Consider the following 57,671-nt stretch of genomic DNA (forward strand, 5'->3'; position numbering starts at 1 on the left):
GGAATGTGTCTAAGAGACAGGGCCAACCCCGTCCCCCCGCCGGCGGCCCCGGTCTGCGGCGATGTGGCCGCACTGCCGCTACGCGACAAGCTCGCGCAGCTGCTGATGGTCGGTGTCCGCAACGCCGCCGACGCCCGCGCCGTGGTCGCCGACCAGCACGTCGGGGGCATCTTCATCGGCAGCTGGACCGATCTGTCCATGCTGACCGACGGCTCGCTGCCCGGGATCGCCGCCGGTGCCGGCCCGCTGGCGCTGGCCGTTAGTGTCGACGAGGAGGGAGGCCGGGTGCAGCGGCTGTCCTCGCTGATCGGCGGTCAGCCCTCGCCGCGCACCCTGGCCCAGACCGATTCCGCCGAGCAGGTCTATCAGATCGCCCTGGACCGCGGCCGCAAGATGCGCGCGCTGGGCATCACCGTGGACTTCGCGCCGGTGGTGGACGTGACCGACGCGCCGTCGGACACGGTGATCGGTGACCGTTCCTTCGGATCGGATCCCGCGGTGGTCACCGAGTACGCCGGTGCCTACGCCCGCGGGCTGCGCGACGCGGGGCTGCTCCCGGTGCTCAAACACTTCCCGGGGCACGGGCACGGTTCCGGGGACTCGCACACCGGGGGAGTCACCACGCCGCCGCTGGCCGATCTGCAGAACAGCGATCTGGTGCCCTACCGCACGCTGCTGACCCAACCGCCGGTCGCGGTGATGATGGGGCACCTTCAGGTGCCCGGCCTGACCGGTTCACAGCCGGCCAGCCTGAGCCCGGCCGCCTACAACCTGCTGCGCAGCGGCGGCTACGGCGGCCCGCCGTTCGGTGGCCTGGTGTACACCGACGACCTGTCCTCGATGCAGGCGATCAGCGACTACTACGGCGTCTCCGAGGCGGTGCTCAAGGCCCTGCAGGCCGGCGCCGACGTCGCGCTGTGGGTGACGACCTCCCAGGTGCCCGCCGTGCTCGACCGCCTGGAGAAGGCCGTCGACTCCGGTGAACTGCCGATGGCCCGCGTCGACGACGCACTGGCCAAGGTGTCGGCGGCCAAGGGGCCCGGCCCGGGCTGCTGACCCGCACCGGCGGCACGAATCGGGCACCCGGCGCTTACCCTGGAGCCAGATTTCTTCGGGAAGGGTGCGAGCGATGGCCGGTGGTACCAAGCGGTTGCCGCGCGCCGTGCGCGAGCAGCAGATGCTCGACGCCGCGGTCCAGGTGTTCTCGGTCAACGGATACCACGAGACCTCGATGGATGCCATCGCGGCCAAGGCCGAGATCTCCAAGCCGATGCTCTATCTGTACTACGGCTCCAAGGAGGACCTGTTCGGCGCGTGCCTGGACCGCGAACTGCGGCGGTTCGTCGAGACGGTGCGCGCCGACATGGACTTCACGCTGCCGCCGAAGGACATGCTGCGCAACACGATCCTGTCGTTCCTGAGCTACATCGACGCCAACCGGGCGTCGTGGATCGTGCTCTACACCCAGGCCACCAGCTCGCAGGCGTTCGCCCACACGGTTCGGGAGGGCCGCGACCGGATCGTCGACCTGGTCGCCGGGCTGCTCAGTGCCGGAACCCGAAACCCCGAGCCGAACACCGACTTTCAGATGATGGCCATCGCGCTGGTGGGTGCCGGTGAGGCGGTTGCCACCCGGGTCAGCGCCGGCGACGTCGACGTCAACGAGGCCGCGGAGTTGCTGATAAACCTGTTCTGGCGCGGCCTGAAGGGCAAGCCGAGCGCCGAGATGGCCCGGGAGGACGTCCGCTAACGCGGCAGCGCCCGAACGGTTCCCGTCAGGTGCGGGTAGCCCTTGCGCAGGTTGCGCAGCGACAGATCCCAGCCGTCGGCGACGCGGTCGACGTAGAGGCCCGCGCTGGCGGGCAGGATGACCGGCTTGCCGAACTTCACCGAGTAGCGCACCGCGTCGGGCATCTGGCCCTCGATGTTGGCCAACACCGCCGCCGCGCTGAACATCCCGTGCGCGATGACCGTCGGGAACCCGAACAGCTTGGCGCCCAGCGAACTGGTGTGGATGGGATTGTGGTCACCGCCGATCGAGGCGTACCGGCGGATCTGACCCGGGGTGATGCGCAGGATCGTGCTCGGCGGCGGCAACTTGGGCTGCTTCTGCGGGGGCGGCTTGGGCTCGTCGGAGAGGCTGGTGCGCTGCTGGTGCAGAAACGTCGTCACCTGATGCCAGGCCGCCTCGTTGCCGACGCGGACATCGGTGACGATGTCGACCAGCAGGCCCTTGCGGTGCTCGCGCAGGTTCTCGGCGTGGACCTCGACGCCGACGGTGTCGGTCACCGCGATCGGCCGGTACTGGGTGATGTGGTTCTCCACGTGCACCGAGCCCATGGCGGCGAAGGGGAAATCGAAGCCGGTCACCAGCGACATCACGGTGGGGAAGGTGAGCGCGAACGGATAGGTCAGGGGCACCGAGTCGCCGTAGCGCAGCCCCGTGACCGAGGCGTAGGCGGCCACGTTGGCGCGGTCGATGCTCAGCTGCGGCACCGAGATGCTGCGGTTGGACAGGGTGTCCGGGCGCGGTATGAACGGCAGCGCCCCGGCCGCCGCGCGCACCATGTTCATCAGGCCGCTGGGCTGGTCCGCGGATTCCTCAACCACCCCGGTAACTGTAGTCATTGCGTTCGCCTCTGCTCTGGGTGCTTTGGGTGCTCTGGGTGCTTTGGGTGCTCTGTGGTTTCTCCAACGTCCACTTACCGCACGCTTTCGGCGGCCGGGCGTGCGAAAAGTGGACGTTCGTCGCTCATGCGCCCAGCATCGCCTGACCGCAGACCCGGATGGTGTTGCCGGTGACCGCGTTGGAGGCCGGGCTGGCGAAGTAGGCGATGGTCTCCGCCACGTCGACCGGCTGACCGCCCTGGAACAGCGAGTTCATCCGCCGGCCCACCTCGCGGGTGGCGAACGGAATGGCCTCGGTCATCTTGGTCTCGATGAAGCCGGGCGCCACGGCGTTGATGGTGATGCCCTTCGCGGCGAACTCGGGTGCGAGCGCCGCGGTCAGGCCGATCATCCCGGCCTTGGTGGTCGCGTAGTTGGTCTGGCCACGGTTGCCGGCGATCCCGGCCATTGACGACAGGCCGACGATGCGTCCGCCCTCACCGATGCTGCCGTTGGCCACCAGGCCCTCGGCCAGGCGCAGCGGCGCCAGCAGGTTGACCGCGATCACCGCGTCCCAGCGGGCGTCGTCCATGTTGGCCAGCAGCTTGTCGCGGGTGATGCCGGCGTTGTTCACCAGCACGTCGGCCCTACCGCCGTTGTGCTCGCCGTAGTGCTGGCGCAGGTGGTCGGTGATGAGGTCGACGGCGTCGTCGGCCGTCACGTCCAGGGCCAGCGCGGTGCCGCCGACCTTCGCGGCGGTCTCCGACAGCGCCTCGGCGGCGCCTTCCACGTCGATCGCGACCACCTTGGCGCCGTCCCGGGCGAAGACCTCCGCGATGGTGGCCCCGATGCCGCGGGCCGCGCCGGTGACGATCGCGACCTTGCCCTCCAGCGGACGGTCCCAGTCGGCGGGGGGCGCGGAGTCGGCGGCGCCGACGTGGAACACCTGCCCGTCGACATAGGCCGACTTCGCGCTGAGCAGGAAGCGCAGCGTGGATTCCAGCCCGGTCGCGGCCGGCTTGGCGTCGGCGGCCAGATACACCAGTGACACCGTGGCCCCGCGCTGCATCTCCTTGCCGAGCGAGCGGGTGAACCCCTCCAGGGCGCGCTGGGCGATCCGCTCGCCGGTGCCGCCGGCCTCGTCGGGGTTGGTGCCCACGACCACGATGCGTCCCGAGGGCCCGACATTGCGCAGCAGCGGGGTGAAGAAGGCGTGCAGGGCCTTCAGGCCCTCGGGGGCGGTGATGCCGGTGGCGTCGAACAGCAGGCCGCCGAACCGGTCGGCCCAGCGGCCGCCCAGGTTGTTGCCGACGATGTCGTAGTCCTCGGCCAGTGCGGTGCGCATGGGTTCGGCGATCCTGCCCTCGCCGCCGATCAGCAACGGTCCGGCCAGCGGTGGCTCACCCGGCTGGTAGCGCCGCAGCGTCTCCGGTTGCGGGACGCCGAGCTGCTTGGCCAGGAAGGAGCCCGGGCCGGAGTGCACCAGTGTCGAGTACAGGTCGGACGGGAGCGTGGGGGCCACGGTGAATGCCTCTCGTATCGCGGTACGGTCGTGCCGAGTACTAACTTACTCCAGAGTAAGAACAGTGAGTAGTATGGCCGTAACCGGCAATCAACCTCAAGCTGACTAGTACGGAGATTCCCGTGACGACGAGTCGTTCAAACCAGGGTCAGAAGCGCCGTGTGGCGGTGCTCGGCGGCAACCGCATCCCCTTCGCCCGATCCGACGGCGCCTACGCCGAGGCGTCCAACCAGGACATGTTCACGGCCACCCTCGACGGGCTGGCGGACCGCTTCGACCTCGCCGGGCGCCGGCTCGACATGGTGATCGGCGGCGCGGTGCTCAAGCACAGCGGCGACTTCAACCTGATGCGCGAGTGCGTGCTGGGCAGCGCGCTCTCGCCCTACACCCCGGCGTTCGACGTGCAGCAGGCCTGTGACACCGGCCTGCAGGCCGCCGTCTCCGCCGCCGACGGTATCGCCATGGGCCGCTACGAGGTGGCCGCCGCCGGCGGCGTGGACACCACCTCGGATGCCCCCATCGCCTTCGGTCACGAGCTGCGCCGAGTCCTGCTGGGGCTGCGGCGGGCCAGGTCCAACGTCGACCGCCTCAAGCTCGTCGGCAAGCTGCCCGCCTCGCTCGGTGTGCAGATTCCCACCAACGGCGAGCCCCGTACCGGGCTGTCGATGGGGGAGCACGCCGCGATCACCGCCAAGGAGATGGGGATCAAGCGGGTCGACCAGGACGAGCTTTCGGTGGCCAGCCACCGCAACATGGCCGCCGCCTACGACCGCGGTTTCTTCGACGACCTGGTCAGTCCGTTCCTCGGGCTCTACCGCGACGACAACCTGCGCGAGGGATCCACGGTGGAGAAACTGGCCGGGCTGAAGCCGGTGTTCGGTGTGCGCAACGGCGACGCCACCATGACCGCGGGTAACTCCACCCCGCTCACCGACGGCGCGTCGGTGGCGCTGCTGGCCGGGGAGGACTGGGCCGAGAAGAACGGCCACGAGCCGCTCGCCTATTTCGTCGACGCCGAGACCGCCGCGGTGGACTACGTCAGCGGTGCCGACGGGCTGCTGATGGCACCGACCTACGCGGTGCCGCGGCTGCTGGCCCGCCACGGCCTGAGTCTGCAGGACTTCGACCTCTACGAGATCCACGAGGCGTTCGCATCGGTGGTGCTGGCCACCCTGCAGGCCTGGGAGTCCGAGGAGTACTGCAAGGAGCACCTGGGACTGGACGCGGCCCTGGGCTCCATCGACCGCTCCAGGCTGAACGTCAACGGGTCCTCGCTGGCCGCCGGGCATCCCTTCGCGGCCACCGGCGGCCGGATCCTCGCGCAGACGGCCAAGCAGCTCGCCGAGAGGCGCACGGAGACCGGCCGGCCCGTGCGTGCGCTCATCTCCATCTGCGCCGCCGGCGGACAGGGCGTTGCTGCGATCCTGGAAGCCTGAGTTCGACAGGCATATCCAAGGTAGCTGGAAAAATGTTCGAAAATTCTTCGGGAGTTACGTAACGTCGGGCTCCGGGTAGCCGATGTACCGGGTAGCTCCGTGTTGCCGTCTGACCCCCCGACCCGACGGCAACACGGGGCGTCCTCTTTGTCCGGGTGCTAGTGGCGCGGATGAAGGCCGCCGCTGGATTGAGGGGGTTCCAGCGGCGGCGCCACCCGGTTGCCCGACAACCCACCCAGGGACCAGATGGTCAGGTAGGCCAGCCCGAAGAACGCCGCGACGGCCACCGCCACCCCGGTCGATTCGATGTAGGCCAGCGGAGACCGCACCCACGCCAGCGTCGAGGCGACCACCGCGTTCGGTTGGGTGAGCAGATCCCAGGAGTTCCAGCGCTGGAACCGCCCGATCACCACCCCCACGGCACACAGCGCCACCGAGGCGACCACCGCCACCCAGCCGGCGACGGCGCCGCCGAGCGGTCCGGGTTCGCGCGCGATCCGCTCGTGCACCAGGCGCAGTGAGACCACGCCCAACAGCACCCCGGTCCAGGCGGCGATGCCGTACTGCAGGACGTGCCGCCACAGCTCCACACCCGCAGCCAGGTGGATCAGGTCGGTGACCAGGTAGGGCGCGTTGGGCAGAAAGAACAGCCAGCCCACGCCCAGCGGTACCAGCCAGACCTTCCGCCGGACCGCGGCGAAACCGGCCGCGAAGAACACCGGCACCCACGCCAGGAACAGATTCCAGATCAGGAACCGACTCGGGTACGACAGCGGTGCGGCGGGGTCGGTGATTCCCAGGACGGCGGTCAGCGCGCTGGTCGCGGCCAGCGACAGCACCAGCACCGTACGGCGGGCATCGGGCATCAGCCCAGTCTCCCAGCCTCCCGCCGCGCGCGAGCGCCCACACACGTGCGGGCGGCCCCGCGAACGAAAAGACCCCCGCACACTCGCGTGCGGGGGTCTCTCGCGGATCAGTCGATCAGAACTGCACCGATCAGAAGGACGCCTCGTCCAGTTCCATCACCTCGTTGTCGAGGTTCTCCAGGGTCGAGCGGACGCTGGTCAGCAGCGGCAGGAACGTCTTCGCGAAGAACGAGGCCGTGACGACCTTGCCCTCGTAGAAGGCCTTGTCGGCGCCGGTGGCCCCGTCGTCGAGCTTCTCGATGGCCACGGCCGCCTGGCGGGCCAGCAGCCAGCCCAGGACCAGGTCGCCGACGCTCATCAGGAAGCGCACCGACCCGAGCCCCACCTTGTAGATGCTCGCGGCATCCTCCTGGGCGGCCATCAGGTAACCGGTCAGCGTCGCGGCCATGCCCTGCACGTCGGCCAGGGCGGTGGCCAGCAGCTCACGCTCGGCCTTGAGCCGGCCGTTGCCGGACTCGTTCTTGATGAACGACTCCACCTCGTTGGCCAGGAAGGCCAGCGACTTGCCCTGGTCGCGGACGATCTTGCGGAAGAAGAAGTCCTGCGCCTGGATGGCGGTGGTGCCCTCGTAGAGGCTGTCGATCTTGGCGTCGCGGATGTACTGCTCGATCGGGTAGTCCTGCAGGAAGCCGGACCCACCGAATGTCTGCAGCGACTCGGTCAGCTTGGCGTAGGCCTGCTCCGAGCCGACACCCTTGACGATCGGCAGCAGCAGGTCGTTGATCCTGCTGGCCTCGGCCTGCTCCAGGCCGTGCACGGCCTGGGCGACCTCGGCGTCCTGGAACGTCGCGGTGTAGAGGTACAGCGCGCGCAGCCCCTCGGCGTAGGCCTTCTGGGTCATCAGCGACCGGCGCACATCGGGGTGATGGATGATCGTCACCCGCGGCGCGGTCTTGTCGGTCATCTGGGTCATGTCGGCACCCTGCACGCGGGTCTTGGCGTACTCCAGGGCGTTGAGGTAGCCGGTCGACAGCGTGGCGATGGCCTTGGTGCCCACCATCATCCGCGCCTGCTCGATGACATCGAACATCTGCGCGATGCCGTTGTGCACCTCGCCGACCAGCCAGCCGGTACACGGGGTGCCGTGCACGCCCATCGACAGCTCGCAGGTGGCCGAGACCTTCAGCCCCATCTTGTGCTCGACGTTGGTGACGAACACGCCGTTGCGCTCGGTGGGCTCGCCGGTCTCGGGGTCGAACAGGAACTTCGGCACGAAGAACAGCGACAGGCCCTTGGTACCGGGGCCGGCGCCCTCGGGGCGGGCCAGCACCAGGTGCAGGATGTTCTCGCCCAGGTCGTCGGCGTCACCGGAGGTGATGAAGCGCTTGACGCCCTCGATGTGCCAGGTGCCGTCGGGCTGCTGGACCGCCTTGGTGCGGCCGGCACCGACGTCGGAGCCCGCGTCGGGCTCGGTGAGCACCATGGTGGAGGTCCAACCACGCTCGGCGGCGAACACGGCCCACTTCTTCTGCTCTTCGGTGGCCTGGTCGTAGAAGATGTTGGCGAACGCCGCCCCCATCGCATACATGTTCACCGCGGGGTTGGAGCCCAGGATGTGCTCCTGCAGGGCCCACGACAGGGCCTTGGGCACCGGGGTGCCGCCGAGCGCCTCGTCGAGGCCGACCTTGTCCCAGCCGGCCTCGGTCACGGCCCGCACGGACTTCTTGAAGTCCTCGGGCAGCGACACCGCGTGGGTCTCGGGGTCGAACGTCGGGGGGTTGCGGTCGCCCTCGACGAAGGACTCGGCGACCGGGCCCTCGGCGAGGCGAGCCATCTCGGCGAGCATCTCGCCCACGGTCTCGGTGTCCAGATCGGCGAACTTGCCCTCGCCGAACGACTTGTCGACACCGAGCAACTCGAACAGGTTGAACACCTGGTCACGGACATTGGACTTGTAGTGGCTCACTGGGGTCCTCCTCGATGAGAATGCCACTTCGCAGCTTGTGTGTCGGTTGGGTACTCGCACTAAGTTACCCACCAGTAACTATCAATAACTATACAGCCGACCCCCCCAAAAGCAAGTTCCCGCACGCCAGGTGTGAGCAAGGTCGCGAATTCTCAACCAACCGGTTGGGCCGGCGTGTGGCCGCGGCGATTCGGCGGGGCCGGAATTCGCCCGAAGTTCACCTATCCGTGCAGGCCAGGGGCACTTGCCGGGCATAGTGTGCGGGCCGGGGTCACGGGCCGTGACCGGCGTGCAGGTCGGGCCGGTGCGCCCCGGGAGACACCCGGGAAGGGGTCTCCGCCGGCGGAACCCGGCCCGTGGCGCGCCCCGCGACGGGCACCATAGCGGGCCCCATGGAGTGCACCATGGAGTGCACCGTGGCGGGCCCGTGAGGAAGCGTCGGCAAGGGAACCGGAAGGTGCCCGCAAGCGGTGCACGAGGCGTTTGCGGCAGCGACCCCGAGATGTGGCAATGGCGCGGTCCGAAGCCGGTTTTCGATGACCGCGCCGCGCTCAGCTTGAATCGCTAAGCTACGCCCCACGATGTCGGTTCCGGGTGGCAGGATCGGCACTCTGCACGACGCCGCTGGTGGCGAGAACGGGGGGATGTGGGGCCTTGCGCACCGCGACAGCAACACCTGTTGCCGTAATCGGTCTGGCGTGCCGGTTGCCCGGGGGGATCGATTCTCCGCAAAGCCTCTGGGAGGCGTTGCTGCGGGGCGACGACCTGGTGACCGAGATTCCGGCCGACCGGTGGGACGCCGACGTCTACTACGACCCCGAGCCCGGTGTGCCCGGTCGCTCGATCACCAGGTGGGGCGCGTTCCTCGACGACGTCGGCGGATTCGACTGCGATTTCTTCGGGATGACCGAGCGTGAGGCCACCGCCATCGATCCCCAGCACCGCCTGCTGCTGGAGACCTCCTGGGACGCCCTGGAGCATGCCGGACTCGACCCGACCACCCTGGCCGGAACCCAGACCGGGGTGTACATCGGCCTCACCCACGGCGACTACGAGCTGCTCTCGGCCGATTGCGGTGCCGCCGAGGGTCCCTACGGTTTCACCGGCACCAGCAACAGCTTCGCCTCCGGGCGGGTCTCCTACGCGCTGGGCCTGCGCGGCCCCGCCGCGACGGTGGACACCGCCTGTTCCTCGGGTCTGATGGCCATCCACCTGGCCTGCCGCAGCCTGCACGACGGCGAGAGTGACCTGGCCATCGCCGGCGGTGTGGCCGTCACCCTCGAGCCGCGCAAATCGGTGTCGGGGTCGCTGCAGGGGATGCTGTCACCCACCGGGCGTTGTCACGCCTTCGACGCCGACGCCGACGGCTTCGTCTCCGGTGAGGGCTGCGTGGTGGCGGTGCTCAAGAGGCTCTCCGACGCCCAGCGCGACGGTGACCGCATTCTGGCGGTGGTGCGTGGCACCGCCGCCAACCAGGACGGTCACACCGTCAACATCGCGACGCCCTCCGAGCGGGCCCAGGTCGACGTCTACCGGTCGGCGCTGGCCGCCGCGGGGGTCGACCCGGCCACGGTCGGTCTGGTCGAGGCGCACGGCACCGGCACCCCGATCGGCGATCCCATCGAGTACACGAGCCTGGCCGAGGTCTACGGCACCGGCGGACCGTGTGCGCTGGGCTCGGCGAAGACCAACTTCGGGCACCTGCAGTCCACCTCGGGTGCGCTGGGTCTGATGAAGGCCGTGCTCGCACTGGACCACGGCACGGTCCCGCAGAACCTGCACTTCAACCGCCTGCCGGACCAGCTGACGTCGATCGAGACCGGTCTGTACGTGCCGACGGCCGCCACCGCCTGGCCCGACCAGAGCGAGCACCCCCGGCGGGCCGCGGTCTCGTCCTACGGCATGTCGGGTACGAACGTGCACCTCATCGTCGAGGAGGCCCCCCGGAACCCGGCGCCCACAGCCGGCCCCGACGGCACGGACGCACCACTGTTCTTCCCGCTGTCGGCCACCTCCGCCGACCAGCTGCGGGTCAGCGCCGGCCGCCTGGCCGACTGGGTCGACCGCAACGGCGAAAGCCTCGCGGCGTCCGGCAGCGGGCTGTCCGACCTGGGCTACACGCTGGCCCGGCGGCGTGCGCACCGACCGGTCCGCACCGCGGTGTCGGCCGGCAGCCCCCCGGAACTCGGCGCGGCGCTGCGCGAGATCGCCGGCAACGACACCCCGTATCAGGCCGCCGTCGGCCAGGACGACCGCGGACCGGTGTGGGTGTTCTCCGGGCAGGGGTCGCAGTGGCCGCGGATGGGTGCCGGGCTGCTGGCCACCGAGCCGGTGTTCGCGGCCAGCATCGCCGAGATGGAGCCCGTGATCGCCGCCGAGTCGGGATTCTCGGTGACCGAGGCGTTGACGGCGCCGCAGACGGTGACCGGCATCGACAAGGTCCAGCCCACCCTGTTCGCCATGCAGGTCGCCCTGGCCGCGACGATGAAGGCCTACGGCGTGCGGCCCGGTGCGGTGATCGGCCATTCGCTCGGCGAGGCGGCCGCCGCCGTCGTCGCGGGGGCGTTGTCGCTGCAGGACGGGCTGCGGGTCATCTGCCGGCGCTCCCGGCTGATGGCGCGGATCTCCGGCAGCGGCGCCATGGCCGCCGTGGAACTCCCTGGCCAGCAGGTGCTTTCGGAGCTCTCCGTGCGCGGGGTCGGCGACGTGGTGCTGTCGGTGGTGGCCTCCCCGACGTCGACCGTGGTGGGCGGGGCCACCGAGACCATCCGGGAGTTGGTGGCCGCCTGGGAGAACAACGGCGTGATGGCGCGCGAGGTGGCCGTGGACGTCGCCTCGCATTCGCCCCAGGTCGATCCGATCCTGGACGACCTGCGGGCAGCGCTGGCCGACCTCACCCCGATGGAGCCGACCGTCCCCTACTACTCGGCCACACTGTGGGATCCACGCGAACGGCCGGCGTGGGACGCCGAGTACTGGGCGGAGAACCTGCGCTACACCGTGCGGTTCGCGGCCGCGGTGCAGGCCGCCCTCGATGACGGCTTCCGGGTGTTCGGTGAGCTCTCGGCGCATCCGCTGCTGACCCACGCCGTGGAGCAGAACGCGAACAGTCTGGACATGCCCATCGCGGCGCTGGCCGCGATGCGACGGGAACAGGAATTCCCGGTCGGGCTGCGCGACTTCCTCACCGACGTCTACAGTGCCGGTGCCGCAGTGGATTTCACCGCCCTCTATCCGAGCGGGAACCTGGTCGACGCGCCGCTGCCGACCTGGACTCACCGCGAACTGATGCTGCGCCGCGAGGACCAGGACCACCAGCACCACGGGGCCGCCGTCCTCGGTGTGCACCCTCTGCTGGGTGCTCATGTCCATCTGGTCGAGGAACCCGAACGCCACGTGTGGCAGGGCGAGGTCGGCACCGAGGCGCACCCGTGGCTGGCCGACCACCAGATTCACAACGTGGCCGCACTACCCGGGGCGGCCTACTGCGAGATGGCGGTGGCCGCCGCGCGCACCGTCCTCGGTGAGCAGTCAGAAGTGCGCGACGTCCGCTTCGAACAGACTCTGCTGCTCGACGAGCAGACCACGGCCGCCTCCTCGGGTGTGGTGGAATCGCCTGGGCTGCTTGAGTTCACGGTCCAGACCCAACGCGAAGGGGAACCGGTGCGCCGGGCCGGAGCCATACTGGCCGCCGCAGCCGACAGCGAGGCGCCCGCCGCGCTGGACATCCCGGCACTGCTGGCCGGTCACACCACCCGGCTCGACGGTGATGACCTGCGCAAGGCCTTCGACACCGTCGGAATCCAGTACGGGCCCGCCTTTTCGGGTCTGGCCGCAGTGCACACCGCCGCCGAGGACGCCGCGACGGTGCTGGCCGAGGTGGCCCTGCCCAGCCACATCCGTTCGCAGCAGGCCTCCTACTGCACACACCCGGCCCTGCTGGACGCATGCTTCCAGTCGGTGGTCGCCCATCCCGAGGTGCAACAGGCCGGTGCCGGTGGGTTGTTGCTCCCGGTGGGCGTGCGCAGGCTGCGCTGCTTCCATCCCACCCGCAATGCGCACTACTGCCTGACCCGGGTGACGGCCTCGGCGACCGCGGAGGCGGAGGCCGACCTGGCGATCCTCGACGAGGCCGGGGCGGTGCTGATGGCCATCGAGGGCCTGCGCCTGGCCGGCGGATCCTCGGAGGGAGAGCGGGCCGACCGCACGCTCAACGAGCGGCTGCTCAGCATCGAGTGGGAGCCGCGCGAGCTGCCCGAGCCCACCGCCGCCGCGGAATCGTGGCTGGTGTTCCCCACCGCCGGCGCCTCGGCCGCCCCGGTGGCCCGGCTGGGCGAGGCCCTGTCGGCCGCGGGTGGACAGTGCACCGTCGTCACCGACACGGCGGACCTGCGCGCCCAGCTCACCGGCAACCCGCTGACCGGGGGGCTGGCCGGCGTGGTCGTGCTGGTGGGCTCGACCGACGACCCGGTCGGTGCCGGGCGTGACCATGTGACCGAGCTGGTGGACATCGCCCGGGAACTGGCCGAGCTGCCCGGCGAGCCACCGCGGCTGTTCGTGGTGACCCGCAACGCCGCCGCCGTCGCCGACGGCGACCCGGTCAATCTCGAGCACGCCGGGCTGCGCGGGCTCATCCGGGTGATCGATTCCGAGCATCCCCACCTCGGGGTGACGCAGATCGACCTCGCCGCGAGTACGGCTGCCGACGACGATGCCGACGGGGTCCCCGGGGTCCCCGGGGTCGGCGAGCTGGTGCGCCAGCTGTGCAGCGGCTCGGAGGAGGACGAGACCGCCTGGCGCGACGGGCAGTGGTACACCGCCCGGCTGCGGCCGGCCCCGCTGCGGCCCGGCGAACGCAAGACCGCCGAGATCGACCTCGCCGCCGACGGCATGCGCCTGCAGGTCCGCACCCCCGGCGACCTGACCTCGCTGGAGTTCGCCGTGTCCGAGCGGGTGGCGCCCGGTCCGGGCCAGATCGAGGTTGCGGTGCACAGCTCGAGCATCAACTTCGCCGACGTGCTGGTGGCCTTCGGCCGGTACCCCACCTTCGAGGGGTACCGGCAGCAGTTGGGAATCGACTACGCGGGCGTGGTCACCGCGGTCGGCCCCGATGTCGGCACCCACAAGGTGGGCGACCGGGTCGGCGGCATGTCCGCGCACGGCTGCTGGGGCACCTATGTCCTGTCCGGCGCGCGGCTGGCGGTGACGCTGCCCGAACAGATTCCGCTGGCCGAGGCGGCCGCGGTGCCCACCGCCTCGGCGACGGCCTGGTACGGGCTGCATGATCTGGCCCGCATCGAGGCGGGGGACAAGGTGCTGATCCACTCCGGCACCGGTGGTGTCGGGCAGGCCGCGATCGCGATCGCCCGCGCGGCCGGCGCGGAGGTCTTCGCCACCGCGGGCAGCGTCCAACGTCGACAGACGTTGCACGACATGGGAATCGAGCACGTCTACGACTCCCGCAGCCTGGACTTCGCCGAGCAGATCCGCCGGGACACCGACGGCTACGGCGTGGACATCGTGCTGAACTCGCTGCCCGGCGCCGCGCAACGCGCCGGTCTGGAGTTGTTGGCCTTCGGCGGGCGGTTCATCGAGATCGGCAAGCGCGACATCTACGGCGACACCCGCCTGGGCCTGTTTCCGTTCCGCCGCAACCTGTCGTTGCACGCCGTCGACCTGGCGCTGCTGACCCACAGCCACCCGCAACGGGTGCAGCGGCTGCTGAGCACCGTCTACGAACGCACCGCCGACGGCACGCTGCCGCTGCCGCAGACCACCCACTACCCGCTGGCCGAGGCCGCGGACGCCGTGCGCCTGGTCGGCGGGGCCGGCCACACCGGCAAGGTGGTCCTCGACGTCCCCCACGAGGGACACCAGCAGGTGGTCGTGCCGCCCGAGCAGGTCCCGGTGTGCCGCCCCGACGGCGCCTACATCGTGACCGGCGGGCTCGGCGGACTGGGCATCTTCCTGGCCGGCGAGATGGCCGCCGCAGGCTGCGGACGCATCGTGCTCAACTCCCGGTCACAGCCCAGCGACCGGGCGATGGCCGCCATCGAGCGCATCCGTGCGACCGGCGCCGACATCCTGGTGGAATGCGGTGACATCGCCCTGCCCGACACGGCGGAGCGGCTGGTGGCCACCGCCACCGCCACCGGGCACCCGGTGCGCGGCGTGCTGCACGCCGCCGCGGTGGTCGAGGATGCGACGCTGACCAACATCGGCGCAGACCTGGTCGACCGGTGCTGGACACCGAAAGCCCGGGGCGCCTGGAACCTGCACCAGGCCACCGCCGCCGCCACCGGGGGCCGGCCGCTGGACTGGTTCTGCGTGTTCTCCTCGGCCGCCGCGCTGGTCGGCTCGCCGGGCCAGGGGGCCTACGCGGCCGCCAACAGCTGGCTGGACGCGTTCGCCTTCTGGCGCCGGGCCCAGGGGCTGCCCGCCACCTCCATCGCGTGGGGCGCCTGGGGTGAGGTCGGCCGGGCCACCGCGCTGGCCGAGGACGCCGGCGTGGCCATCAGCCCCGACGAGGGTGCGCGCGCGTTCCTGACGCTGTTGCGCTACGACCGCACCTACAGCGGCTACGCGCCCATCATGGGCACCCCGTGGTTGACCGCGTTCGCCCAGCGCAGCCCCTTCGCCGAGGCCTTCCAGTCGATGGGGCAGGGCGCGGCGGACACCGGCCAGTTCCGCGCGGAGCTGCTGGCCCAGCCGCGCGAGGAGTGGCCCGGGCTGATCCGCCGGATGGTCTCCGACCAGATCAGCCTGCTGCTGCGGCGCACCATCGACCCGGATCGGCCGTTGTCCGACTACGGGCTGGACTCGCTGGGTAACTTGGAGCTTCGTACGCGCATCGAAACGGAGACGGGAGTGCGCATCAGCCCCACCCAGATCACCACCGTGCGTGGTCTGGCCGAGCATCTGTGCGAGGAACTCGACGCGATGGAAGGCACACCGGCGGGGGCATGATGCGGGGTCCATTGCGGGGTCCCCTGCCGGGATCGGCCGCGGGGCCGCCGGGAGGCCCCGTCAGTCAGCATGAATCAAGGAGTAGGCGTTGCGGGTAGGCCCGATGGCAGTGGGAACGGTCGGCGAGTGGGAGCCGACCGCCGGATCGGTGGTGTCGTGGGAGCCCACGGCCGCCAGCCTGGAGAAGGCGGCCCAGGCGCCGGTGAGCACCGTGCCGATCAACTACATGCAGGCCCAGCACATCCGCGGGTACTGCGAGCAGAAGGCGAAGGGCCTGGACTATTCGCGGCTGATGATCGTCAGCTGTGATGCGCCGGGCCACTGCGACATCCGCGCGATGAGCTACGTCATCAACGCCCACCTGCGCCGGCACGACACCTACCGCAGCCGGTTCGAATACGCCGACGGCACCATCACCCGCCGGACGATGCCCGAGAGCGCCGGCATCGAGTTCCGTCCCGTCCAGCGCGGCGAGCTGACCCTCGAGCAGACCCGGGAGCTGGTCGTCAGCACCCCGGACCCGCTGCACTGGGACTGCTTCCGGTTCGGCATCGTGCAGGGCGAGGACCACTTCACCTTCTATGCCAGCGTCGACCATGTGCACGTGGACGCCATGATCGTCGGGGTCACGCTCACGGAGTTCTACATGATGTATCTGGCGCTGGTGGGCGGGAACCCGCCGCTGGCGCTGCCCGCCGCCGGCAGCTACGACGAGTTCTGCCGCCGCCAGCGCCGGTTCACCAGCGCGCTGACCCCGCAGTCACCGCAGGTCGCCGCCTGGACCCGGTTCGCCGAGAGCAACGGCGGCAGCATGCCGGACTTCCCGTTGCCGCTCGGCGACCCGTCGCAGCCCTCGTCGGCCGACATCGTGACCGTGACGATGATGGGCGAGCAGCAGACCGCACGTTTCGAATCGGCCTGCACCGCCGCGGGTGTCCGCTTCATCGGCGGGGTGATGGCCTGCTGTGCCCTCGCCGAACACGAACTGACCGGCGCGGACACCTATTTCGGCCTGACGCCCAGCGACACCCGCAGCACTCCCGAGGACGCGCTGACCCAGGGCTGGTTCACCGGCCTGGTGCCGATCACGGTCCCGATCGCGGGGTCGTCGTTCGGGGAGGCCGCCCGCGCGGCGCAGGTGTGCTTCGACACCGGCCTGGGCATGGCCGAGGTGCCCTACGACCGGGTGCGGGAGCTCTCACCGCAGTTACATCCGCCGCGCCCGAACTTCCCGGTCGTCAACTTCCTCGACGCCGGCACCGCGCCGTTGTCGGTGCTGCTCACCGCGCAGCTCGACGACCTCAACATCGGCGTCTACAGCGACGGCCGGTACTCGTATCAGATGTCGATCTACGTGCTCCGGGTGCACGACGAGACGGCGGTGGCGGTGATGTACCCCGACAACCCCGAGGCCCGGGAATCCGTCGCGAAGTATCTGGCGACGCTGAAATCGGTCTTCGAACGTGTCGCCGAGAGCGGGCACTGGCGCGATGTCGCCTGAGCGGGGCCCGCGGCGGCTCGCATGTTGGGTGAGAAACCGGAGGTGAAGGCATCTTCGGGAGGTTAGGGAAGCTGGTCACCCGGTGGCCGTGGGTGGTCATCGGGTGCTGGCTGGTGCTGGCCCTGGCCCTGCCGCAGACGGTGCCGTCGCTGGCGGAGATGTCCCAGCGCAACCCGGTGGCCATCCTGCCCGCCGACGCACCGTCGACGGCGGCGGCCCAAGCGATCACCGAGGCGTTCAACGAGACCGGCTCGGAGAACGTGCTCGTGGTCCTGCTGACCAACGACAGTGGGCGCGGCGGGCTCGGGCCGGCCGACGAGCAGGTCTACCGCACACTGGTGGACCGGCTGCGCAAGGACAACCGCGACGTGGTGATGCTGCAGGAGTTCATCAGCACACCCCAGCTGCGCGACGTGCTGGAAAGCCCGGACGGCAAGGCATGGATCCTGCCGATCGGCCTGGCCGGGGAGCTGGGCACCCCGGAGTCCTACGCCGCCTACACCCGGGTCGCCGACATCGTCGACCACGCCGTCGACGGGACGACGCTGACCGCCCACCTGACCGGTCCGGCGGCCACCGTCGCCGATCTGACCGACGCGGGTGCCCGGGACCGCCTGCCCATCGAACTGGCCATCGCGGTGCTGCTGGTGGTCATCCTGGCCGTCATCTACCGCAACCCGGCCACCATGATGCTGCCGCTGCTCACCATCGGCGCCGCCCTGCTGACCGCCCAGGGCGCGGTCGCGGCGGTGTCGCTGTTCACCGGCATGGCGGTGTCCAACCAGACCATCGTGCTGCTGAGCGCGATGATCGCCGGTGCGGGAACCGACTACGCGGTGTTCCTGGTCAGCCGCTACCACGACTACGTCCGGCTCGGTGAGGAGCCCGACCGCGCCGTGCAGAAGGCGCTGATGGCCATCGGCAAGGTGATCACCGCCTCGGCGGCCACGGTCGGCATCACGTTCCTGGGCATGGGCTTCGCCGACCTCGGGCTGTTCTCCACGGCCGGGGTGGCGCTGGCGATCGGCATCGCCGTGGCGCTGCTCTCGGCGGTGACCCTGCTGCCCGCGGTGCTGACGCTGGCGGGCCCGCGCGGCTGGGTCAACCCCCGCGGCGAGCGCACGGCGCTGTTCTGGCGGCGCGCCGGGGTCCGGATCGTGCGCCACCCCAAGTCCTATCTCGGTGCGAGCCTGGCGATCCTGCTCGTGCTCGCCGGGTGCGCGACGCTGGTGCGGTTCAACTACGACGACCGCAAGCAGCTGCCGGACTCCTACGACAGCTCGCTCGGCTACGCGGCGCTCGAACGGCACTTCTCGGTGAACCAGACGATCCCGCTGTATCTGTTCGTCACCTCACCGCACGACCTGCGCACCCCGGAGGCGCTGGCCGACCTGGAGCAGATGGCGCAGCGGGTCAGTCAGCTGCCCGGCGTGGCGATGGTCCGCGGCGTCACCCGCCCCACCGGGGAGCCGCTCGACCAGGCGCAGGCCACCCAACAGGCCGGTGAGGTCGGCAACCAGCTCGGCGACGCCTCGAATCTGATCAACGGGCGCACCGGCGATCTCAACCGGCTCGCCTCGGGGGCCGACGAACTGGCCGACAACCTCGGCGATATCCGCGTGCAGGTCAGAAAGGCCGTCACCGGGGTGCGCAGCCTGATCGACGCCCTGTCCTATGTGGAGGACCAGTTCGGCGGCCAGGTCACCTTCGCCGACTTCGACAAGGCGGCCCGACTGGTCAACAGCATCCGCGCTCTCGGCGACATCCTGCAGGTCAGCTTCGCCGACATCGCCGACAGCTTCGAATGGGTCGATCCGGTGGTGGCCGCGCTGGACACCAGCCCCGTCTGCAACGCCAGCACGATCTGCGCGGCCGCGCGCACCCAGTTCCACCGGCTGCAGACCGCGCGCAACGACGGCACGCTGGAACGCATCGCGGCCCTGGCGCACCAGCTGCAGATCACCCAGCGGCTGCAGACCATGGCCGACGCCGTCACCGGCCTGGGCCGTGCGCTGGATTCGGCGGGCAAGTCGCTGCGATCGTTGGGGATCGACAGCCCGCGCAGCGCCCGCACGCAGCTGATCACCGCGCAGAACGGCGCCGACGACCTGGCCAGCGCCGGCCGCCAGATCGCCGACGGCGTCGAGCTGCTGGTCGACCAGACCAAACGGATGGGCGCGGGCCTGAGCCAGGCCTCGGCCTTCCTGATGGCCATGGGACGCGACGCCGACGAGCCGTCGATGGCGGGGTTCTACGTACCCCCGCAGGTGCTGGACTCCGAGGACTTCCGCCGGGTGGCGCAGCTGTTCTTCTCACCCGACGGGCATTCGGTGCGCTATTTCGTGCAGACCGACCTCAACCCGTTCAGCGTCGACGCGATGGATCAGGTCAACACCATCCTGGACACCGCCCGCGGCGCGCAGCCCAACACCGCGCTGGCCGACGCGAAGATCTCGATCTCCGGGTATCCGGTGACGCTGCGAGACACCCGCGACTACTACGACAGCGACATCCGGCTCATCGTCGTGGTGACGGTCCTGGTGGTGATGCTGATCCTGATGACGCTGCTGCGAGCGGTGGTGGCGCCGCTGTACCTGGTGGGCTCGGTGATCCTGTCCTACCTGTCGGCGGTGGGCATCGGTGTGGTGGTGTTCCAGCTGATCCTGGGGCAGGAACTGCACTGGAGTGTCCCGGGCCTGGCCTTCGTCGTGCTGGTGGCGGTGGGTGCCGACTACAACATGCTGCTGGCGTCGCGGCTGCGTGAGGAATCCCCGGCCGGGGTGCGCACCGGGGTGATCCGCACGGTGCGCTCCACCGGCGGAGTGATCACCGCGGCCGGTCTGATCTTCGCCGCGTCGATGTTCGGGCTGCTGTTCTCCAGTATCGGCGCGGTGGTGCAGTCCGGTTTCGTCATCGGCGCCGGCATCCTCATCGACACTTTCGTCGTCCGCACCATCACCGTGCCCTCGCTGGCCGCGCTGATCGGCCGGGCCAGCTGGTGGCCGTCGCGGCCGTGGCTACGCCCGGCGGAACCGGAACAGCCGAAGCCGCGACGTTCGGTGTTCGACGAGGTCTGACGGGCCGGTCGGTCAGCCCAGCGGGGCCAGGTAGCCCCGCACCGTGGCGATCGCGTTCTCCACCTCGGCGCGGGTGGCCGGATCGAGGCTGCCGACGGGGTCCATGCCGTGCAGCGGGTCGACCATGACGGTGGCGGTGGCCGGATTGTCGTTGCGCGAGTAGCCGGAGTCGACGATGGGTTGCAGCACCGCGTCCATCTGATCGACGTCGGCGTCGGACATCCCCAGGTAGCGCAGCGGCAGCGTCAACGGCAGGTGGTTGACCGGCACCAGGTAGGTGGTGGTGGTGGCGCCGCGGGCGTTGGTGGTCGTCTTGATGTTCTGCGGCGGCACGATCTCGGGGCCGGTGAACGCCACCGGGGTGTGCACGATCGCCGAGCCCACGGTCGCGTTGGCGACCGAGATCAGGTTGTCCGGGCGGTCCGGGAAGTCGGACAGTCCGTCGTAGGCGGCGACCACCCGTTTGGTGTCGTACTGGCTGTTGTCGGTGTCGGGCATCGTGTAGTCGATGATCGGGATGTAGCTGCCGGGCGGGAAGAGGCCGGACAGGAAGCTCTTCCCGAAACCGCTGTGCCCGACCGGATCTCCGATGGTGGTGAACTGCAGCATGTCCGGCGCCGGGGCGTTCGGATCGGTGCTCAGCCGCGCCTGTTCCTTGTCCAGCGCCAGCGAGCCCAGCGACAGCCCGACCGCCGCCGCGGGACGGGTGCCCTGCTCGATGGCGGTGTTCAGCGTCGCGGTGGCGTCGTCGGCGGCCACGCCGATGCTGACGTTCTCGTCCGGGCGGTGCGTCGCGAACATGTCCGGAACCCAGCTGAACGGGGCGCCGGCGGGATAGTCGATGATCTCGCGGTCGGCCCCGGGGTAGTAGCCGGCACCGAGCCGGTGGGCGTAGTCGTACCACGGGATGCCCGGCGGGCGCGCCCCGCCGACGGCGTAGACCACCTGGACCGGGGGTGTGCCCGGCCCCGCCGCGGGCCCGGTTCCCGGTCCGGCCTCGGCGGCGAACGGCTGGTCGGCGGCACCGGGACCCGGCGGGGCCCAGGAGGTGGTCTCCGCGAACGCCGTGCCCGGGCCGAACCCGCCCGAGTAGCCCACGACACCGAGGGCGAGGGCACCCGCGAGCAGTCGCTTCATCGGCTATCCCCCAAACGGCCCGGTGGCTCTTGCGGCCACCCTACTGCACCCGCGGGAAGGACGGCGGACACTTGCCCGGCCGTCACGATCAGATTCCGGTGAGCCCGGCCCCGAGCAGTACGGTGCCCACCACGGCCAACAGGGCGGCGACCTCCCACCGGCGCCGTGAGCGGACCCAGTCGTAGAAGGCGGTCATCGCCGCCTGGGTCCGCCGCGGGGCGAACAGGTAGGCCAGCAGCGGCAGTTCGACCAGGGTGAAGGCGACGATGTTGAAGGTCAGCAGGGCGGTGAACTGCGTCGCCGCCGCGGCTCCCGAGGCGAGGATCACCGCCAGCGCGGCCAGGTAGTCGACCGAGGGCAGCGCGATGCCGAGGCCGGCGACGCCCGCGACCCACAGTGATCGTCCGGTCAGCAGGGACCGCGCCCGGCCCGACAGCCTGCTCATCACAGGGTCGCCCGCGGCGCGGGCCGCCGACGCGATCGGCGTCGCCGAAACCATCGACATCACCGTCAGCACCGCGGCCGTCAGCAACGCCACCGATCCGACGACGATCTGCACCTTGGGCAGGGTGAAGTGAGTCGACGTCGACAGCGCCGGCCGCAGTGCGAACAGCACGAGCAGCCCGACGCCCATTCCCATCACGAACCCGCCGCACAGGAATGCCAGCAACTGCAGGGTCGGCCGGGGCCGGTTGAGCATCAGGACCGTCATCCCGATCCGGAACGGCTCCAGGCTGACAGCGACGGCCATCACCATGACGGTGATCCACATGGCACTCGATGGTGGTCGGGCTTGGCCGGCTAGGCGTCCAATCGGGTGAATTGTGACTGGCGGTACTGCTCGACGCAGCTGGCCCGCCTGATCTTGCCGCTGGTCGTGGTCGGGATCGAGCCGGGCGGCACGAGCACACAGTCGGCCAGGTTCAGCCCGTGCGAATTGGCCACCGCCGCGGTCACGTCGTTCTTGACGCCGTGCAGCAGGGCCCGCGGGTCGCTGTCCGGGTCGGCGTCGGCGCGTTTCTTGAACTCGATGATGGTGACCAGTTTCTCGGTGTGGTCCACCGGAACCGCGATGGCCGCGACCCGGCCACCGGTGATCTCGCGCACCGTCGCCTCGATGTCCTCGGCGTAGTGGTTGCGCCCGTACACGATCAGCAGGTCCTTGAGCCGCCCGACGATGAACAGCTCGTCATCGGAGACGAATCCGAGGTCGCCGGTCCGCAGCCAGGGCCCGTCGGGGGTGCCGGGCAGGGGGTTGGCGATCGTCGCGCCGAAGGTGTGCTGGGTTTCCTCGGGCTTGCTCCAATAGCCCGCCGCGACGTTGGGGCCCTGCACCCAGATCTCGCCGACGCTGCCGCTGGGGCATTCACCGAAGTTGTCCGGGTCGACGATGCGCACCGTGGGGGCCGCGGGCATGCCGTAGCTGAGCAGGGGTGAGCCGGTCGCGTCCTCGCAGCGGCGGGCGCTGCCCTTGGCGAGTTTCTCGGCGTCGAAGCGGGCCACCTGGGGGGCCTCGCCGGAGACGAACCGGGCGGCCACGAACAGGGTCGCCTCGGCCAGTCCGTAGGTGGGTCGCAGCATGTCCTCGCGGAAGTTGAACTTGGCGAACCGCTCGGTGAACCGCTTCAGGGTGGCCGGATGGACGCGTTCGCTCCCGCTGACCAGCCCGAGCACGCCGGACAGGTCGAGTCCGGCCATGTCCTCGTCGCTGGTGCGGCGAATGGCGAGGTCGAAGGCGAAGTTCGGGGCCGCCGACCAGGCGTTGGTGGCCCGGGCCACGCTCTGCATCCAGCGGGCCGGCCGCTGCAGAAACGCGATCGGACTGGTCATCTCGCAGCGGTAGCCGCCGAGAATCGGAGCCACCACGCCCTTGATCAGGCCCATGTCGTGGTACAGCGGCAACCACGACACGAGCGTGGTGTCCGGCGGAGCGATGCCCCCGGGACAGTCGGCGAAGAAGTTGGCCATGACCTGCTGCCAGTTGGTGTGCAGGTTGGCGTGGGTGATCATCGCGCCGGCCGGGGTTCGGGTGGAACCGGAGGTGTACTGCAGGTAGGCGATCTCGGGCAGGTCGCGGGGCAGGGCGCTGCTGCCCGTGCGGGCATCCAGGTCCAGCGTGTCGATCTCGACGATGGCGGGGCCGTGCCCGTTCAGCGGCCGGACGCACTCGCTGACCGTGCCGGTTGCCGCCGTCGTGGTGAGCAGAATGGTGGGCTCGGTGTCGGCGAGGACGGCGTTGGTCCGCTCGTCGTGTCCACCGGGTTGCGGCACGTTGAGCGGGACGGCGATCAAACCGGCCTGGATCGCTCCCAGAAACCCCACGACGTAGTCGAGTCCCTGCGGGGCCACGATCACGGCCCGATCCCCGGGCTTTCCGTGCGACCTGAGTTCGTGGGCCACGTTGCACACCCGGCGGTAGAGCTGGGACCAGGTCAGGGTTTCCGCGACGCCTGCCCAGTCCTGCTCGTAGTCGGTGTAGGTGAAGGCGGGATCCTGCGGCTGCAGACCGGCCCGCTCACGGAGAACGGACAGCAGAGACGGCTGTTGCATGCGCGTGAATTTACCGCCCGCCGAGCCCTCGCGCGGGGTGTCAGGTAGAGGAAACCCGCGCCTGCATCACCGTGCGAAACCAGCAAACACTGCCGGGCGCCCGTCGGGGCGGCGACGGTGGCGGGTGGAGGCCCCGGTGCCGGGGCATATCCCGGTCAGGGACGCTGCGCGAGCTCCTCGCGGTAGCCCTGGATGCGCTGCTCGATCTCGGCGGCGTCGTCGGGGCGTCCCTCCTTGCGGGCGAGCTCGGCCCGGGCGGACAGTTCGCGGATCGCGGTTCGAATGTCGTTGACGCTGGTGATCTCTCGCATCGTCACAGTGCTGCCTTTCGTCGTTGAGTGGCGGCTGTCTCGAGCCTACGCCCGAGTGCTGCCCCCACGACGGCGGAATGAACCGCCGAACGTGACGCTGTGGCGGAAAATCGAGGGATTTCCCGCCACCGCGTCACGCTCAGGCTCAGGCCGCCTTTCGCCTTCGCGCGCTCAGGCTCAGCGCCGACGGTGCCGGATGGTTCCGGCGCCTTTCGCCTTCGCGGGCTCAGGCTCAGCGCCGACGGTGCCGGATGGTTCCGGCGCCTTTCGCCTTCGCACGCTCAGGCTCAGCGCCGGAACAGCTTGTTGCCCAGCCAGACGATCGGGTCGTACTTGCGGTCGGCGACGCGCTCCTTCATCGGGATCAGCGCGTTGTCGGTGATCTTGATCTGTTCCGGGCACACCTCGGTGCAGCACTTGGTGATGTTGCAGTAGCCCAGCCCGAACTCGTCCTGGGCCATGTCCTTGCGGTCCAGGGTGTCCAGCGGGTGCATGTCCAGCTCGGCGACCCGCATGAGGAACCGGGGGCCGGCGAACGCCTGCTTGTTCTCCTCGTGGTCACGCACCACGTGGCAGACGTTCTGACACAGGAAGCACTCGATGCACTTGCGGAACTCCTGTGACCGGCCGACGTCCTCCTGCTGCATGCGGTACTCGCCGGGCTGCAGGTCCTTGGGCGGGCTGAAGGCCGGGATCTGGCGGGCCTTCTCGTAGTTGAACGACACGTCGGTGACCAGGTCGCGCATGACCGGGAAGGTGCGCATCGGGGTGACGGTGACCGTCTCGGCGGGGTCGAACGTCGACATCCGGGTCATGCACATCAGCCGCGGTTTGCCGTTGATCTCCGCCGAGCACGACCCGCACTTGCCGGCCTTGCAGTTCCACCGGACGGCCAGATCGGGCGTCTGCGTAGCCTGCAACCGGTGGATGATGTCGAGCACCACCTCGCCCTCGTTGACCGCCACCGTGTAGTCGTGCAGTTCGCCGCCGGTCTCGTCGCCGCGCCACACTCGCATGTTGGCGTCGTAACTCGCCATCTCAGCTTCTCCGTTCGGGGTGGTCGGTCAGCTCGGCCTCGGTGTAGTACTTCTCCAGCTCGGAGAGCTCGAAGATCTCCAGCAGGTCCGGGCGCATCGGGATCTGTTGTTCCGGGGTGACACTGACGTCGGGGACCACCGGGTCACCCCCGGCGGTCCGGCACACCAGCAGGGTGTGGCGCCAGTTGGCGTCCATCGCGGGGTAGTCGTCGCGGGTGTGCCCGCCGCGGCTCTCCGTGCGCTGCAACGCGGCCTTGGCCACGCACTCGCTGACCAGCAGCATGTTGCGCATGTCGACGGCCGTGTGCCAGCCCGGGTTGTACAGGCGGCCCCCCTCGACGGTGACGCGGTGGACCCGGGCCTTGAGCTCCTCGAGCTTGTCCAGCGCCTCGCGGATCTCGCCCTCCTTGCGGATGATGCCCACCAGGTGATTCATCATCTCCTGCAGCTCTTCGTGCAGGGTGTACGGATTCTCCGGGTTCGGATGTTTCTCGAACGGCGACAACGCCATCGCCATCGCGGAACTCACCGCCTCGTCGGACACCGAGGGCCGGCTGGACAGCGCCCGGACGTAGTCGGAGGCGCCCAGCCCGGCGCGGCGGCCGAAGACCAACAGGTCGCTCAGGGAGTTGCCGCCGAGCCGGTTGGAGCCGTGCATACCGCCGGCGCATTCCCCGGCCGCGAACAGGCCCGGGGTGGCCGCACCGCCGGTGTCCGGGTCGACCTCGATACCGCCCATCACGTAGTGGCAGGTCGGGCCGACCTCCATCTCGTCCTTGGTGATGTCGACCTCGGCCAGCTCCATGAACTGGTGATACATCGAGGGCAGCCGGCGCTTGATCTCCTCGGGCGTCATGCGGGTGGCGATGTCGAGGTAGACACCGCCGTGCGGCGTGCCGCGGCCGGCCTTGACCTCGGAGTTGATCGCGCGGGCGACCTCGTCGCGGGGCAGCAGGTCAGGGGTGCGCCGCGCCGAGTCGTTGTCCTTGAGCCACTGGTCGGCCTCCTCCTCGGTCTCGGCGTACTGGCCCTTGAACACCGAGGGGATGTAGTCGAACATGAAGCGCTTGCCGTCGGAGTTCTTCAGCACGCCGCCGTCACCGCGCACACCCTCGGTGACCAGGATCCCCTTCACCGACAGCGGCCACACCATGCCGGTGGGGTGGAACTGGATGAACTCCATGTTGATCAGCGACGAGCCGGCCCGCATCGCCAGGGCGTGGCCGTCGCCGGTGTACTCCCAGGAGTTCGACGACACCTTGAACGACTTGCCGATACCGCCGGTGGCCAGCACCACCGCCGGCGCCTCGAACAGAATGAACTTGCCGGTCTCGCGCCAGTACCCGAACGCGCCGGCGATCGCCTCACCGTCCTTGACCAGCTCGGTGATGGTGCACTCGTGGAACACCTTGATGCGCGCCTCGTAGTCGCCGAGCTCGGCCTTGTCCTCCTGCTGCAGCGAGACGATCTTCTGCTGCAGGGTCCGGATGATCTCCAGTCCGGTGCGGTCGCCGACGTGGGCCAGCCGCGGGTAGGTGTGCCCGCCGAAGTTGCGCTGGCTGATCCGGCCGTCCTTGGTCCGGTCGAACAGGGCGCCGTAGGTCTCCAGCTCCCACACCCGGTCGGGGGCTTCCTGGGCGTGCAGCTCGGCCATCCGCCAGTTGTTGAGGAACTTCCCGCCGCGCATGGTGTCACCGAAGTGCACCTGCCAGTTGTCCTTGGTGTTGACGTTGCGCATCGAGGCGGCGCAGCCGCCTTCGGCCATCACGGTATGGGCCTTGCCGAACAGCGACTTGCACACCACAGCCACCCGCAGGCCCCGTTCCCGGGCCTCGATGACGGCCCGCAGGCCGGCGCCGCCGGCACCGATCACCACGACGTCGTAGGAGTGCCGTTCCAGCTGTGATGAGCCCTCCGGATGGCTGGCGTCACCTGTAGTCATTAATCCTCACTTGCCTTTTCGCGCTTGCTCTTCTCGGTGACGGTCCAAAGTGCCTGTCAGCCAATGAACCTCAAGTCCGGGATGGTTCCGCTGGCCACCAGCATCACGTAGAAGTCGGTCAGCATCAGCGTCCCGAGCGTGATCCACGCGAACAGCATGTGGCGGGTGTTGATCTTCGAAACCTGTGTCCAGATCCAGTACCGGACCGGATGTTTGGAGAAGTGCTTGAGGCGGCCACCGGTGACGTGCCGGCAGGAGTGACACGACAGCGTGTAGATCCAGAGCAGGACGACGTTGCCCACCAGGATGATGTTGCCCAGGCCGAAGCCGAAACCGGTGGGCGAGTGGAAGGCCATGATCGCGTCGTAGGTGTTGATCAGCGAGATCACCACCGCGATGTAGAAGAAGTAGCGGTGGGAGTTCTGCACGATGAGCGGGAACCGCGTCTCACCGGTGTAGCGGGCATGCGGCTCGGCCACCGCGCACGCGGTCGGCGACTGCCACACCGAGCGGTAATACGCCCGGCGGTAGTAGTAGCAGGTCAGCCGGAACAGCAACAGGAACGGCAACGACACGAACGCCAGCGGGATGAACCACGGCACCTCGCCGACCCAGGTCCCGAAGTGTCGTGCGCCCTCCACGCAGGAGGCGCTCACGCACGGTGAGTAGAACGGCGTCAGGTAGTGGTAGTCCTCCACCCAGTAGGCGCTGCCCCAGAACGCCCGCACCGTGGCGTAGATGACGAACGCCGCCAGCCCGAGATCGGTGAGGATCGGGGCCTTGCGCCAGTTGTCGGTGCGCAGCGTGCGGGCTGCGATGCGGGCTCGGGTGGGGGAGAAGACACCGGTGGCAGGACGATCCGCCGTGGGCGCACTCATCTATGGGGTTCCCTTCCTCGACGGCAGGGACCGTCGTGTGGTGGTGTGCCGGTGCCTCGCGGGGTCACAGGGTCCGGTTGTGGCCGCCCACGCCCTCGTCGTCGACATCGCGCCAGAAGTCGTTGTCGTACTGGGTGTCCGGAATCGGGATCTTCTCACCCGAGTGCTGGACCGCGAAGCGTGACAGATCGAGATTGTTGGCGTCGGTGTCAAGGAGTTCGACATCGCCGAGAATGCGGTCGGCGTCCATCACGATCCTGTGCAGGGCGGGATTGTCGCCATAGCGGGACCGCAACGATGCCACGCACCGCCTCAGGCCACCGATGAGTTCGTGCAGTTCGGCGAGTTCGGTAGTGCTGGACAAGTGACCTCCTTGGGCTGAAGGTGTCGGGAATCACATTACGACACTCGATGCTAGCTACTTCACGCTTGCAACGTGACTCACGTCACGTCATGGAATGTCGGGAGGTCGGCCAGGCTTTCCTACGTTGCCGGCGGTGGTCGCCGGTGCGGCGCCGACGGGAAGTGAGGTTCCGATGGGATCCGGTATGGGATACGGCACGGGCGACGGTGTGGACGGGGGTGTGGCCGACCCGGGCGCGCCCGGGCTGGACCGCGCCGCCAGAATGCTTCTTGAACTGCACAAACCCGGTGATCCGGTGATCCTGCCGACGGTCTGGGACGCCTGGTCGGCGACGCTGGCGGTCGGCGCCGGGTTCCGGGCCCTGACGGTGGGCAGTCACCCGGTGGCCGATTCGATCGGCAAGCCCGACAACGAGGGAATGTCGTTCGAGGACCTGCTGGCCCGGGTCGCCCAGATCACCGCCGCGGTGCAGGTGCCGGTGTCGGTGGACATCGAGTCCGGGTACGGACTGCCCGCCGAGGATCTGATCTCGGGTCTGCTCGGCGTCGGCGCGGTGGGGCTCAACATCGAGGACACCGTGCATGGCGAGGGCCGGCGGCTGCGTTCGGTTCAGGAGCATGCCGCCCTGGTGGGCGCACTGCGCACGGCGGCCGACGACGCCGGGGTGCATGTGGTGATCAACGCCCGCACCGATCTGTTCCTGCGCAAGGACGGCGACGAGGCCGACCGGGTGGAGCGCGCCGTGACCCGGCTGAACGCCGCGGCCGAGGCCGGTGCGGACTGCCTGTATCCGGTCGGCCGGCACGAGCCCGAGGTGTTGCGCCGGCTGGCCACCGAGCTGCCGCTGCCGATCAACGCGATCGCGGTGCCGGAGTCCGACGATCCGGCGTCGTTCGGGCCGCTCGGGGTGGGGCGGATCAGCTTCGGCCCGCTGCTGCAGGCCGCGCTGGCCACACGCGCCGGGGAGATCCTCGCGCGCTGGCACTGATCCGGCTGATCCGGCACTGAACCAGCACTGACCAGGGCCGAACGCGACCGGGGTCGTGGATCCGATTCGATCCACGACCCCGGCGGCGTGCCGCGCTACTTGCTTTCGATGGCGATGCGCTGCGGCTGACGCCCGGCGTAGGCGCCCGCCACCCGTACGGTCAGCACGCCGGCGTCGTAGCTGGCCGAGATCGCCTCACCGGTGACGTTCTGCGGGAGCCGGAACGACCGGCGGAACGACCCGTAGCGGACCTCGCGCAGGGTGCGCCCGTCCTTCTCGTCGCTGCGCTCGTCGCGGCGCTCGCCGTGGATCACCAGGTGCCCCCGGTCCACCTCGACGTTGACGTCCTTGTCGACGTCGACGCCGGGCAGTTCCACCCGCACGACGGCGTCGTCGCCGTCCTTGGTGATCTCGGCCGCGGGGCGGAAGCCCGCGGTCCCGGTTCCCGCGAACCCGTCACGTGCCCCGTCGTTGGGCCGTGCCGGGCCGAAGAAATCCTGCACCCAGCGGTCCACGTCCCATGCCGGGCGGTTCCGCAGTGTTGCGTTGCTCATCAGCGACTCCTTGCTGTCCGGGGCCGGCACCGCGCCGGCTGGCTACCCAGTAGAACTTGAGTCACCCACGCTCATGTTCCCGACGGTGTTCGCCCTCGGCGAACCCGGCTCCGCGGGGCTCACATGGGTTGCGGTTGGTACGTGAGGAGACCGTGATGGCGGCTTCACACGATGCGACATGGCGGCAATACGGAGTTTCTAGCCTCAGCGGCATGCCAACGAAAAGCGTCGTCGTCGTGGGTCACGGCATGGTGGGCCACCGGTTCGTCGAGGCGCTGCGTTCCCGTGACACCACCGGCGCGTGGCAGGTGACCGTGCTGGCCGAGGAGTCCGACGCCGCCTATGACCGGGTGGGGCTCACCGGCTACACCGAACACTGGGAGCGTGCCCTGCTCGCGCTGCCCGGCAACGCCTACTCCGGTGACGACAACGTCGAGCTGAGGCTGGGCGCCCGGGTCTCCCGGATCGACCGCGGCGCGCGGTGCGTGCACACCGAGTCCGGTGAACGCATCGACTACGACGCCCTGGTCCTGGCGACCGGGTCCTATGCCTTCGTTCCGCCGGTGCCCGGCCACGACCTGCCGGCGTGTCACGTCTACCGGACCCTCGACGATCTCGACGCCATCCGCGCCGATGTGGACCGCGCGCTGGAGGCCGGCGGCGCGCCGACCGCCGGTGTGGTCATCGGTGGCGGTCTGCTGGGGCTGGAGGCCGCCAACGCGCTGCGCGGGTTCGGCCTGGACGCGCACGTGGTGGAGATGGCGCCCCGGCTGATGGTCCAACAGCTCGACGAGGCCGGCGGGACTCTGCTCGCGCGGATGATCTCCGACCTGGGCATCGCGGTGCACACCGGTGCCGGCACCGAGGCCATCGAGACGAGTGCCGACGGGCGGATGCGGGTGCGGTTGTCCGACGGCAGCGAGATCGACACCGCAGTCCTGGTTTTCGCCGCCGGCGTGCGCCCTCGCGACGAGCTGGCCCGCGCCGCCGGGCTGGCGCTGGCCGAGCGCGGCGGCGTCCTGACCGACCGCTCGTGTGTCACCAGCGATCCGAATGTCTACGCGATCGGCGAGGTCGCCGCGGTCGAGGGCCGGTGCTACGGGCTGGTGGCCCCGGGCTACACCACCGCCGAGGTGGTGGCCGACCGGCTCGTCGGCGGTGCCGCCGAGTTCCCGGGGGCCGACCTGTCCACCAAGCTCAAGCTGCTCGGCGTCGACGTCGCCAGCTTCGGTGACGCCATGGGCGTCACCCCGGACTGCCTGGAAGTGGTCGTCAACGACCCGGTGCGGCGCACCTACGCCAAGCTGGTGCTCACCGATGACGCCTCCACGCTGCTGGGTGGGGTGCTGGTCGGTGACGCCTCGGCCTACGGCGTGCTGCGGCCGATGGTCGGCGGCCAGCTGCCCGGCGACCCGCTGGCGCTGATCGCACCCCAGTCCGACGGGGGCGGCGCCGCGCTCGGGGTGGGTGCCCTGCCCGAGGGCGCCCAGATCTGTTCCTGCAACAACGTCACCAAGGCCGATCTGCTGGGTGCCATCGGCGACGGCTGCGCCGACGTTCCGGCGCTGAAGGCCTGCACCAAGGCCGGCACCTCGTGCGGATCCTGCCTGCCGCTGCTCAAGCAGTTGCTGGAGTCCCAGGGAGTCGAGCAGTCCGCCGCGCTGTGCGAGCACTTCGGCCAGTCCCGCGCCGAGCTGTTCGAGATCGTCGGAGCCACCTCGATCCGGACCTTCTCCGGGCTCATCGAACGGTTCGGCACCGGCAAGGGTTGCGACATCTGCAAACCCGTCGTCGCCTCGATCCTGGCGTCCACCGGTTCGGAGCACATCCTCGACGGGGAACAGGCCTCGCTGCAGGACTCCAACGACCATTTCCTGGCCAACATCCAGCGCAACGGCAGCTACTCGGTGGTGCCCCGGGTTCCCGGCGGCGAGATCACCCCCGAGCAGCTGATCCTCATCGGCGAGATCGCCAAGGAATTCGGGCTCTACACCAAGATCACCGGCGGCCAGCGCATCGACATGTTCGGGGCGCGGGTCGACCAGCTGCCGCGGATCTGGCAGCGGCTGGTCGAGGGCGGCATGGAGTCCGGCCACGCGTACGGCAAGGCCCTGCGCACCGTCAAGAGCTGCGTGGGCACCGACTGGTGCCGCTACGGGCAGCAGGACTCGGTTCAGCTGGCCATCGACCTGGAACTGCGGTACCGGGGACTGCGCGCGCCACACAAGATCAAGATGGGGGTGTCGGGCTGCGCCCGTGAGTGCGCCGAGGCGCGCAGCAAGGACGTCGGCGTCATCGCCACCGAGAACGGCTGGAATCTCTACGTGGGCGGCAACGGCGGCATGACCCCGCGCCACGCCCAGCTGCTGGCCACTGATCTGGACACCGAGACGCTGGTGCGCTACGTCGACAGGTTCCTGATGTTCTACATCCGCACCGCCGACCGGCTGCAGCGCACCGCGCCCTGGGTGGAGGGCCTCGAGGGCGGCCTCGACCACCTCAAGGAGGTGGTGTGCGAGGACTCGCTGGGGCTGGCCGACGAACTCGAGGCGGCCATGGCCCGCCATGTCGCCGGCTACGCCTGCGAGTGGAAGGGCGTGCTCGACGATCCCGACAAGCTGTCGCGTTTCGTCTCGTTCGTCAACGCCCCCGACGCCGAGGACGTGACGGTTCAGTTCGCCGAGCGCAACGGGCGCAGGGTGCCGATCGGGATGCCGGCGGTGCCTAAATCCTGATCACCGCACCGACTCACAGGAGGACCGAAAAATGACCCTGCTCAACGATATCCAGGTGTGGACCGTCGCGTGCGGGTACGACCGGCTGTTGCCCGGGCGTGGCGTCGGCGTGCTTCTCGACAACGGGGAGCAGGCCGCGTTGTTCCGTCTGGACGACGGCACCCTGCGCGCGGTGGGCAACATCGACCCGTTCAGCGGTGCCGCGGTGCTCTCCCGCGGCATCGTCGGCGACCGCGGTGGCCGCGCGGTGGTGCAGTCGCCGATCAAGAAGCAGGCCTTCAACCTCGACGACGGCGTCTGCCTGGACGACCCGACCGTGTCGGTTCCGGTGTATGCGACCCGGATCACCGACGGCGGTGAGGTTCAGGTGGGCCGGCCGCAGTCCTGACGCCCAGACTGCAACTTGTGTACGCAAACGTCGAGAGGGCCCGGCAGAAGTTAGAGTCTCGGCGGCGTCATCGTGCCGGTACCGAGACCCTGGCCCGCGCGAACCGGGAGGCGACGAGCCGCACGGTGTCGCGGTGCAGGCCCAGCGGCGCGCTGACCAGGTCGGCTCCGGATGCGTGCAACCGGTCCTGGAACAGCCCGTCGGCCAACAGATACGACGCGACCACCACCCGGTGCGCGCCGCGGGCGCGCAGACCGGCCACCGCGTCGGCGACGCGGGGTTCCCCGGTGGCGGCGTAGGCCAGCTCCACCCGTGACCCGATCGCCGAGGACAGCAGCGTGGCGGTGATCCGCAGGTCGCGCTGGGCATTGGGGTCGGAGGTGCCCGCCGCGGCCAATACCACCGAATCGCCGGGCCGCCAGCCGGATTCGAGCAACCGTGAGGTGACGACCCCGACCATGCGGGGGCACGGTCCCAGGGCCGGGGTGACGGTCACGTCGTCGCGCCCGGAGCGCGCGACGTGCTCGGGGATGTCCGCGCGAACGTGGTAGCCGCTGGACAGGAACGCCGGGACCAGCACCGTCGGCCCGGGCAGTCGGTCGAGCACATCCGACGGGGTGGGGCCCAACACGTCGACGAACGCCACCCGCACGCGGCGACCCAGCGTGCCGGCGACCCGGTCGGCGAGTTCGGCGATCATCGCCACCCCGCCCGGTTTGCGGGTGCCGTGAGCCACCAGCAGCAGATCGGTCACGGCCGCTCCCGGCCCGCGTCGTCGAGATCCTCGTCGATGGCCAGCCGATAGCCGCGTTTGACCACCGTGGCGACGATGTTCTTGTCGCCCAGCGCGGTTCGCAGCCGCAGCACCGCGGTCTCCACGGCGTGGGTGTCGGTGCCGGTGCCGGGCAGGGCGGCGAGCAGATCGCGACGCAACACCACGGCGCCCGGGCGGTGGGCCAGCGCCCGCATGGTGGCCATCGCCGCCGGGGACAGGGTCTTGACCTCGCCGTCCACCAGCACACAGGTGCCGCGGATCTCCACGCGGTGTCCGGCCGCGTGCACGGTGCGTGAGCACAGCAGCGGCAGCTCGTCGGTGATGTGGCGGGCCAGCGCGCCGAGGCGCATCCGCTCGGGCGCCGACGTCGGGATGCCCAGGCGCACCAGCGGTCGCGCGGTGACCGGTCCCACGCACATGGCGTGCACGTCGGTGCGCAGTGCGTCGAGTACCTGCGCCTCCAGCCCCAGCTCGCGCGCACGCAACAGCATGGCCGCCACCGCCGGGGCGGAGGTGAAGCTCACCGCGTCGAACTGGCTGTCGGCGATGCCGGCCACCAGCTGGTCGAACGCCCCGCCGGAGGGGGAGGGCCGCCACCGGTAGACCCGGATCGGCACCACGTCGGCGCCGGCGGCCCGCAGTTCGTCGAGGAACTCCGGGAACGGATCCCATTCGTCGGTGGCACCGTGCAGCTGCACCGCGATGCGCAGCCCCTGCACGCCCGACTCCCGCAGGTAGTGCAGCACCTCGCGGGAGGACTCCGAATCCGGTGACCACTCCTCGGGCAGGTCGGCGGCGCGCAGGGCGCCGGTGGCCTTGGGCCCGCGCGAGACGATCCGGGCCTTGGACAGCGCAGCGGTCAGGTCGCCGGTCAGGCCCCAGCCGTCGGCGGCGGCCATCCACCCGCGGAACCCGATTCCGGTGGTGGCCACCAGAATGTCGGGCGGGGCGTCGATGAGCGCCTGGGTGTGGGTGTGCAGTTCCTCGTCGTCGGGCAGGGGAACCATGGCGATCGCCGCGGCCGCGCACACGGTCGCGCCGCGACGCCGCAGCAGAGCACACAACTCGTCGGACCGCCGCGCGGAGGTCACCGCCACCCGGTACCCGGTCAACGGGGCCCAGTCCGGCTCGCCCGCGCCGCCCGTGGCGGCGCCGCGGGTCGCCGTGGCGTCATCCGGCAGTGGCGCGGTCATGCCCTCCACCGTAAGCAGCGATTATTGCCCGCAGGTTGCCGGGCCGATCGCGGAATGACCCCACCGTGAACTTCGGCTCACCCACCCCGGACCGGGGGTGTGAGGTCGGTGTCGGTGCAGGTCAGGGCCGGGTCACCGCACCGGCACGAGATGTCACCAGACGTCACCAGACGTCACCGTCGCGCCAGTCGCACACCAGTTCGCCGGCGGTGTCCACCTCGGTGTCGACCGGCAGGACGAACACCGCGCCGTCCTCGGCGGGTGTGCGCACCACCCCGTCGGGAGAGAGCACCGCGGTGGGCCCGCGCCAGGGCAGCCAGCCGCGCGACGCATACAGCGGCCGTCCGGCATCGGTCGCCGACAGCGCCCCGAGCTGATAGGCCCCGCGTATCACCTGCTCGACGCCGTCCATCAGGGCATGCCCGAGCCCCTGGCCGCGCCAGTCCTCGCGCACCGCCAGGGCCTCCACGTACCCGCAGCGCAGCGCCGTCCCCCGGTGCAGCATGTGCCGCGCGACCACGGCGGCGTGGGCGATCAGCGCGCCGTGGTGGCAGACCAGGGCGTGCATCCCGCCCAGGGCGTGCTCCCAGTCGGCGGGGGTGAAGTTCTCGTGCTCGCCGGCGAAGGCCTCGGCGACCATGCGGCGCGCGTCCTCGCGCGTGTCATGGTCGAGGTCGGCGGTGTGGACCAGGCGTGCGGTGTGAACCTGGGTGTGCACACTGCCGTTCTACCAGCAGCGGCTACCACTCGTCCGAGAACGGGCGGCGCGGGCGCGACCAGTGCAGCCGGACGGGCTGCCCGGGGCGCATCTGGGCGACCTTGTCGATGTCGGCGTCGACGATGACGCCCGCCACCGGATATCCGCCCGTGACCGGGTGGTCCGGGCCCAGGATGACCGGCTGTCCGTTGGGCGGCACCTGGATCGCGCCCCGGGTGGCGCCCTCCGACGGCAACTGGCGGTCGGGGTGGCGGTAGCGCATCGGTGTGCCGGACAGTCGCATGCCGACCCGGTCGCTGCGATCGGAGACCACCCACACCGTGTGGACCAGCGCGTCGGGGTCGAGGAACCAGTCGTCGCGAGGGCCCGCCACCACCCGCAGGTCGGCGATGCGGTGGTCGATGGGGGCCACCGGGGCCTGGTCCAGTTCGGGGTAGTCGGTGCTGTGCTCGCCGACCTGAAGCAGATCGCCCGACTGCAGCGGCCGCGGCCCGATCGCGGCCATCACGTCGTAGCTGCACGACCCCAGAACCGGCTTGATGTCGATCCCGCCGCGCACCGCCAGATAGCTGCGCATGCCGGTGTACGGCGCGCCCAGGGAGATCACCTCGCCCTCGCGGACGTGGTGGATGCTGTTGGTGCCGAACGGGACTCCGTTCACCGCGGGGTCGGCGTCGGCGCCGGTGACCGCGATGTCCAGCCTGCCGCCGCACACCCGGGCCGAGAAGCCGCCGAGGGTGATCTCGACGGTCGCCCGGTCATCGGGATTCGCGACCAGCCGGTTGGCCAGCGTGTGTGCGCGACGGTCGGCGGCCCCCGAGCGGCCCACGCCCAGATGGGCCATCCCGGTGCGGCCCAGGTCCTCCAGCAGGGCCAGCGGCCCGGTGCGTATCACTTCCAGTGTGATCATGGTTGTCCTCGTTTCAGACGGCCCGGAACCGTACCCACGTGCCCGGCGTGAGCAGGGCCGGGTCCGGGCGGTCGATGTCCCACAGCACGGCGTCGGTGTGCCCGACGAGCTGCCACCCGCCGGGCGACTCGCGCGGATAGACGCCGCTGAACTCACCGGCCAGTCCGACCGCTCCGGCCGGTACGCGGGTGCGCGGTTCGGCCCGCCGCGGCACCTGCAGGCGTGCGTCGCCGTCGATCAGATAGGCGAAACCCGGTGCGAAGCCGCCGAATCCGACCCGCCACAGGGTGCCGGTGTGGGCGGCGACGACCCCGGCGGCGCCCAGGCCCGTCAGCTCCCCGACCTCGGCCAGGTCTGCGCCGTCGTAGACGACGTCGATGACGACGTCGGCGCGGCCGTCGCCGGGGCGGGCCGCGGCGGTCTCGATGTCGACGCCCAGGCGCATCAGCCGTTGACGGGTCGGCATCTGGTAGCGCGGACCGGCCAGTTTGACCAGCACCGTCCGTGACGCCGGCACCACGTCGAGCACACCGGGCAGGCCGGCCTCCCGCAGGGCGGCCGTCCACGCCAGCACCTCGGCGGTGCCGGCACATTCAAGCAGCAGGGCGTGGTCGCCGTAATCGCGAACCATCTCGCTGACCCTGGTTTCCACTGGGGCGTTCATGACACGACGTTACCGCCGAGTAACGTGTGTTGCCCAGGCCTTTATCGCCACGCCAGAAGCTTCTTAACGAAGGCACAATCGGCGTCTCGAGCGGCAACCCAAACGGCATCCCCATCGCCATCCCGACGGACCCGCTCACACCATCGGTTCGTAGGTGGGCTCACGTTTTTTCACCGCGGCGATCACCCGGTAGGTCACCGGCAGCATGATCACCTCAATGGCGGTCTTGTAGAACCAGCCGAGTGCGGTGTACACGACGAAATCGTGGAAGGTGTTGATGCCGATCGCGTTTGCTGCGATTGCACAGAACACGAGGGTGTCGCCGAGCTGGCCGGCGAAGGTCGAGCCGATCAGCCGTGCCCACAGGTGCTTCTCCTTGGTGCGTTCCTTGATCGCCACGACGGCCCAGGCGTTGATGGTCTGCCCGACGAGGAACCCCGCGAGCCCGGCGACGATCAGCTGCGTGTAGGCGTGCACGATGTTCTCGAAGTGCGCCTGGTTCTCGTAGAAGTCGGCGGCCGGAAGATAGATCGTGATCCAGAAGACCAACGCGGCCAGGGCGTTCATGGCGAATCCGAGCAGAATCGCGCGGCGGGCTGCCTTGAACCCGTAGACCTCGGAGAGCACGTCACCGATCACGTAGGTCAGTGGGAACACGATGAACCCGCCGTCGGTGATGATCGGCCCGAACGCGACACCCTTGGTGGCGGTGACGTTGGAGATGATGACGAGCGCGGTGAACACGGCGACGAACACCGGGTAATACCGCGAACCGACCTGTGCGAAGCCGGTGGGATGCCCAGGTTCGGCCAGTTCTTCGCTCCTCACCCGGCTATCAAAGCAGACCCGCCCGCCGCCCTCAGGACAGTGCCCGGGCCAGCAGGGGAGGTAGCCGGTCGGCGACCACGGGGTAGGACAGCACCGAGGCGAAGGCGATCGCGCCGGCCAGATCCTTGGTGGTGAACACGTTGCGGTCCCGGGCGGTGGCCCGCAGCTCGGCCACGTTCGGGTCGGCCAGCAGGGCGGCCTGGTCGGCTTCGCTCTCGGTGGTCCAGATCAACACGTCGGCCACGTCGAGGACGGTGCCGATCTCTTGGGGCGGGATGACGGCGCGGGAGCCCTGGGTGTAGGCGTTCAGGGCGTCGGGAATGGTGAAGCCCATCTCGGTGAGGAAGTCGGTGCGCCAGCCCGGGGCGGTGGCCACCGCGTTGCCGTCGGGCAGCGTGCCCTGCAGCAGGATCGCCTTCTTGTCCTTGAACTGTTCGTTGGCGGTGCCGGCGGCGGTGAACCTCTGGTTCACACCGTCGATCAGCCCGGCCATCCGCTCGGCGTGGAAGGTGGCCATGCCGATGGTCCGGGCCTGTTCCTGCCAGGGTTCGAAGAAGGCGTCAGCTCCGGACTGCGGCACCGTCGGCGCGATCGCCGACAGTTTCCGATACGTCTCGGCGTCCACGCCGGCGTTGACCGCCACGATCAGGTCGGGGCGCAGCGCGGCGATCCGGTCGATCTGGATGCCGTCGGCCAGGCTGAGCACCTCTGGGCGCGCGTCACCGAGCGCGGCCCGGGCCCACGGCCACACGGCGTAGGGCTGGTTGCCGAACCATTCGGTGGTGGCCAGCGGGACGGCGCCGAGGGCCAGCAGATCGTCCTGCTCGGTGAGGCCGGCGCTGACCACCCGGGTCGGGGGTTCGGGGATGGTGGTCTCGCCGAACAGATGCTTGATGGTGACCGCGCCACCGCCGGGGTTGCCCGGGGCCGGTTCGTCCGAGCCGCAGGCGGCGGTCAGCAGCAGGGCCGTCGCGCCGGCGGCGCCGAGAAACCCGCGCCGGCTCAGGTGTGCATGCACCCGCAGGAGCCTATCGGCTCGGTGTCATGCGAGCCTGTCGGCTCGGTGTCATGCGAGCCTGTCGGCTCGGTGTCATGCGAGCCTGTCGGCTCGGTGTGCCCGGGGGCTCAGTGCGAGAGCCGGGAGTTGACCGCGCGGGACAGCCAGCTCGGGGCGACCTGCGAGAACGCCGAGACGACCTTGGTCTGCACGCCGACCGGGAAGTGCACCTGGTGCAGGACCCGGCTGAGCCGGGACGGTTCCAGCGCCGCCGCGATGTCCCCGGCGACGTCCTCGGCGGACAGGTGTACGCCCAGTGAGCGGGTGGTGGCGGTGTCGACGCCGGAGAGCATGCCCGTCCCGACGAACAGCGGCCACATGTCGATCACCCGGATCCCGTCGTCGGCCCATTCCAGGTCGAGCGCCTCGGTCATCGCCCGGACGAAGAACTTGGTGGCGCTGTAGACGGCCAGCTCGGCCTGACCGTAGATGGCCGATGCCGAACACAGGTTCAGCGCCACCGCGCCGGGGGTGTTCCGCAGGTGCCGATGGGCGGCGTAGAGGCCGTTGACCACGCCCTTGCAGTTGACGTCGATCTCTTTGTGCTGGTCGGACAGGTCGATCTCGGCGAACCGGCCCGCGAACAGGATGCCGGCGTTGTTGATCATCACGTCGAGGCGCCCGCCGTTGGCGGCGGCGAACTCGTCGACCCGCTGCCGCATCTCGGCGCTGTCGGTGACGTCGAGGCGCCCGGTCAGGGCCCGTCCGCCGCAGGCCTCGATGTCGGCTTTGAGCAGCTCCAGCCCGGCCTCGTCGAGGTCGTAGGCGCCCACGAGATAGCCCTTGCGGGCCAGCGTCAGCGCGGTCGCGCGGCCGATGCCGGCGGCGGCGCCGGTGATGAAGACGGTCCTGGTCATTCTGTTCCTCTGGTCAGGGGCAGGCCGGCGTCAAGGAACGCCAGTCCACGGTCGAGTTGCTCGGGTGACATCAGGTTGCCGTGCAGGGCGGCCATCATGACACCGGTCATCGCGCCGGCGGTGATCCGCAGTTCGGGGTCGTCGACGGGGCGGTGCAGCCGGATCGCCAGGGCCTCGGTGATGGTCTCGATGGTGGTGATGTACTCGTTGTACAGCGCGCCGGCCGCCTCCGGAAGGCTGTACAGCAGCTGCTGGCGGGCGGCTTCGGGACCCCAGTCGGCGGTGGCCCAGGCCGCCCACACCTGCTGCAGAGCCCACCGGTAGGCCGCGATCGGCGAAAGCTCGGTCGGCGCGTCCAGGAAGTAGTCGATGATCGGCCCCATGAGCTGATCGGGGATCAGCAGGGCGGACTTGTTCGGGAAGTACCGGAAGAACGTGCTCGGTGAGACCTCCGCGGCCTCGGCGATCTGGTCGACGGTGGTCGCGGCGTAGCCGTTCTCCTCGATCAACCGCAGCGCCTCGCGGCGGATGGTCTCCCGCGTCTTGATCTTCTTGCGCTCACGCAGACCGAGCTCGTCGGGGGCGTTCATATCGCCCATTGTCACGTACCTGTCACGTAACGAGGTCAGGAGACGGCCAGATACGCTCCAAGCGAGATCATCGTCGCCGAGATGACACCGTCGAGCAGGCGCCATGTCATCGGGACGGCGAACAGCCGGCTCAGTCGCGTCGCGCCGAAGCCCAGCAGGGTGAACCACACGGCGCTGGCCGTCACCGCGCCGACGCCGAACAGCCATTTTTCCTCGCGGTGCTCATTGGCCAGCGCCCCGAGCAGCACCACGGTGTCGAGATAGACGTGTGGGTTGAGGAAGGTCAGTGCCAGCGCGGTGACCAGTACCCCGGCCAGTCGCGCCGGTGCGGTCTCGGCGGGCGTCAGCACCCCCGGTTTGAGTGCGCGCCGGGCCGCGAGCAGCCCGTAGCAGATCAGAAAGGCCGCGCCGCCGATCTTGGCGATCGTCACGGCGCCGGGGTGGGCGCTGACCAGGGCGCCGAACCCGGCGATGCCCGCGGAGATCAGCACCAGATCCGCGAGCGTGCACACCGTCACCACCGCGGCCACGTGTTCGCGGCGGATGCCCTGACGCAGTACGAACGCGTTCTGCGCGCCGATCGCGGCGATCAGTGCGAAGGCGGTCAGGAATCCGGTGGCGAACACCGTGAGGAGGGCGAGCTGGGCTGGGGGCACGGCGTCCACGGTAGGAACCGGCAGCGAATAAGAGAAGCTAAATGATCTTACTCATCATTAGAATTCCTAATGGTCAATGTCTTCGACCGTCGGAGTCGACCGCTCCGCGACGACGACCACACCATGACCGACTGCGACACGTCCGGACCGGTGCGCTTCCTCGGCCACGAGATCGCGCGGGTGCGCGACGGCCGTGTCGCCGAGTGCTGGGTCGTCGCCGCCCAGCAGTGGCCCGCGCTAGGCGCCCAGTTCCGGGCGCTCGGCCCCGGGCAGCCGGTAGGCGAACGACTTCTGTTGGCGCACTTTCATCTTCTCGATGCACTGATGGTGTTTGCGCGCGTGATAGGCCAGCGGGAAGTAGGTCAGCCGGTCCGGCAGGATCCGGTACAGCGTGCGGATGACGGCGTAGGCGCGGACCAGCCGGCGCTGTTCGCGGTCGCTCCAGGTCACGCCGAGTCTGGCGCGCAGGCGCGGGTCGAGCAGCCCGACGACCGACAGGTAGTTGAAGCGCAGCGCGGGGCGCATCGCGCGCAGCACCAGCGGCCGCAGCGGACGCGGGATCGACGGCGGCAGCTCCACCTTTCCGGTGCGCAGTTCCTCGATGAGTTGCCGTGCCTGCGGTGTGCCCTCCAGGACCGGGATCTTCTTCTCGAAGTACTCGGAGAACTCCTCGTGGGTCTGCGGATAGCCGCGCATGGGCACGTGCAGCAGCCGGGCCAGCCGGATGTTGTCCCGCAGTAGTTCCTGTTTCTCGGCATCGGTGAACTCACGGCCGATCAGCAGCGGGCCGGCCTGGGCGTTGACGATGTAGGCGGTGGCGATGACCCACTGGTAGGCGTCGGGGTTCAGCGCGCCGATCTGCTTGCCGGTGCTCGGGCTCTGCATCGTGATGGGCCGGTGCAGGGCGCGGACGCGATTGCCCTCGGCGATCGCCTCGGTGCCGCCGTAGGTCCAGCGCAGCACCGAGTCCACCGAGCGGATGGCCCGTCCGGCCGGGTCTCCGTTGAACGCCGCGGAATAGCGGCCGGTGACCTCGGCGATCACCGGGTGCATGGCCTGCATCATGAACGCGGCGCCGTCGAGGATCAGGAAGGTCCACCGCCCGACGTGTTCGGCTGTCAGAGAGTCGATCGGGACGAGCTCGGGGGTGCCCCGGTCGGGCTCCTCGGCGTCGAAACGGAGTTCGGTCTCGGCCGTCATCGTGGTGCCACCTTCCGTGATCCGCCAATTTGCGCGAACGCTAATCTGACTTCAAGGTCGCATTCAAGTCGCGTTAGGGGCATCTTGTGGGAACGGAAAGTGCCAGTTCACGGCGGCGAAAGCTGCCACAGCAGGAACGCTCTCGCGAGATGGTCGCAAACATCGTGGGCGCGACGGTGGCGTTGTTGCGGAAAACCGCCCCAGAACGGATCACCACCAACTCCATCGCCGAGACCGCGGGAATCAGCAAGGGATCGATCTACCAGTACTTCGCCAACAAGGAGGAGATCATCGACGCCGCCATCGAGGCGATCGCGGTGGAGGAGGCGCCGGGCATCGAGAACATGCTGCGCACGATCACGATGGACGAACCCGGGCCGGCGATGGACTCCGCGATCGACATGCTCATCGATTTCACGATCGCCAACCGCCGGCTGATCCGCTACCTCGCCGAACGCCCCGCGCAGGTGCGCGCATTCGAGAACATCTCGGGCCTGTCGGCCACCCTGCTGGCGATGTCGACGCTGCACGTCAGCCACTACCGTGACCAGTACCGCCACGAACTGTCTCCCCGCGGGCTGGCCTGGCTGTTCTTCAACATGGCCGTGGCCACCACGATGCGCTACATCGAGGCCGACGACCCCATTCCGCTCGAGGAACTGCGCAGCGGCCTGAAGTTCGCCTCCGCCGGACTGTTGGTCGGTGGCTACGGGCCATAGGCGGGAGGAATGCGCGGCCTGGTGACCATCGCGGGTCTGACAGGCTTGACCAACGGCGGCATCATGGGTGGGCATGGGCGGCGCTGCAGTGGGGAAGCGGATGGCGCAAGGGCGGACACCGGGCCGGTGGGTCCTCGTGCTACTCCTCGCGCTGACGCTCGCCGTCGCCACGCTGGGCATGCCGGCCCCGTCGGCCGCGGCGCCGGAGGCACCCGGGCGTGACGAGGTCACTCTGTACTTCTTCTGGGGTGACGGCTGCCCGCACTGCGCCGCCGCCAAACCCGCCCTCGCGCAGCTTCAGCAGCGGTACCCCCGGCTTCGGGTGCGCTCGTTCGAAGTGTGGAACAACCAGGACAACCAACGCACGCTGGCGGCCATGGCCGAGATGTTCGGGATCACCCGCGTCGGGGTACCGGCCTTCTTCCTCGGGCAGCGCCACTGGGTGGGTTTTGCGGAGTCGACGACACCACGCGATCTCGACGAGGCCATCCGCCGGTGTCTGGCCACCGGCTGCCCGGATGCCGGCGCGGGGGTCATCACCGCGGCCGCGCCCGCCGTCGAGCCGCGGGCGCCCGCCGACGGCGCCCGAGAGGTGATCGATGTCCCGTTCGTAGGCGAGGTCGACGCCGCCAGCCATTCGCTGGTGCTGAGCACCCTGCTCATCGCGGCGGTCGACGGATTCAACCCCTGCTCGCTGTGGGTGCTGTCGGTGCTGCTGGCGCTGACCCTGCGGACCGGCTCCCGGCGGACGATCGCGGTGATCGGACTGGTCTTCATCGTGGTGACCGCGCTGGTGTACGCGCTGTTCATCGCCGGACTGTTCTCGGTGTTCTCGGTGGTGGCCGTCGCGCCGTGGGTTCGCGTCGCCATTGCCCTGATCGCCGCGACCTTCGGCGTCATCAACATCAAGGACTACTTCAGCTTCAGGACGGGGGTGTCCCTGTCCATCCCCGAGTCGGCCAAGCCCGGCATCTACCAGCGGATGCGCGGTGTCCTCGCCTCGGCCGACTCGATGCCGGCGCTGATCGCCGCGACCGCGGCACTGGCGGCCGGGGTGTCGTTCGTCGAACTCGCCTGCACGGCCGGGTTTCCCGTGCTGTGGACCAACCTGGTGGCGGCGCGGGACGTCACCCCGATGGTCTTCGTGCTGCTGCTGGCGCTCTACATGCTCGTCTACCAGTTCGACGAGCTGCTGATCTTCGGCGGCGTGGTGGTGACCATGCGGGCCACCAGACTCCAGGAGAGACAGGGCCGCGTGCTGAAACTGGTGGGCGGCATGCTGATGCTGAGCCTCGCGCTGGTGATGCTGGTCAGGCCGACGCTGATGAACGATGTCCGCGCCTCCCTGGCCGTGTTCGCCGCGGCGGGTGCGGCGACACTGCTGGTCCTGCTGGGGCACCGCGCCGTCCTGGCGCTGCGTGGCGCGCGTTCAGCTACCACCGGCGCAGAGCCCACGGTCCACAACCGCCGGGAGGGCGGCTAGCGCGGCACCGGTCCGTGCACCGGCTCACCGCGCAGATAGGTGGCACGAATGCGCACTGCGGGCAGCCCCGGCGCGGGGGTGGCACGCGGGTCGCGGTCCAGCCAGACCAGATCGGCGCTGGTGCCCGGGGTGATATGGCCCCAATCGTGTTCGGCGAAAGCCTGATTGGCCACACCGGCGGTGTAGGCGGTCAGGGCCCGCTCGATCGGCAGGATCTCGTGCGGTGTCCAGCCACCGGCCGGTTCACCGTCCTCGGTGCAGCGCGACACCGCCACTGCGATCCCGTCCAGCGGAGCACCCGAGGACACCGGCCAGTCCGACCCGAAACCCAGCGGAGCGCCCGAGGTGTCCAGCGTGCGGATCGGGTACTGCCTGTCGGCGCGCTCGGCGCCCAGCCGCGGAATCGTCAGGACCGTCATCAGCGCGTCCATCTGCGCCCACAGCGGCTGCATGTTCGGGATGACGCCCAGCTGCGCGAACCGCAGCAGGTCGGCATCGTCGACGAGTTGGACGTGTGCGATCACCGGTCGCCGGTCCCGTGGGCCGTTGTGCTCGGCGACGTACTCGATGGCGTCGAGCGCCTGGCGCACCGCGGCGTCTCCGATGGCGTGGATGTGGATCTGCAGCCCGAGGTCATCGACCCGGCGGGCGGCCCGTGCCAGCGCGTCACCCTCCCAGTTGCGCATGCCCAGATTGTCCGAATGACTGTGCAAGCCCGAGCAGTACGGCGCCAGCAGCGCGCCGGTCTCGTTCTCCACCACGCCGTCGGCGAAGAACTTCACCGTGCGGGCGGTCAGCAGCGGTGAGGCCACCTCGTCGACGCGGCGGCGCTGTTCGGCGAAATGATCCACCTGCGTGTCGAAATGGCGCGGGTCGGCGTAGAGCGCCAGGTTGAACCGCATCCGCAGGGCGTCGCGGCGGGCTGCCTCGACATAGGTGTCGACGTCGGCGGGCTCGACCCAGGCGTCCTGGACCCAGGTCACCCCGCGCGAAAGGTAGTAGTCGGCGGCGGTGCCCAGGGCGCCGATACGCACCGCCTCGTCGCGGGCCGGCATCACCGCCATCATCAGATCGGTGGCACCCCACTCGCGCAGCGTGCCCAGCACCGAGCCGTCGTCGCGGCGGGGGATTTCACCGAGCACCGGATCCGGGGTGTCCGCGGTGATCCCGGCGCGCTGCAGCGCCACCGAATTGCACCACAGGGTGTGGTAGTCCCACGCGCGCAGCACCACCGGCCGGTCGGGGACCGCGGTGTCGAGCCAGCGGGCGTCGAACAGCCCGCCGGGCGACAGGCTCCCGTCGTAGGAGGCCCCGATGAGCCACTCGTGATGGGGGTTCTCGGCGGCGTACTTACCGACCGCCGCGACGATCTCGTCCACGGAGCGGCAGGCGCGAACGGGTGGACCGGCCGCGTCCAACCCGCCGTAGAGCGGATGGGCGTGGCCGTCGCCGAACGACGGCATCAGGAACCCGCCGTCGAGGTCCACCCGGTGCGCGTCGCCCGCCTGCCGGCGGGCCTTGTCCCCGAGGGCGGCGACCCGGCCGCCGGACACCAGCAGCGTGTCGGTGGCGGCGGTGCCCGTCCACACCACACCGCCGGTGAACAGGGTCGGGGTCGGGTGTCCCGTCATCCATTGCTCGCCCGACGAGGTACGTGTGATCATCCGACTCCTGGAGGGAAACTCGACTCGTTCATTGTGGCCTCGCGGGGCCGGCGGTGCCCGTCGGCAGGACCTGCCGACCGGTGGCCGCCGCATTCTGGACAATTGACATAAACTCGCATTTTTCGACCGTACGATGGCGAGCGTGACGTCCATTCGGATCGGTGAGTGAGGCCTGGGGGAGCGGCAACGTTGGGAATTGCGCGGGGGGTGAAACGCTGGTGGCGTCGGCCCGACCATTTCAACTGGCTCAGCGGCTATCTGCAGTCCCGCGACCTCACCGTACCGACCCGTCGGCTCATGGCCGTGGTCGGTCTCTCGCTCGTCCTGGCGCCGGTCAATGTTCTGTGGGGGCCGCCTTCGATCAACGTCGGCCTCGCCGTCTGTTTCAGCGTCGCGGGGAGCCTCGCCGGTGTGGGGTGGGCGATTCTGTGGCTGACCCGGTGGCCCACGAAGCGGCAGTCCATCGCGTTCGCGATGACCGGCAGCGCCTGCATCGTGTTGGGAGCCGTGACGCAGGCCGACCCGCTCGTCGCGATGCTGGCCTGCTCGGCGCTGGCCGTGCCCGGCGGGTACCTGGCCTTCTTCCACACCGCGCCCGCGACCGTGGTCAACCTCGCGCTGGCCGTCGTCGTCGGTGCCGACGCGATGATCCGACTCGCACTGGCCGGCGACACCTTGATCGGGATCACCGCGTATTTCCTGGTTCTGGAACTGAATGTGGCCGTCCCGTTGGCGATTCAGATCGTCGTGGGTGCGCTCGGGATCGATCTGCTGGAATCGGACCGCGATCCGCTCACCGGGCTGCTGAATCGGCGGGCCTTTCAGCACGCCGCCGTGGGTGCGCTGGTCGCCTGCCGTGACCCGGGCCGGTGCCTGGTGCTGGCGATGGTCGACCTCGACCGTTTCAAGGCGATCAACGATGCGCGCGGGCATGCCGGCGGTGACGCGGTCCTCGTCTCGGTCGGATCTGCCCTGCAGAACAACATGACCGAGACCGCGGTCGTCGGGCGGGTGGGCGGTGAGGAGTTTCTGGTCGCCGATGTCGTCAGCACCGCCGTCGTGCCGGGATTCGGCCCGCGCATCTGCTCGCTGGTCGACGCGATACCGTTCTCGTTCCCGTTGACGGCCAGTGTCGGAACGGCCGCGGCGACGCTGCACACCGCGTGCACGGGCGATGCCATCGAGCGGTATCGGTGGCTCGTGCAGGCCGCCGACGCGGCGATGTACACCGCGAAGCGACGCGGCGGCAATCGGGCACACCACTGGGCCGGGTCGCCGGCCACGGAAAGCCCGATGGGAAGCGAGTTCTAGCCGGAATGGGGTAGCACGGCCATGGCGGCCGCCAGGGACCGCAGCGTCCGCTCGCGCACGTCACCCATGCCGACCAGCGCGTCGACGGTGAGCGGCGCCAGGATCTGGTTCAGCCCGTTTCCCCGGCGCCCGAAGAAGCCGGCCATCTCCAGCAGCACCGCGCCATGGCTGATGCTCCACAGTCGTCCGGCGATCGCCGGCACGCCGTCATCGCGGATGCGGCCCGCCGCGATCATCCGCGTCACCGCGGTGGACAACGCGTCGAAGGACACGGCGAACTCGGCGTGGCCGCTGGCGTTGCCGGTGACGGTGAGATCGGTGTGGTGACGGTTCAGGGACCGTGCCGAAGTCCCGAACATCATCTGGTAGCGCTGGGGGTTGGCCAGTGCGAAGTCGCGGTAGTGCACGCCCATCAGGAAGAAGTCCGCCACCGGGTCCGCGGTCTCGGCGACCTCGGTCAGCGCGTCGGTGAAACGGGCGAACGTCTCGGCGGCGATGGCCTCGATCAGCCCGGTCATGCCGCTGAAGTGGGTGTAGACCGCCATCGTCGACGTGCCGGTCTCGGCGGCCAGCTTCCGTGCGCTCAGCGAGGCCAGGCCGTCGCGTTCCAGGATCCGGATACCCGCCTCCACCAAGTGCTCCCGCTGATCGCTGCTCACCCTTGCCATTCTGCCATAACAGTGTTATACCGGCTGTGAGCCGTGATGGGGAGGGGCTGACATGGCGAACCGCTTTCTCGGGGGCGTCTACGCACCGATCCGCGAGGAATTCACGCTGACCGATCTCGAGGTCGACGGGGCGATTCCGGACTACCTCGACGGCCGCTATCTGCGCAACGGCCCCAATCCCGTCGGCGAGATCGATCCCGACCTGTACCACTGGTTCATCGGCGACGGCATGGTGCACGGTGTTCGGATCCGGGACGGCAGAGCCGAGTGGTACCGGAACCGTTGGGTCCGGGGCCCGCAGACCGCTGCGGCCCTGGGTGAGCCACCGCCACCGGGCCGGTTCCGGGTATCGGGTATCGGCGCCAACACCAACGTGATCGCCCATGCCGGCAAGACGCTCGCCCTGATCGAATCCGGTGTCACCACCATGGAACTCACCGACGAGCTGGACTCGGTGGGCGGCTACGACTTCGGCGGCACGTTGACCGGCGGTTACACCGCCCATCCCAAGCGCGATCCGGTGACGGGCGAGCTACACGCCGTCTCCTACAGCATGTATCGCGGCAACACGGTGCAGTACTCGGTGATCGACACCGACGGGCGCGCGCGCCGGACCGTCGACATCGAGGTGACGGGAAGTCCGATGATGCACGACTTCTCGCTGACCGAACGCCACGTCGTCTTCTATGACCTGCCGGTCACCTTCGACGCGCGGCAGGCGGTCGAGATGGCGGTCCCCCGGGGGCTGAGGCTGCCCGCGCGCCTGGTGCTGTCGGCGCTGATCGGCCGGGTCCGTATCCCGGATCCCGTCGGCGCGCGGCAGCCCGCCGGCCACTCCGCCGATCGCCGCTTCCCGTACTCGTGGAATCCGAAATACCCCGCGCGCGTGGGCGTGATGCCCCGGGAGGGCACCAGTACCGACGTACGGTGGTTCGACGTCGAGCCCTGTTACGTCTTCCACCCGATGAACGCCCACGACGACGGTGACACCGTGGTGCTCGACGTGGTGCGCCACCCGAGGATGTTCGACACCCATCGCCTGGGGCCGCAGGAGGGCCCGCCGTCCCTGGACCGTTGGACCGTCGATCTGGCCGACGGCAAGCTTCGCGAGTCCCGCATCGACGACCGGGCCCAGGAGTTCCCCCGCGTGGACGAACGCCGGGTCGGCAGACCCTACCGCTATGGCTACGCACCGGCGCTCGGGCCGGCCGGCGAGGGCAGCGACACACTGCTCAAGCACGACCACGCCGGCGCCACGGTGCAGTCGCGGTCCTTTGGCCCCGGGAAGATCCTGGGCGAGTTCGTCTTCGAACCCTCTGCACCGGATGCCGCCGAGGACAGCGGCGTGCTCATGGGCTATGTCTACGACCGGGGGAGCGACCGCAGCCGGCTGGCCATCCTGGATGCGCAGACGCTGCAGGACGTCGCCACCATTCGGCTACCTCACCGCGTCCCCGCGGGGTTCCACGGCAACTGGGTGCCGACGCCGCCGCGGTAGGGGCGGGCATCACGCGGCCGCTCCGCTGCGCGCCGGCCGCCGTTGGTTGTTCCGCCACGGTCACGCCGGTGCGATCTCCACGGTGACCGCACCGGCGAGCGACTCCAGGCGGTCGGCTCCCGAGTCGATGCTGCCGATCTTGACCAGGCCCCGCGAGTACTCGAAGTCCCGGTAGAAGATCGCGAGGTTGCCCCAGGGTGAGTAGTAGGTGAGATCGCCGACCTGCGGGTCGGCGCCGTCGGGCGCGCCGGCGGTGGACAGTCGGGTGGGCAGGTCGGCGATCTTCTCCGTGCCGGCATGATCGCGCAGCGTCAGGTCCAGCGGGAGCTGGGCGGCGAAATCACGACTTGTCGCGTTGTCGAGCAATGTCGCGGTGAGGACCGTCTGCGGTGTGGTCAGTCGGATTCGCATGGGCGCCTCCTCGGGGTTGGTGGGTGTCGTCCGGCTCGTGGGTGTGCGTGGGCCGCTCGATCTCACCGATGACGTCACCGATGATGTTGTCGGTGTGGCACTGTCGGAGGGTGGCGGTGCAGGCGCGCCGCAGCCCGCGGCGGCCAGCAGGGCTGCCGCGAGCGACGCGGGTCTCCGGTGGCGTGGCGCGGCCGACCACCGCGGCCGGGCGGTCGGTCGCGTCATCGGTCCGGTGGACCCTGGAACGGCCCGGTGCCGGCGTGCGCACCGGGCTGCGAGGCCGCCCAGCTGGCGAGCAGACGCAGTTTCTCCTCGGCAGCGGTTCCCTGTTCGGCGGCGTAGATCATCAACGACAGACCGGGTTCGTTGAGGATCTCGGTGCCGACGAGGTGCAGGGTGAGGTCACCGACGACGGGGTGGTGGGCGACCTTGAGTCCGGCGTCGTGCCGGTGCACCAGGGCATTGGCCCACCGGTCGCGAAACGTCTCGCTGCGGGTGGACAGTTCGCCGATGACCTCGGTGATGCGCTTGTCGTACGGGTCGCGGCCGGCCTCGTGCCGCAGCACCGCGACGGTGCCGTCGACCGCGGCGACCCAGTTGGGGTAGAAGGTGCGTGCCGCGGGGTCGAACACGTTGAACTTGGCGAGATTGGGCGTCGGGTCTCCGGCGGCGTACATGGGTGCGTAGTAGGCGCGGCCCAATTCGTTGGCGGCCAGCACGTCGAGTGCCCCGTTGCGGATGAACGCCGGGGCGCCCGTGATGGCATGGAGGGCGGCCAGAATGCCCGGACGGACGGTGCGCGGGATGGCGGGTGCGGGCGCCGGGGGCGGCCGCCCGGGCGAGATTGCGTAGATGCTCCCGCTCGGCGTCGTCGAGCTTCAGCACATCGGAGAGCGCGTCGAGCACCTGCTCGGACACGCCGGCGATCTTGCCGCGTTCCAGTCGGGCGTAGTACTCGGTGGAGACGCCGGCGAGCATCGCGACCTCCTCGCGGCGCAACCCTTTGACGTGACGACGGCCACCCAGCTTCGGCAGGCCGACATCCTCGGGCTTGAGCCGGGCGCGCCGGGTGGTGAGGAAGTCGCGCACCTCCCTGCTGTTGTCCATGCGTTGCACGCTATGCCGTCGGCACGGCGAATAGGAGGAACTGCCAGTACGTGGACTTCCGGGTCCTCGTTGCGCAAGGGCCCGGGCTGCGCAGCCGGGCGGCGGCCGGCGCCGGCGGCAACCCCCGGCGCTAGCCGGGGTCGATCAGCGACTGCAGCAGCGGTGCGATCAATCCCAGTATCTCGTCGATGTCGGCCTCGGCGAGATCGGGCATGCGCAGGATGAAGCGCTGGCTGGCGATGCCCATCAGCATGGCGCCGGCCAGTGCGGTTCGCAGCCGCGCGTCCGGAGCGTCGATGGTGGCCGCCATGATGTCGACCGCCTCGGCGGTGACGTGCGTGCGCAGGATTTCCGCGGCGGTCTCGCTGGTCATGCTGGTACGCAGCAGCACGGCCATGGGACTGTTGGGGTCGGCCGCCCACGCGGTCAGCATTCCCCGCGCGTAGTTCTCGGCTGTCTCCGCCGCGTCCTCGGAGGTCAGTTCGGCCACGGGGATCTCCCAGTGCACGGCCTCGCGGAAGAGCGCGTCTTTGGTGCCGAAGTACTTGATGATCGAGGACTTGTCGACATCGGCGACCGCGGCGATGCCGCGGATGGTCGCACGTTCGTAGCCGAGCTCGGCGAACACTGCGCGCGCCGCTTCCAGGATGCGCCGCCTGGTCCGCTGTCCCTTGCGCTCGGCGCCGGGCGCGGCGGCGTCCTCCGTCTCGGATGCCTGTTGTGCGGTACTCACCGATGCCTTCCTCGGGTTGCAGTTCGAGTCATGATGTCACCGACCAGACGAAGTAGACAAGCGGTGCGAAATAATGCACAGTGACGGAAGGCCGGCGGATGGCCCCGCCGGACACCCACTCGTGATCGAAGGAGACGCAGGTGACGCAACCACGCATGGACTGGGACAGTGCCTATCGGCAGGATGCTCGACCCCCGTGGAGCATCGGTGCACCGCAGCCGGAGCTGGCGGCGCTCATCGACCAGGGCAAGGTCCGTAGCGAGGTCCTCGACGCCGGCTGCGGGGAGGCCGAGCTCTCGCTCGCGCTCGCCGAGCAGGGGTATTCGGTGGTGGGACTCGACGGCAGCGCCACCGCGGTGGCCGCCGCGAGCGCCGCGGCAGCCGAGCGGGGCCTGACCACGGCGAGTTTCGCCGTGGCCGATATCACCGACTTCGACGGCTACGACGGGCGGTTCAACACGGTGATGGACAGCGGTCTGTTGCATGTGCTGCCCGTGGAACGCCGGCAGGCCTACATGGCGGCCATTCACCGGGCCGCCGCACCCGGGGCCGGGCTGTTCATTCTGGCGTTCGCCCACAAGTCCTTCGGCGAGGGCGGACCCGGTCCGGCCGGATTCACCGCCGAGGAACTGCGCGACACGGCGGCCACGCTGTGGACCGTCGACGAGGTGCGCCCGGCCAAGCTCTACGCCAACGACGTGCAGGTCCCCGACGGGCCGGCGCCACGTCCGGACGTTGAGCGCGACGACCAGGGCCGGCTGATGTTCCCGGGTTATCTCCTGCTCGCGCACAAGGACTGACGATTGGGTCTCACGATGCGACTCACGATGGCCGCCATCGAGACGCCCGCGAGAGCCGGGGAGCCGTCGTGAGGGTTGCGGTGTTCGGGGCCAACGGACCCGCCACCGCGTCGACACCTTCTCGACCGGCACCGCCAACGTCGTGGCCGGGATGCGCGACACCGGCGTCCAACGCCTCGCCGTGGTCAGTTCCACCGGCGCGCATCACTACCGTGATCGCCGCGACGCGTCGCTGAGTCTCAAGCTCGTCGAGCCCATCATCAGCCGGACCATCGGCAGGACGGTCTGTGTCGACATGTGTCGCATGGAGGAACACGGCTGGGCCGATACCGTCACCCTGGGCTGCTTCGGGGTTGCGGCGGTCATGCTGACGGCCTTCGTTCTCTGGCAGCCGCGGACCACCTATCCGATGCTGCCGCTGCGACTGTTCGCGGTGCGTTCTCGGTCGGGCTCCTACGCCACGATGTTGTGCATCGGTGCGGGAATGTTCGCCACGTTCTACTTCCTGACGCTGTACATACAGCAGATCCTGGGTACAGCCCGGTCAAGACGGAACACACCGACCGGTTACCGCCGCGGATCATCGCCGCACCCGGCCTGGCGATCGGAACGGCCGGCATGCTGTGGTTCAGCATGCTGGAGCCCGGCTCGTCCTACTGGAGCCATCTGATGCCCGCGATGTTCGCCACCGCGGTAGGCGTGGGACTGAGTTTCGTGCCGATGACGCTCGGGGCGGTCAGCCACGTCCGCGACGAAGACACCGGCATAGCCTCGGCCCTGCTCAACACCTCTCAGCAGGTGGGCGGTGCGGTCGGGCTCGCCGTGTTGACCACCAGCGACACCGCGGCCTCCGATCGCCGGCTTCCCGATGCGGACACCGCGTTCTTCCGCGGCCTGGCCACGCGCGACCCCGATCTCGTCCAGCGTGCGGCCATCGCACTGACCCACGGCTACACCACCGCATTCAGCGTCGCCGCGGCCTTCTTCACCACCGGGCTGCTCATCGCGGCCATCACGATCACTGCTCACAATGGTTCGGTGAAAGTGGCTGTAGCTCGGGCTGTGTGATCCGCACTGTCGGGACCCTGACTCACCACCGCTCTTCGATCTCGGCGAAGCTGGGGCCGCGGCCCGGGAGTTCACCGCGGGCGGGTGCCCGCAGCCCGTCGAGGATGAGCGCGAGGTAGCGGCGCTGCAGCTCACGATCGCGCGGGCGGTCCGCGATGCGCAGCCCGCCCACTGGGCCGTCGATCACCGCCTGTATCCGCTGATGGGCCCGCCGGGCCGGCGCATAGAGGCTCCCGTCGGGGACGAACTTTCCCGCGAGTGTCAGCTGCGCCAGCCCGCCGGAATCGATGTAGCGAACCATGAACGCGCAGAACACCTTCCATGGCTCGCCGGAGTCCTCCAGCGCCGCTTCGGCCGCCTCGATGATCGCGTTGAGGCCGTCGTCGCAGACGACGCTGAGCAGTTCGTCCTTGGTGCGGTATCGCCGGTACAGGCTGGCCTGCCCCACTCCGGCACGCAACGCGACGTCGGACATCTTGGCGGCCGGGTTCTCCAGGAACACCTCCCTGGCCGCGGTGATGACGGCCTGGTCGTTGCGGCACGCCTCGTGGTGTCTGCCTCTGGGTGCTGCGGCGCCACTGTCTGCGATCACGATCAAAGGCTACTCGTCGGACCCGGACATCTGTGCTGGTCGCATCGCGCTATGGGCCGGAGCTGCTAGGGATTGAGATTCGGACGGAATCCGGCGCTGATCGCATCGATGTTCGCCGTGGCGTGGGCGAACCGGTCCTGCACGTCCGGCCAGTTGACCACGTTCCAGAAGGCCTTGACGTAGTCGGCCTTGACGTTCTTGTGCTGCAGACAATAGGCGTGTTCCCGCATGTCGACCTGGAGCAGCGGGACGATCCCGAGCGGCACGTTGGCCTGCTGGTCGTAGAGCTGGAAGGCGAGCAGCTTCTTGTCGCGGCTGTCACACCCCAGCACTGGCCAGCCCGATCCCTGCAGGCCGTTGGCCGCCGCGGTGAACTGAGCCCGGAAGCGGTCGAACGAGCCGAACTGGTCGTCGGTCGCGGCGGTGAGCTCGCCGACCGGCTTGTCGCCGCCGTCGGGGGAGGTTCTTCCACCAGATCGAGCGGTTGACGTGGCCACCGAAGTGGAAAGCCGGGGTTCTTCTCGTTGAGGAAGATGGCCGCGTGGTCGCCCCGGTCGCGGGCCTCCGCGAGACTGGCGACCGCGTCGTTGAGGCCCTTGACGTAGGTGGCGTGATGCTTGCTGTGGTGGACCTCGTTGATCTGGCCGGAGATGTGCGGATCCAGTGCACCACAGTCGAAATCGAGTTCGGGTAGGACGTATTCCCCTCATCGTTTCTCGCCTCCGGGTGTGGAGTTGGTTGGTGGGTGGGCAGCGGGGAGGAGTGCGATCTAGCCCGGGGGCGGCTCATGGCGATGATCCGCTTCGCACCCATCTCGCGCGGCCAGTACCGCGCACAACCCGACCGCGCCGCGGTGCAGGCACGAGGTCTGGAATCCGTGGCGGCAGTCGGGCAGGTCCCGTCGGAGGCGAAGAACGACCCGATGACGAACTGGCCCGGCTCGACCGTGATCACCTCGTTGCCGACGGCCTCCACGACACCGCAGTACTCGTGGCCGAACGGTATCGGGCTCCGGGACCGCGTTCAGGCCGCGCGGAATTCCCACAGATCGGATCCGCAGACACAGGTGGCGGCGTTGCGCACGATCACGTCGGTCGGGGCCTGGATGGTCGGGTCCGGGAAATCCTCGGTGCGCACGTCGCCGGCGCCGTAGATGATGGTTCCTCGCATGATCGTCGTCCTTCCGGTGTGATGTGAGCAGTTGTTGTGGGTGAGTCAGGCTTCGGTTCTTCGCCCGAGGGCCAGAACGAGCGCCGCGCCGAGGAGGCTGAAGCGGTGGTGACGAGCACCGCCAGGTTCCAGCCGGAGATCACCGCGGCGGGCGCGGTGCCGCCACCGCCGCAAGCGAGAATCACCGACACGACGGTGATTCCGAACGCCGAGCCCAGGTAGCGGGCCGTGTTGTTGGCCCCGCTGCCCATGGCGGCGCGATGGGCCGGCACGCTGACGACGGCCTCACGACCGAGTGCGGCGTTGAGCACGCCGTTGGCCGCACCGACGACCAGCAGTCCGGGCAGCAGGTGCAGCAGACCCGCCCCGGGGCTCAGCCCGATCAGCGCCAGCTGCCCGGCCGCCACACCGGTCAGCCCGCCGACCATCTGCGCGCGTGGTGTGAAGGTCTCGGGCAGCCACCGTGCGGCCAGCGCGGTCAACGCACTCACCGCGGACCAGGCCAGCAGCGTGACGGCGGCGGCGATTTCGCTGCCGCGCAGGCCGCACTCGATCAGGATCGGAACATAGGTCATCAGCGACAACGCCCCGGCACCGGCGCCCAGCGCCGCCGCGGTGGCCGCGACGAAATCGGGTCGTCGGAACAGTCCGAGGTCCGGCATCGGGTGTGCGACGCGGTGTTCGGCGACGAAGAATCCGGCGACCAGTGCCAACCCCACGGTCATCAACGCCAGGGTGCCGAGGTGGGTCCAGCCGCTACGGCCCCGCACCAGTCCGCACAGCAGAGCTGCCAGGCCGGCGCCGAGTAGCAGGGCGCCGCCGGCGTCGACGCGACGGGCCTGTGCCACATGGGATTCTGTAAGTAGTATGCGCCCGCCAGCGGCGAGCAGCGCCGCCGCGCCGGCGGTCGCCCAGTGCGAGAGCCGCCACCCGCCGGCGGCGTCGAGCGTCACGGCCAGCAGCGGTGCCAGCGCCACGCCCGCCCCCGGGGAGGCACCCCACACGCCGGTGGCCCGCACCCGGTACGGGCCGGGTGGGAACGCGTGCGCGATCAGGGCCCCGACTGCACGAGATCATGGCGGCACCGCCGAGGCCCTGCACCACGCGTCCGGCGATCAGCTACCCCCGCGGCGGGGGCGGCGGCCAGGACCGAACCAAGGGTGAGCACCGCCGCGCCGCCCACGAACACCCGGCAGCGGCCGAAGTCGTCGCCCCGGGGCCCCGCTACTGAGCAGACCGGCCGTGGCGCCGACGCTCATCGCGCTCAGGATCCTCGACGGCATGACCGAGGTGCCCGCCTTCGTGCGCAACGGGCGACTCGATGTCCTGGCGGCCAGCCAGCTCGGGTTCGCCTTGTACTCACCGCTTTTCGACGATCCGGCCCGCCCGGCCAACCTGGCCCGGTTCGCGTTCCTGGATCCCCGCGCCCGCGACTTCTATCCGGACTGGGAAGGGGCCGCCAATATCTCAGTGGCGCTTCTGCGCACCGAGGCGGGCCGCAATCCCCATGACCGCGGCCTGACCGATCTCATCGGTGAACTGGTCACGCGCAGTGATACCTTCCGCACCCGTTGGGCCGCGCACAACGTGCGTCTGCACCAGTCCGGGGCGAAACGTTTCGTCCATCCCGCCATCGGCGAACTCACCCTCGCGTTCGAGGCGATGGAGCTCTCGGCCGACAGCGGTCTGACGCTGACCGCCTATACCGCCGAACCCGAATCCCCGTCGGCCGACGGCCTCAAGCTGCTCGCCAGTTGGGCCGCGACCCGCAGAGCCGACGCCGTCGAGCTGTCCTGAGGGGAGGGGTCAGCTCCCCTTCGACGTCACCCCGCCCGCGGTGACGTCGGCGCCGAACAGCGCCTGGCTCAGCACCCGCAGCACCTCGTGGTCGGTGGGCGAGTAGTACACGAAGGTGCCCTCGCGGCGGCCCTTGACCAACCCGGCCAGCCGTAGCTTGGCCAGATGCTGGCTGACGACGGCGGGCGCCACGCCGGCCAGTTCGGCCAGGCACGCCACCGAGTTCTCGCCCTGCAGCAACGCCCAGAGCACCTTGATTCGCGTCGGGTCGCTGAGCATCCGGAAGGACTCGGAGGCGCGTGAGACCTGCTCCTCGGTCGGCATGGTGAACCCGCGAATCGATGAGTGCACGGCAGTGATCATACCGCCGCACCCCT

Annotated in this window: 48 protein-coding genes and 3 pseudogenes; 17 read left to right on the top strand and 34 right to left on the bottom strand. The window is 69.7% G+C overall.

Annotated features, from left to right (window positions below; translation table 11 throughout):
* Both CSR00_RS03215 and CSR00_RS03220 read left to right on the top strand, forming a co-directional pair.
* A partial coding sequence (locus tag CSR00_RS03215; protein WP_141564256.1) for a glycoside hydrolase family 3 N-terminal domain-containing protein occupies window positions 1-1,056 on the top strand: 1,056 nt, incomplete at its 5' end.
* Between the two features lie 73 nt (window positions 1,057-1,129).
* Complete coding sequence (locus tag CSR00_RS03220; protein WP_099020971.1) at window positions 1,130-1,750, top strand: TetR/AcrR family transcriptional regulator; 621 nt, start codon at window positions 1,130-1,132, stop codon at window positions 1,748-1,750.
* Here the strand turns inward: CSR00_RS03220 and CSR00_RS03225 are convergent.
* Both CSR00_RS03225 and CSR00_RS03230 read right to left on the bottom strand, forming a co-directional pair.
* Window positions 1,747-2,628, bottom strand: a complete 882-nt coding sequence (locus CSR00_RS03225; protein ID WP_099020972.1) for a MaoC/PaaZ C-terminal domain-containing protein — start codon at window positions 2,626-2,628, stop codon at window positions 1,747-1,749. The two genes, CSR00_RS03220 and CSR00_RS03225, sit on opposite strands and share 4 nt — an antisense overlap.
* 124 nt (window positions 2,629-2,752) lie before the next feature.
* Window positions 2,753-4,129: a 3-oxoacyl-ACP reductase gene (locus CSR00_RS03230; protein ID WP_099020973.1), complete on the bottom strand. Its 1,377-nt coding sequence runs from the start codon at window positions 4,127-4,129 to the stop codon at window positions 2,753-2,755.
* A gap of 122 nt (window positions 4,130-4,251) precedes the next feature.
* On the opposite strand from CSR00_RS03230, the gene CSR00_RS03235 reads away from it, so the two are divergent.
* The gene (locus tag CSR00_RS03235; RefSeq protein ID WP_099020974.1) at window positions 4,252-5,565 is read left to right on the top strand and encodes an acetyl-CoA C-acetyltransferase; all 1,314 of its coding nucleotides are present in this window, start codon (window positions 4,252-4,254) and stop codon (window positions 5,563-5,565) included.
* A 158-nt stretch (window positions 5,566-5,723) separates the two neighbouring features.
* Here CSR00_RS03235 and CSR00_RS03240 read toward each other — a convergent pair whose 3' ends face one another.
* Both CSR00_RS03240 and CSR00_RS03245 read right to left on the bottom strand, forming a co-directional pair.
* Window positions 5,724-6,431, bottom strand: coding sequence for a DUF1361 domain-containing protein (locus tag CSR00_RS03240; RefSeq protein WP_099020975.1), 708 nt, complete (start codon window positions 6,429-6,431; stop codon window positions 5,724-5,726).
* A gap of 130 nt (window positions 6,432-6,561) precedes the next feature.
* The gene (locus tag CSR00_RS03245; protein WP_099020976.1) at window positions 6,562-8,397 is read right to left on the bottom strand and encodes an acyl-CoA dehydrogenase; all 1,836 of its coding nucleotides are present in this window, start codon (window positions 8,395-8,397) and stop codon (window positions 6,562-6,564) included.
* 654 nt (window positions 8,398-9,051) lie between these two features.
* Here CSR00_RS03245 and pks2 point away from each other — a divergent pair.
* From pks2 to CSR00_RS03260, 3 genes are all read left to right on the top strand, one after another.
* Entirely contained in the window at window positions 9,052-15,363 is a 6,312-nt protein-coding gene (gene pks2 / locus CSR00_RS03250) for a sulfolipid-1 biosynthesis phthioceranic/hydroxyphthioceranic acid synthase (RefSeq protein ID WP_099020977.1), read from the top strand.
* Window positions 15,364-15,451: 88 nt separating this feature from the next.
* The gene (locus tag CSR00_RS03255) at window positions 15,452-16,864 is read left to right on the top strand and encodes a condensation domain-containing protein (RefSeq protein WP_281259663.1); all 1,413 of its coding nucleotides are present in this window, start codon (window positions 15,452-15,454) and stop codon (window positions 16,862-16,864) included.
* A gap of 92 nt (window positions 16,865-16,956) precedes the next feature.
* Complete coding sequence (locus CSR00_RS03260) at window positions 16,957-19,941, top strand: MMPL/RND family transporter (protein WP_099020979.1); 2,985 nt, start codon at window positions 16,957-16,959, stop codon at window positions 19,939-19,941.
* Window positions 19,942-19,953: 12 nt separating this feature from the next.
* Here CSR00_RS03260 and CSR00_RS03265 read toward each other — a convergent pair whose 3' ends face one another.
* From CSR00_RS03265 to CSR00_RS03300, 8 genes are all read right to left on the bottom strand, one after another.
* Window positions 19,954-21,078 (bottom strand): PE-PPE domain-containing protein, encoded by a 1,125-nt coding sequence (locus tag CSR00_RS03265; protein WP_099020980.1) that lies wholly within the window; start codon window positions 21,076-21,078, stop codon window positions 19,954-19,956.
* An 88-nt stretch (window positions 21,079-21,166) separates the two neighbouring features.
* The gene (locus CSR00_RS03270) at window positions 21,167-21,850 is read right to left on the bottom strand and encodes a GAP family protein (RefSeq protein ID WP_099020981.1); all 684 of its coding nucleotides are present in this window, start codon (window positions 21,848-21,850) and stop codon (window positions 21,167-21,169) included.
* A gap of 29 nt (window positions 21,851-21,879) precedes the next feature.
* Window positions 21,880-23,628 (bottom strand): AMP-binding protein, encoded by a 1,749-nt coding sequence (locus CSR00_RS03275; protein WP_099020982.1) that lies wholly within the window; start codon window positions 23,626-23,628, stop codon window positions 21,880-21,882.
* A gap of 155 nt (window positions 23,629-23,783) precedes the next feature.
* A complete protein-coding gene (locus CSR00_RS03280) occupies window positions 23,784-23,945 on the bottom strand; it encodes a hypothetical protein (protein ID WP_099020983.1) in 162 nt (53 codons plus the stop codon).
* 281 nt (window positions 23,946-24,226) lie between these two features.
* On the bottom strand, window positions 24,227-24,976 hold the full coding sequence (locus CSR00_RS03285; RefSeq protein ID WP_099020984.1) for a succinate dehydrogenase/fumarate reductase iron-sulfur subunit: 750 nt from the start codon (window positions 24,974-24,976) through the stop codon (window positions 24,227-24,229).
* Window position 24,977: 1 nt separating this feature from the next.
* Window positions 24,978-26,918, bottom strand: a complete 1,941-nt coding sequence (locus CSR00_RS03290) for a fumarate reductase/succinate dehydrogenase flavoprotein subunit (protein WP_099020985.1) — start codon at window positions 26,916-26,918, stop codon at window positions 24,978-24,980.
* Window positions 26,919-26,974: 56 nt separating this feature from the next.
* Window positions 26,975-27,796, bottom strand: coding sequence for a succinate dehydrogenase subunit SdhC (locus CSR00_RS03295; protein WP_099020986.1), 822 nt, complete (start codon window positions 27,794-27,796; stop codon window positions 26,975-26,977).
* 64 nt (window positions 27,797-27,860) lie between these two features.
* Window positions 27,861-28,160 carry an Rv0250c family protein gene (locus tag CSR00_RS03300; RefSeq protein ID WP_099020987.1) on the bottom strand — a complete coding sequence of 100 codons (300 nt, stop codon included), beginning with the start codon at window positions 28,158-28,160 and terminating at the stop codon, window positions 27,861-27,863.
* A gap of 262 nt (window positions 28,161-28,422) precedes the next feature.
* Here CSR00_RS03300 and CSR00_RS03305 point away from each other — a divergent pair, with 262 nt between their 5' ends.
* Window positions 28,423-29,148: an isocitrate lyase/PEP mutase family protein gene (locus CSR00_RS03305; protein WP_099021053.1), complete on the top strand. Its 726-nt coding sequence runs from the start codon at window positions 28,423-28,425 to the stop codon at window positions 29,146-29,148.
* A 95-nt stretch (window positions 29,149-29,243) separates the two neighbouring features.
* Here CSR00_RS03305 and CSR00_RS03310 read toward each other — a convergent pair whose 3' ends face one another.
* A complete protein-coding gene (locus CSR00_RS03310; RefSeq protein ID WP_099021054.1) occupies window positions 29,244-29,702 on the bottom strand; it encodes an Hsp20/alpha crystallin family protein in 459 nt (152 codons plus the stop codon).
* A 212-nt stretch (window positions 29,703-29,914) separates the two neighbouring features.
* Here CSR00_RS03310 and nirB point away from each other — a divergent pair, with 212 nt between their 5' ends.
* Together nirB and nirD are read left to right on the top strand one after the other, a co-directional pair.
* The gene (gene nirB / locus CSR00_RS03315) at window positions 29,915-32,437 is read left to right on the top strand and encodes a nitrite reductase large subunit NirB (protein ID WP_176561882.1); all 2,523 of its coding nucleotides are present in this window, start codon (window positions 29,915-29,917) and stop codon (window positions 32,435-32,437) included.
* A gap of 31 nt (window positions 32,438-32,468) precedes the next feature.
* Complete coding sequence (gene nirD / locus CSR00_RS03320) at window positions 32,469-32,825, top strand: nitrite reductase small subunit NirD (RefSeq protein WP_099020988.1); 357 nt, start codon at window positions 32,469-32,471, stop codon at window positions 32,823-32,825.
* A gap of 67 nt (window positions 32,826-32,892) precedes the next feature.
* Here nirD and CSR00_RS03325 read toward each other — a convergent pair whose 3' ends face one another.
* The 11 genes from CSR00_RS03325 to CSR00_RS03375 all read right to left on the bottom strand — a co-directional run bounded on the left by CSR00_RS03325 (window position 32,893) and on the right by CSR00_RS03375 (window position 42,273).
* On the bottom strand, window positions 32,893-33,579 hold the full coding sequence (locus CSR00_RS03325) for a sirohydrochlorin chelatase (RefSeq protein ID WP_099020989.1): 687 nt from the start codon (window positions 33,577-33,579) through the stop codon (window positions 32,893-32,895).
* A complete protein-coding gene (locus tag CSR00_RS03330) occupies window positions 33,576-34,793 on the bottom strand; it encodes a uroporphyrinogen-III synthase (RefSeq protein ID WP_099021056.1) in 1,218 nt (405 codons plus the stop codon). The genes CSR00_RS03325 and CSR00_RS03330 overlap by 4 nt, the downstream gene beginning before the upstream one ends.
* A 163-nt stretch (window positions 34,794-34,956) precedes the next feature.
* Window positions 34,957-35,511 carry a GNAT family N-acetyltransferase gene (locus tag CSR00_RS03335; protein WP_099020990.1) on the bottom strand — a complete coding sequence of 185 codons (555 nt, stop codon included), beginning with the start codon at window positions 35,509-35,511 and terminating at the stop codon, window positions 34,957-34,959.
* Window positions 35,512-35,533: 22 nt separating this feature from the next.
* Entirely contained in the window at window positions 35,534-36,421 is an 888-nt protein-coding gene (locus CSR00_RS03340) for a 5-oxoprolinase/urea amidolyase family protein (protein ID WP_099020991.1), read from the bottom strand.
* Between the two features lie 13 nt (window positions 36,422-36,434).
* Window positions 36,435-37,085, bottom strand: a complete 651-nt coding sequence (locus CSR00_RS03345; protein WP_099020992.1) for a 5-oxoprolinase subunit B family protein — start codon at window positions 37,083-37,085, stop codon at window positions 36,435-36,437.
* A 135-nt stretch (window positions 37,086-37,220) separates the two neighbouring features.
* On the bottom strand, window positions 37,221-37,913 hold the full coding sequence (locus tag CSR00_RS03350; RefSeq protein WP_245905805.1) for a queuosine precursor transporter: 693 nt from the start codon (window positions 37,911-37,913) through the stop codon (window positions 37,221-37,223).
* A gap of 31 nt (window positions 37,914-37,944) precedes the next feature.
* On the bottom strand, window positions 37,945-38,931 hold the full coding sequence (locus CSR00_RS03355; protein ID WP_218014411.1) for an ABC transporter substrate-binding protein: 987 nt from the start codon (window positions 38,929-38,931) through the stop codon (window positions 37,945-37,947).
* 107 nt (window positions 38,932-39,038) lie between these two features.
* Window positions 39,039-39,827, bottom strand: coding sequence for an SDR family oxidoreductase (locus CSR00_RS03360; protein ID WP_099020993.1), 789 nt, complete (start codon window positions 39,825-39,827; stop codon window positions 39,039-39,041).
* Window positions 39,824-40,417 carry a TetR/AcrR family transcriptional regulator gene (locus tag CSR00_RS03365; protein ID WP_099020994.1) on the bottom strand — a complete coding sequence of 198 codons (594 nt, stop codon included), beginning with the start codon at window positions 40,415-40,417 and terminating at the stop codon, window positions 39,824-39,826. The genes CSR00_RS03360 and CSR00_RS03365 overlap by 4 nt, the downstream gene beginning before the upstream one ends.
* Window positions 40,418-40,452: 35 nt before the next feature.
* Complete coding sequence (locus CSR00_RS03370; protein ID WP_245905806.1) at window positions 40,453-41,073, bottom strand: LysE/ArgO family amino acid transporter; 621 nt, start codon at window positions 41,071-41,073, stop codon at window positions 40,453-40,455.
* A 237-nt stretch (window positions 41,074-41,310) separates the two neighbouring features.
* Entirely contained in the window at window positions 41,311-42,273 is a 963-nt protein-coding gene (locus CSR00_RS03375; RefSeq protein ID WP_099020995.1) for an oxygenase MpaB family protein, read from the bottom strand.
* A gap of 149 nt (window positions 42,274-42,422) precedes the next feature.
* Between CSR00_RS03375 and CSR00_RS03380 the strand changes: the two genes are divergently transcribed.
* Window positions 42,423-42,992: a TetR/AcrR family transcriptional regulator gene (locus tag CSR00_RS03380; RefSeq protein ID WP_099020996.1), complete on the top strand. Its 570-nt coding sequence runs from the start codon at window positions 42,423-42,425 to the stop codon at window positions 42,990-42,992.
* A gap of 73 nt (window positions 42,993-43,065) precedes the next feature.
* A complete protein-coding gene (locus tag CSR00_RS03385) occupies window positions 43,066-44,475 on the top strand; it encodes a thioredoxin family protein (RefSeq protein WP_141564257.1) in 1,410 nt (469 codons plus the stop codon).
* On the opposite strand, the gene CSR00_RS03390 is transcribed toward CSR00_RS03385, so the two are convergent.
* Complete coding sequence (locus CSR00_RS03390) at window positions 44,472-46,139, bottom strand: amidohydrolase (protein WP_245905807.1); 1,668 nt, start codon at window positions 46,137-46,139, stop codon at window positions 44,472-44,474. The two genes, CSR00_RS03385 and CSR00_RS03390, sit on opposite strands and share 4 nt — an antisense overlap.
* A gap of 189 nt (window positions 46,140-46,328) precedes the next feature.
* On the opposite strand from CSR00_RS03390, the gene CSR00_RS03395 reads away from it, so the two are divergent.
* Window positions 46,329-47,450 (top strand): GGDEF domain-containing protein, encoded by a 1,122-nt coding sequence (locus CSR00_RS03395; protein WP_245905808.1) that lies wholly within the window; start codon window positions 46,329-46,331, stop codon window positions 47,448-47,450.
* Here CSR00_RS03395 and CSR00_RS03400 read toward each other — a convergent pair.
* Complete coding sequence (locus CSR00_RS03400; RefSeq protein WP_245905809.1) at window positions 47,447-48,118, bottom strand: TetR/AcrR family transcriptional regulator; 672 nt, start codon at window positions 48,116-48,118, stop codon at window positions 47,447-47,449. The genes CSR00_RS03395 and CSR00_RS03400 overlap by 4 nt on opposite strands.
* Before the next feature lie 52 nt (window positions 48,119-48,170).
* Between CSR00_RS03400 and CSR00_RS03405 the strand changes: the two genes are divergently transcribed.
* A complete protein-coding gene (locus CSR00_RS03405) occupies window positions 48,171-49,616 on the top strand; it encodes a carotenoid oxygenase family protein (RefSeq protein WP_099021000.1) in 1,446 nt (481 codons plus the stop codon).
* 60 nt (window positions 49,617-49,676) lie between these two features.
* On the opposite strand, the gene CSR00_RS03410 is transcribed toward CSR00_RS03405, so the two are convergent.
* From CSR00_RS03410 to CSR00_RS03420, 3 genes and pseudogenes are all read right to left on the bottom strand, one after another.
* Entirely contained in the window at window positions 49,677-50,027 is a 351-nt protein-coding gene (locus CSR00_RS03410; RefSeq protein ID WP_099021001.1) for a cyclophilin-like fold protein, read from the bottom strand.
* A gap of 221 nt (window positions 50,028-50,248) precedes the next feature.
* Window positions 50,249-51,134: pseudogene (locus CSR00_RS03415) on the bottom strand (helix-turn-helix transcriptional regulator).
* 130 nt (window positions 51,135-51,264) lie between these two features.
* Window positions 51,265-51,867 (bottom strand): TetR/AcrR family transcriptional regulator, encoded by a 603-nt coding sequence (locus tag CSR00_RS03420; RefSeq protein ID WP_099021002.1) that lies wholly within the window; start codon window positions 51,865-51,867, stop codon window positions 51,265-51,267.
* Between the two features lie 140 nt (window positions 51,868-52,007).
* Here CSR00_RS03420 and CSR00_RS03425 point away from each other — a divergent pair, with 140 nt between their 5' ends.
* The 3 genes from CSR00_RS03425 (at window position 52,008) to CSR00_RS30540 (ending at window position 53,735) form a co-directional block, all read left to right on the top strand.
* Window positions 52,008-52,667, top strand: coding sequence for a class I SAM-dependent methyltransferase (locus CSR00_RS03425; protein ID WP_099021003.1), 660 nt, complete (start codon window positions 52,008-52,010; stop codon window positions 52,665-52,667).
* 151 nt (window positions 52,668-52,818) lie between these two features.
* Entirely contained in the window at window positions 52,819-53,337 is a 519-nt protein-coding gene (locus tag CSR00_RS30535; RefSeq protein ID WP_176561883.1) for a hypothetical protein, read from the top strand.
* Window positions 53,286-53,735, top strand: a complete 450-nt coding sequence (locus CSR00_RS30540; protein ID WP_176561884.1) for an MFS transporter — start codon at window positions 53,286-53,288, stop codon at window positions 53,733-53,735. The genes CSR00_RS30535 and CSR00_RS30540 overlap by 52 nt, the downstream gene beginning before the upstream one ends.
* Before the next feature lie 22 nt (window positions 53,736-53,757).
* On the opposite strand, the gene CSR00_RS03440 is transcribed toward CSR00_RS30540, so the two are convergent.
* The 4 genes and pseudogenes from CSR00_RS03440 to CSR00_RS03455 form a co-directional block, all read right to left on the bottom strand.
* Window positions 53,758-54,327, bottom strand: coding sequence for a TetR/AcrR family transcriptional regulator (locus CSR00_RS03440; protein ID WP_176561885.1), 570 nt, complete (start codon window positions 54,325-54,327; stop codon window positions 53,758-53,760).
* A 65-nt stretch (window positions 54,328-54,392) separates the two neighbouring features.
* A pseudogene (locus CSR00_RS03445) lies at window positions 54,393-54,991 on the bottom strand (superoxide dismutase).
* 150 nt (window positions 54,992-55,141) lie between these two features.
* Window positions 55,142-55,497: pseudogene (locus CSR00_RS31615) on the bottom strand (alcohol dehydrogenase catalytic domain-containing protein); the annotation flags it as partial.
* Window positions 55,413-56,552: an MFS transporter gene (locus tag CSR00_RS03455; RefSeq protein ID WP_099021007.1), complete on the bottom strand. Its 1,140-nt coding sequence runs from the start codon at window positions 56,550-56,552 to the stop codon at window positions 55,413-55,415. The gene CSR00_RS03455 and the pseudogene CSR00_RS31615, both read right to left, overlap by 85 nt.
* 187 nt (window positions 56,553-56,739) lie before the next feature.
* Between CSR00_RS03455 and CSR00_RS03460 the strand changes: the two genes are divergently transcribed.
* Window positions 56,740-57,294, top strand: a complete 555-nt coding sequence (locus CSR00_RS03460) for an MmyB family transcriptional regulator (RefSeq protein WP_407662392.1) — start codon at window positions 56,740-56,742, stop codon at window positions 57,292-57,294.
* A gap of 9 nt (window positions 57,295-57,303) precedes the next feature.
* Here CSR00_RS03460 and CSR00_RS03465 read toward each other — a convergent pair whose 3' ends face one another.
* The gene (locus CSR00_RS03465) at window positions 57,304-57,645 is read right to left on the bottom strand and encodes an ArsR/SmtB family transcription factor (RefSeq protein WP_099021061.1); all 342 of its coding nucleotides are present in this window, start codon (window positions 57,643-57,645) and stop codon (window positions 57,304-57,306) included.
* Window positions 57,646-57,671 lie beyond the last annotated feature (26 nt).

The sequence above is a fragment of the Mycolicibacterium palauense genome, from assembly GCF_002592005.1.
Taxonomy (GTDB): domain Bacteria; phylum Actinomycetota; class Actinomycetes; order Mycobacteriales; family Mycobacteriaceae; genus Mycobacterium; species Mycobacterium palauense.

What these genes read in the sequence shown, in the direction of transcription:
- CSR00_RS03345 (WP_099020992.1), bottom strand. Translation starts at nt 37,085, where the DNA reads ATGAACGCCCCAGTGGAAACCAGGGTCAGCGAGATGGTTCGCGATTAC.
- CSR00_RS03310 (WP_099021054.1), bottom strand. Translation starts at nt 29,702, where the DNA reads ATGAGCAACGCAACACTGCGGAACCGCCCGGCATGGGACGTGGACCGC.
- CSR00_RS03405 (WP_099021000.1), top strand. Translation starts at nt 48,171, where the DNA reads ATGGCGAACCGCTTTCTCGGGGGCGTCTACGCACCGATCCGCGAGGAA.
- CSR00_RS03265 (WP_099020980.1), bottom strand. Translation starts at nt 21,078, where the DNA reads ATGAAGCGACTGCTCGCGGGTGCCCTCGCCCTCGGTGTCGTGGGCTAC.
- CSR00_RS03400 (WP_245905809.1), bottom strand. Translation starts at nt 48,118, where the DNA reads ATGGCAAGGGTGAGCAGCGATCAGCGGGAGCACTTGGTGGAGGCGGGT.
- CSR00_RS03365 (WP_099020994.1), bottom strand. Translation starts at nt 40,417, where the DNA reads ATGAACGCCCCCGACGAGCTCGGTCTGCGTGAGCGCAAGAAGATCAAG.
- CSR00_RS03380 (WP_099020996.1), top strand. Translation starts at nt 42,423, where the DNA reads ATGGTCGCAAACATCGTGGGCGCGACGGTGGCGTTGTTGCGGAAAACC.
- CSR00_RS03285 (WP_099020984.1), bottom strand. Translation starts at nt 24,976, where the DNA reads ATGGCGAGTTACGACGCCAACATGCGAGTGTGGCGCGGCGACGAGACC.
- CSR00_RS30540 (WP_176561884.1), top strand. Translation starts at nt 53,286, where the DNA reads ATGCTGTGGTTCAGCATGCTGGAGCCCGGCTCGTCCTACTGGAGCCAT.
- CSR00_RS03305 (WP_099021053.1), top strand. Translation starts at nt 28,423, where the DNA reads ATGCTTCTTGAACTGCACAAACCCGGTGATCCGGTGATCCTGCCGACG.
- CSR00_RS03360 (WP_099020993.1), bottom strand. Translation starts at nt 39,827, where the DNA reads ATGACCAGGACCGTCTTCATCACCGGCGCCGCCGCCGGCATCGGCCGC.
- CSR00_RS03270 (WP_099020981.1), bottom strand. Translation starts at nt 21,850, where the DNA reads ATGTGGATCACCGTCATGGTGATGGCCGTCGCTGTCAGCCTGGAGCCG.
- CSR00_RS30535 (WP_176561883.1), top strand. Translation starts at nt 52,819, where the DNA reads ATGCGCGACACCGGCGTCCAACGCCTCGCCGTGGTCAGTTCCACCGGC.
- CSR00_RS03290 (WP_099020985.1), bottom strand. Translation starts at nt 26,918, where the DNA reads ATGACTACAGGTGACGCCAGCCATCCGGAGGGCTCATCACAGCTGGAA.
- nirD (WP_099020988.1), top strand. Translation starts at nt 32,469, where the DNA reads ATGACCCTGCTCAACGATATCCAGGTGTGGACCGTCGCGTGCGGGTAC.
- CSR00_RS03330 (WP_099021056.1), bottom strand. Translation starts at nt 34,793, where the DNA reads ATGACCGCGCCACTGCCGGATGACGCCACGGCGACCCGCGGCGCCGCC.
- CSR00_RS03385 (WP_141564257.1), top strand. Translation starts at nt 43,066, where the DNA reads ATGGGCGGCGCTGCAGTGGGGAAGCGGATGGCGCAAGGGCGGACACCG.
- CSR00_RS03295 (WP_099020986.1), bottom strand. Translation starts at nt 27,796, where the DNA reads ATGAGTGCGCCCACGGCGGATCGTCCTGCCACCGGTGTCTTCTCCCCC.
- CSR00_RS03375 (WP_099020995.1), bottom strand. Translation starts at nt 42,273, where the DNA reads ATGACGGCCGAGACCGAACTCCGTTTCGACGCCGAGGAGCCCGACCGG.
- CSR00_RS03220 (WP_099020971.1), top strand. Translation starts at nt 1,130, where the DNA reads ATGGCCGGTGGTACCAAGCGGTTGCCGCGCGCCGTGCGCGAGCAGCAG.
- CSR00_RS03240 (WP_099020975.1), bottom strand. Translation starts at nt 6,431, where the DNA reads ATGCCCGATGCCCGCCGTACGGTGCTGGTGCTGTCGCTGGCCGCGACC.
- CSR00_RS03390 (WP_245905807.1), bottom strand. Translation starts at nt 46,139, where the DNA reads ATGATCACACGTACCTCGTCGGGCGAGCAATGGATGACGGGACACCCG.
- CSR00_RS03410 (WP_099021001.1), bottom strand. Translation starts at nt 50,027, where the DNA reads ATGCGAATCCGACTGACCACACCGCAGACGGTCCTCACCGCGACATTG.
- nirB (WP_176561882.1), top strand. Translation starts at nt 29,915, where the DNA reads ATGCCAACGAAAAGCGTCGTCGTCGTGGGTCACGGCATGGTGGGCCAC.
- CSR00_RS03275 (WP_099020982.1), bottom strand. Translation starts at nt 23,628, where the DNA reads ATGCAACAGCCGTCTCTGCTGTCCGTTCTCCGTGAGCGGGCCGGTCTG.
- CSR00_RS03225 (WP_099020972.1), bottom strand. Translation starts at nt 2,628, where the DNA reads ATGACTACAGTTACCGGGGTGGTTGAGGAATCCGCGGACCAGCCCAGC.
- CSR00_RS03340 (WP_099020991.1), bottom strand. Translation starts at nt 36,421, where the DNA reads ATGATCACACTGGAAGTGATACGCACCGGGCCGCTGGCCCTGCTGGAG.